Genomic DNA, 56,916 nt, shown 5'->3' on the forward strand with positions numbered 1-56,916 from the left:
GACGTGAGGCGGCTCGCTGCCGCTGTGCAGCGCCCGTATGCGCTCGCCGATGACGGCGTCGGCATGGGTGGCGCGCCTGTTGTGGCGGATGTATTCGAGCCAGGTCGGCGTGTGGTAGTGCTCGATCCAGATCGCCGGGTTTTCGAGGTCGCGCGCCAATGTCCAGTTGCGGGCGCCGTCGCGGCGGCGGATGCGGCCGCGTTCGGCCATGGTGGCGAGGAACTCCGGAACGTCCTCGTCACGGATGACGTACTCGATCATGATGGCGATCGGACCGCTGCGCGGCTTGAGGTCGAGCCCGAGATGCGGTTCCTTGAAGCGGTTGAGCGGGTCGAGATTGAGCACCGCCTGCTGCGGCAACGGCAGGAAAAGGCCGATGGCGCCACCCGTCAGCATGGCGATGCTTGCCACGATCAGCGCGGTCTCGGCGCCATGCGCGTCGGCGACGACGCCCCAGATCCAGCTGCCCAGCGCGATGCCGCCGAAGGTCGCCGTCTGGTAGACCGAGAGCACCCGGCCGACCACCCAGCGCGGCGTCGACATCTGCACCGTGACGTTGAAATGCGACAGCGCGATCACCCAGCAGGCGCCGCCGACGAGCAGTCCGAGCGCGGTCTGCCAGGCGTGGTCGCTGATGGCGGCGTTGAAAGCGCAGACGGCGAAGCCGGCAAAAGCCATGCGCACCATCGTCTCGCTCGACAGCAACTGCCGCAGCCGCACGCTGATCAGCGCCCCGCCAACCGCGCCGATGCCGAAGGCGCCGAGCATGATGCCATAGGTCAGGGCGTCGCCCTTGACGACATCGCGCGCCACCAGCGGCAGCAAGGCGAGCACCGCGCCGGCGCTGAAGCCGAAGGCAAAACCCCTGACCAGGACCTTGCCGATGTTGGGCGACATGGCGACATAGCGCAGGCCGGCGCCCATCGCCGCTCCCAGCGTCTCGCGCGGCAGCGTCGACACCGGCAGATCCGGCTTCCAGCGAAACAGCACGATGATCAGGCCGACATAGCTCAATGCGTTGGCGGCGAAGGCGGCGGCAGCACCCGCCGCGGCGACGATGATGCCGCCGATCGCCGGACCGACGCTGCGCGTCAGATTGAAGCCCAGTGAGTTCAGCGCGACGGCCGCTGGCAGCTTGGCGCGCGGCACCATATCGCCGACCGAGGCCTGCCATGACGGATTGTTCAGCGCCGTGCCGCTGTCGATCAGGAAGGTGAAGGTAAGCAGCGTCCACGGCGTGATCAGGCCGAGGTAAGTGAAGACGGTCAGGAGCACCGAGACGACCAGCATGAAGGTCTGGGCAACCAGCATGACCTTGCGACGGTCGAAGCTGTCGGCGATGGCGCCTGCAACCAGCGCAAACAGCATGATCGGCAAGGTGGTTGAGGCCTGGACGAGCGCGACCTGGTAGGACGAGGTGGCGATCGAGGTCATCATCCAGGCGGCACCGACGCCCTGGATCAGGCCACCGAAATTCGACACCAGGCTGGCCGACCATACGGCCCGGAAAATGCCGTGCCGGAAGGGCGCCAGCGCCGAGACGCGTTCGCCGCCCGGCTCGTCATCTATCATCAATGCTGTCCCGCCTGATTACGTCCGTACCCCTCACCGTCATGCCACCCATGGAGGTAGAGCACGGCAGCGCGGGAGGCGAACACCACTTCGAAAAAGACTATGGTCCAACAACAGGATAGCACGGCAAAAATACGTCGGGACGCAACTAATCCAAAGGTCTTGGCGGTCTGGACCAATTTACGCCCGATCCGCGTCCCTGGCCGCTGCGTGCAGTGCCTCGGTGAGGTTGCCCGTCGTCTCACCGCCGGCATGGAGGCGCAGGAAGAGTTCCATGCCGACAAGCCTCAGCCTCGAGGCCACGTCACGCCTGGCCAGCCCGACGAAATCGTCGATGGAAGCGGCAGGCCATTTCATCGCGTCGCGCAAGAACCCGCCACGCAGCAGACCATGAGTGCCAGCGGTGAAGTGCGGCGAGATCTCGAAGCCAACCTTGGGCGCCTGGATGTTTTCGCGCGGGATGTGCTTTTCGGCGACCTTCTTCAAAAGCCATTTTCCGGTCTTGTCGCGATATTTGTGGCGCCTCGGCAGGTGGATCGCATAGTCGATCAACCGGTTTTCGAGGAACGGAACCCTGAGTTCCACCGAGGCCGCCATGCTCAGCCGGTCGTGCCGGTGCAGCAGGTCCTGCAAATGCGAGTACATGTCGAAGAAGCAGCTTCCCAGGAAGGCTCGGTCGGCCAGTGGCGTCACCGGCTGAAGCCGGTCGAAGATTTCAGGCTGCAGGAAATTCAGGTCCGGCGACAAGGCCCGCAGGACCGCATTGTGGCTCCAGCCCCCGCCATGGCCGATCGACCTGCTGAATGGCGCCTGGCGAAGGCGTTGGAATTTCCGGTCCAGCCAGCGCTTCGACCGAAACAGCCGCGCCGGCCAGGACCAAGCGCGCCAGGCCCTCATGCTTGAGGCCTGCCATCTGTAGCCGCCAAAAAGCTCGTCGGAGCCTTCGCCGGTGAGCAGCACCTTGACGCCGTCGGCCCGGCACTGTTCGGCCATCGCCAAAAGCCCGACATGGCTTGCATGCCAGCCGTCGCTTTCGAGATGCCAGATCACTTTCGGCCAAAGCTCGAAGAACCGGTTCCTATCGACCGGCACCCGGCGCAGGCTGACGCCGGCATGGCGGCACGTTCGTTCGGCGTTCCCGGCCTCGCTGTGGCCGAGAAGGGGATCGACGACATAGCCGTGGATTTCCGGCCTGAACCGCTTCGCCAGTGCGGTGATCAGGCCGGAATCGACCCCGCCGCTGCAGGCCGCGGCGATGCTGGTGTCGGCAATGCAATGAAGCTCGACGCTGTCTTCGATCAGCGCCTGGAGCGTTGCCATGTGCTCCGCATCGGAGGCGGTATCGCCGGTGATGCGCGCCGTCTCCAGCGCATCGAGTACATGCCAGAAGCGCCGCCTCTCGATGCCGCCATCGGTGATTTTCCACAGGCCGGCGGGCGGCAGCCGCTCGATGCCCTCGAACAGGCTGTAGCTGGAGTCGCGGCTCTGCCAGGCGAGCCGCAAGGTGATCTCGCGCGCGTCGACGCGGCACGGGAAGCCCTCGCAGGCAAGGATCGCCTTGTCCTCGGACGCAAACAGGATCCGTCCGTCCGTCTCGGCAACCGACATCGGCTTGATGCCAAGACGATCGCGGGCAAGCCACAACGCGCCATCGCGGGCATCGAAATAGGCGAAGGAAAACATGCCGTCGAACAGCGGCACGGCCTTTTCGGGGCCCCAGTGGTGCAGGGCCTGCAGAACCACTTCCGCATCGGAGACGGTACGAAAAACGCAGCCTTCCGTCTCGAGGACCTGGCGCAGCGTCCGGTAATTGTAGACCTCGCCATTATAGACCAGCACGCCCTGGCCGCATGCGGTCAGCATCGGCTCGCGGGCGGCAGGCGAGGGATCGATGATGGTAAGCCTGCGGTGACCCAAGGCGAGCCGCCCGTTGCTCCAGCTGTCGTGGTCGTCCGGACCGCGATGCGCCAGCGCCTGCATCATGTTGGAGATGTCCGACAGGTCAGCGGCGCCGATCGGGTCGCGCTTTCGCCAGACGCCGGCTATTCCGCACATGGCCTGCCGGCCGGTCTTGCCTGGTCCATGGTTTTCCGGGGATTCACCAAGACTGAGAACATCGGGGTCGGGCGTAGGCTGACCCGGTTCGCAATCTAGCCGGAACGCAGCACGCCGCAAGCTGTTGCAGGATTTCTGTTCCGAGCAGGAGCCGGGCCTAGAAGCCGCTTTCGATGCGCTCGAAGATGACGTTGGTGAAGGCCGATATCTGGCCGCCGATAAACGGGCCCGTCAACGCCACCACCAGCATGATGGCGACGATCTTGGGCACGAAGGTGAGGGTGATTTCCTGGATCTGCGTCAAGGCCTGGATCAGGGCGATGCCGATGCCGACTGCCATCGCCACCAGCACGACGGGAGCGGATGCGGTCAGCACCGTCCACACCGCGTACTGGACGATATCGAGGGCGTCGGCCTCGTTCATGGCACTGGCCCAGCTAGAGTTCGTGACTAGCTGGCGGCCTTGACCGAGACGCCGGAGGTCACGGGAACTTCCGTCCCGTTCTCCAGCACCGCGATAAGACCGCTGCTGGCGAGGCGCACCGAGGTCACCGTGCCCGTTGTGTTGCCGTCGGCAGAGGTTATCGAACGGCCGATCAGGGCATCGGCCTGCGACAAGGCCGAGGATTGCATGATCTGGTCGAGCTTGGTGTTGGTCTGCACCGATTGCTCGACCTGCGAGAAGGTGGCGAGCTGGGCGACATATTGCGTCGAATCCATCGGCTTGGTCGGATCCTGGTTCTTCATTTCGGCGATCAGCAGCTTCAGGAACGACTGGTAGTCGACCGCGGTCTTGGAGGTCGGCGTGGTGGTCGAATTAGCGCCGGTCGGTATGGTTGTCGTCATGTCAACGGTCATTAGTATCGGGCTCCCACGGCCAGCGGGCGCGGCGCACCCGCAACATCGTCATTGCCGCCAAGCGCGCGGCGTTCGAGCGGATAAAGCGCCCGGATCGCCTTCAGCGCCTCATAGATATGGTCCTCGCCGACCATGCGGTCGATCTGCTTCAGCCCGCTGCAGATCCGTTCATCCTCGAAGCTTGCCAGCAGCATGGGCAGCGAGCGCCGGAACATGTCGCGTGCCTCGGAAGCCGCCTGCGGGTTCATCAGCATGACCTGCAGGATGAAATAGAGCTGCTTGAGCGGCGTCGATGCCTCGTCGGCCTGGATGACATGGCTTTCGAGCAGGAACTGCACGTCGTTCATCAGCTCGATGGCGACCTTGCGGTCGACGCGGATGACGGCGCCGTTGATGTAGATCTTCTCGTTCGGCTTCAGCGATATCTTCAGCGTGTTGGTCATTGAATGCCGTCCCGGATGATCTGGGACACTTCGATCAGGCCTTCGAAATTGTTGGTGCGGCCCTGGCGGATATCCTCAGCTTCGCGCAACAGCCACAAGCCGATGGAGATCAGGTTGGCACGCAGTTCCTTGGGCAATGCATTGTCGCTCGAGCCGAGATCCTCGACAAAGGTTGTCCATACCCGGTTGGTGAAGTGCAGCGCTTCGGCTGCTTCCATCGAACCATGGCCGACGGCAGCCGCCGCCGCCAGCATGTCGATCGAGCGGGTGAGCAGCTGCCGCTCCCGGTCCTTCGCGTCGGCGACGGAGTCGGTCTGGATGTCGGCGTAGGAGAATTGGTACATCTTGGGAGCTCTGCCGTTCCGGTGGGTGGTTTCAGGTCAGGTAGTTCAACAGGCTGAGTTGCTGCAGGCGTGCCGTCAGTGCAAAGGACGTCTCGATATGCTGCGTCAGGTCGGCGACGCGGGTCGCGGCTTCGGCGGGATCGACGCCTACGAGGTCGATGATATGCTTCTCGAACAGATCGACCTGCGTTTTCATGCGATCGGTGGCGTCGGAGACGCGGTTCTGGGCGAGGCCGGCCCCGGACCGCACCTGGACAAGTCCGCCGATGGCCTCACCGACCAGCGTTTGGGCGCGGCTGGTGACCGAAGTCCTCGCCGCCTGACTGATGGTGCTGCTGGAAAGCAGGTTGGTGACCATGGCCGATGCCATGGCGAGCTTGCGGATGCCTTCTTCATTGGCGCTGACCGAGGTTTCGGTGGTTTCGTTGAGCGCGATGCGGCTGGTGATCTGCTCATCGGTGGCGTTCGACCAAGTGCCTTGCCAACCCGAGCCGAGGAACTGCGGCTCGACGCTGGTGGTGATGAAATCGTCCATCTGGGCAGCGGTGATGCTGGCCGCGGCCGGGTCGTCCTGCGCGAAGCCGAAATAGGCGACGAAGGAAGCGTCGAAGGCAGCTTTGGCCGGGGAGCCGGCCTCCGTGAAATCATCGATCGGCTTGACGTCGGTGTTGGTGCCGGCGAACAAATATTCGCCATTCACGCCGGTGTTGAGGATTCCCGTCATCTGCTGCAGCGCCGAGGCGCCGGCGGACTGCGTGATGCTGGTCGAGGAATCGCCGGATACGGCGCTGGTTAGGGCGGAGAGGAGATCCTGCGCGACATCGGAGAGCTGGCCAAGCGAATCCTGGGTCGATGTCAGCCGGGCGGCGACCAGCGCATTGGAATCGATGATGCCGTTCAGACGGTCGAGATCGCGCTGGAAGGTCACGGCCTGGGTCGTGCGTCCGCCAAGCGCCAGCCCGACATCGGCGACCTGACCGGTCGACAATTCCTTGGTCGCCTTGACGAGGTCGGCCTGCATGCGCATCTGCTGATAGCGCATGGCATTGGACATTGCAGCTGAGGAGACGGAAGTGGCTTTCATGGATTATCCCACGGCATCAAGCAGGGCTGACAGCATGTCGTCGACAGTCTTCATCATGCGCGCCGAGGCCTGATAGGTGTGTTCGAGATCGAGCAGCAGCGACATTTCCTGGTCGACATTGACGCCGGTGTCGTTGGACAGCGCCTCGGCCGTGCGTGTGGCCAGTGCTTCCTTGGCGTCGGCGGTCGTCGAGGCCTGCTGGCGCACGCTTTCGAACCAGCCGACGGCGTTGGCGGCATAGTCGGAGACGCTGGATGTCGTCGTGATGCCGGCGGTGGCATCGAAGGCCATCGGCTGGTCGAGCCTGTCGCCATAGGCGATCAAAAGGTCGGAATAGGATGAGCCGCTGGTGTTGAGGATATAGGCCGCGCCGTTGGCGCCGCCGTCGCGCAGCAGCGCCGGGTCGCCGCCGGCGCTCGGATCTATCGCCGTGTTGACGCTGATCGAGCCGGCAAGGCCATTGACCAGCGTGCCGGCCGCCGGCACGGCGGGCGCGCCGGACCAGGTGAACAGGCCGGCCGCATCGGATTGCGACGGCGCGGTTTCGGTAAAGGCGGTGATGAGACCGCGCGCGGTCTCGTCGAGCTGGCTCTGCATGGTTGCGGCGACGCTGTCGCGCAGCGTGATCAGGCCGGCTAGCTTGCCGACGGCGCTGGTGTTGTCGCCGGTGCCGGCGGAGATCGGCACGTTGTCGATATAGATGGTGTTGCCAGGGGTGCCGGCGGTGTAGCCGGCCGATGGCGTGAAGCTCACCGAGCGCGGCACGGTCTCGAACAGCGTCGTGCCGTCGGTGGTGGTGATGACCATGTCGTTGTCGCCGCGCGTAAAGGTCGAGACGGGGACATATTCGGCAATCTTCTTCAGCAGCGCGTCGCGCTGGTCGAGCGCGTCGGACACGTCGGTGCCCGAACGGGTTCCGGAGATGACGGCCTTGTTGGCATCCTGGAACTGCCTGAGCAGCGAGTTGAGGTCATCGACGGCGGTGGCGATCTGGCTGTCGGTCTGGGTGCGGAAATCCTGGATCGCCGTGGTGCCGTCGTTCAGCGAGCGCACGACGTCCTTGGCTGCGTCGATGACGCTGGCGCCAAGATTCTGATTGGACGGCGTCGTCGCGTAGAGCTGCAGCGCATTCTGCAGATTGGCGATCGCGGTCGAAGGCGAGGACGCGTTGTCGACGCCGTTTACGGCGAGATCCAGCTGGTCCATGCCGCTGTAAAGCGCGCTCTGGCCGCTCCATGCCGAGAGCGCGCTGAGGTTCTGGCGAAACAGAAGGTCGTTGGCCGCCCGCTGGACCTCCACGGAACGGGCGCCGGGCGCCGTGCTGGTGATGACCGCGGTGCGGCGGGCGTAGTCCGAATTGGAGGCATCGGCGACGTTACGGGAGACGATGCTGGTCTGTTTCGACGTGGCCAGAAGCGACGACTGGGCGATGCTCAATGCGGAAGACAGCGACATGCGGCTCTTTCACGGGCGGGCGCCCGTCGTTTATCTCTTCAGGTTGACAAGGACGTCCATCAGGTCGGAGCCCGTCTGGAAGACTTTCGAATTGGCGGTGTAGCTGCGCTGCGCCGCGATCATGTTGGTCAGTTCCTCGGCGATATCGACGTTGGAATTCTCGAGTGCGCCGGAGACGATCGAGCCCAGCTTGCCTTCATTGGCGAAGCCGATGCGCACGGCGCCGGAGTCCGAACCCTGCGAATAGACATTGCCCGGCAATGCGGTGAGGCGATCGGGGCTTGTTACGTCGGCCAGCGGGATCTTGTAGAGCGGCTTGGTGGAGCCGTCCTCATATTGCGCGTAGATGACGCCATCCGAGCCGATATCGATCTTCTCGATGGTGCTCGGGGCGTTGCCGTTGACCGTCGCTTCGGAGACGGTGTAGCCGGTGCCGAGCTGGGTGAGCTTGGCCAGATCGAGGTTCATAGACGCGCCGTTCGGCACGGTGAACGAGACGCTGTCGACGGCGCCGGTGAGCCTGCCGGTGGTGGTGTCGAAGGTCAGGTTGGCCGAGCCCAGCGCGCCACCTGTATAGGGGAACGAGGTGCCGGCGGTGGCCTGGGACTGATCGAAGACCGAGACCTCCCACGTGCCGGTTCCGGTGTTGGTGAAATAGACGTCGAGCAGCACCTTGTTGCCGAGATTGTCGTAGGCCACCAGCGACGATTTCGAGGTGTATTCGGCCGTCGGGCTGTTGGTGGAGGGCAGGGCGCCGGAGGGCGGGGTGGAGTTCGCCGGCAGATTGCCGGTAAAGGTGCCCTCGGTGCTGGGCGTCGCTGTCATCTCCTGGTCGGAGATCTGCACCGGCACGAGGCCCTCGAAACCGTTGGCGGTGGCGGCCGGCACGCCGTTGGCGTAGCTGTAGGCCATCAGTTGGTAGCCGGCGGCATTGACCAGCTTGCCCTCGGCATCCGGAACGAAGGCGCCAGCGCGGGTGAGGAAGGGCGTTCCGCTCGGATCCTGAACGACAAAGAAGCCATCGCCATTGACGGCCAGATCCGACACCGAGGTGGTGTACTGGAGCACGCCCTGGGCGCTGATCGAGGACCGGATCGTGGTGGTGACGCCGCCCGAATTGTAGGCGCCGCCCGTGCTCGGCATCACCAGCGTCGAGAATTCGGCGGAGGAGCGCTTGTAGCCGGTGGTGTCTGAATTGGCGATGTTGTCGGCCACAGTGGACAGGCGGTTTGCCTGCGCGTTCATACCGGAAACGCCGGTCCGCATCATTCCGTAGAGGCTCATCGAAACGTCTCCTCAATCCCCGTTAAAGGGGAGCCCATGACAGTGGCTGCGAGCCTATGTGTTGTGTCTTGCGCGAGGCTGGCGCGGGCCGAGTGCGCAGGCATCAGAACACCAGCCGGTAGCCGAGGAAGCGCTTGGAATCGATCGGGTCGTGGCCGAGCTTTTCGCGCAGCTTCTTGCGCAGCTTGCTGATGTGGCTTTCCACTACGTTCTCCTCGACCTCCTCGTCGAAGATGCCGTAGATGGCGTTGAAGACCTGGGTCTTGGTGACGCGCCGTCCGCGATTGCTGGCCAAATATTCGAGGATGCGGCGCTCGCGGCGCGGCAAGGGCAGTGGTTGGCCGTTGATCTCGGGATCGCGGCCGTCCATGAAGATGCGCATCGAGCCGACCTCGGCATAGGGCGCGTCTTCCTGCGCGCGGCGGCGGATGGCGGTGATGCGCGCCAGGATCTCGCGGATGTGAACCGGCTTGCGGATGACGTCGTCGACGCCGCTCTCGAACAGACGCAGCGTGTTTTCCAGCGAGTGCTGCTCGCTCAGCGCAATGACAGGTGCGCCGGTGCGGTCGCGGATCTGGCGTGGAGAAATCGCACCTTCCCGACAGTCGCCGATGAGGAAGGCTCTGACCGAGCGCAAATCGGTATCGGCGGCAGAGCTGACCCACTCGCCGAACTCGCCCGGCGCGAAGCCGGCACTGGCGACGCCTTCGCGATCGAAAAGTGAGTTATAGCCTTCAGTTACGAGCTCACGCTCGTCAACGATCACGATCATCGGCCCGCCCTCCGAATCAGCTCATTTGCCCCGTGGAAAAAGGCGTATCCGGTGGCGGGAATCCTGAACAACCGTCATTTCTTGTAGCTATTTTCTTGGGAGTTTTTTTGGGACGCGTAAATAAGCGCGGTCGCATGGGTGCATCGACGACGTATCGGCAGCCCGCCTCTTGCGGGGACGCGGCCGCTTCCGGCGGGTCCGAGAAGGCCGGCGAGGCTGCTGCATGATCGGCAACTATGGGTTGCAAAAGCCGCGAGCGTTGGGCGTCCATTTGCCGAAGCCGGAAGCGACCATGTTGGCAATGACACGGCAGACATAGATCTTCTGCGCGGGATCGTTGTCGGGCCCGGCATGGTAGCGGGCGACGGCCACCGACCAGGTCACGTGACGGGCGTGGAGACTGGCCAGGAAACGTGCCGCGTAGTCGACATTCTGGCGCGGGTCGAGCATGTCACCGACGCTGCGGAAATGCGAGGCGTGATAGTGGTGGTTGATCTGCATGCAGCCGAGATCGATCAGCGTCTTGCCTTCGCGGCGGGCATTCTCGAACGTTGCCAGGGCCTCGGCCCGGCTCCTGGGGAAGACGGTTTTTCCTTCTATGTTCAAAGCGTTAGGCTGGAGGCTGCCCTTGTTGCCGGTTTCGGTCAGGCCGACGGCATAGAGGATGCCAGCCGGCACGCCATAGCGATCGGCGGCGCGCAGGATCTCCGGCTCGCAAGGGTTGCCGGCCGCGTTCGCGGCGCCGGCGGCGACGCTAGATAAACATACCGTCGCCAGTGCGCTCGCGAGCAGGCGAAACAGCACGGCCGATTTCCTGTGCGTCATTTGGGTAGTTCCTTCCCGGCTGCTGACCACCGGAACCGGCATTGCCGCCGCTCGGGTCGCCGGACTGAAACGAGGGCTGTTCACGTCCCGTCGACATCGGCAGGGAACTGCTTGCATCGGCACGGGGGGCTGTGGGGACTGCCATCGAAGGTTGTAGGACCGCGACCTTGTCGACGTCGAAACCAAGCCCACGCAACGACTTGACGATGACCTCGCTGTCGGTGGTGAGACGGCGGTATGCCTCGTGGGTTTCGGGCTTCAATTCGATCGAAAGCTGCTCGCCGGCAAGCCGCAGGCTGGCGGTGACCATGCCAAGCTCTGCCGGGTGAAGCTCGATCTTCAGAATATGTGTCGGAACGGCAACAGCGCTGGCCATCTGCGAGCTCGCGGAGGCCGTCGAAAATGCCTGTCGCAACCAACCGTCGGAAGCGATCGCGTCGATCAGGGACGATGTCGTCTGGTTCATCGGGTTTTGCGCCGGCGCCGGGAAGCTCTGCTCGGCCACGACGTCGATGCGTACGGTGGAGGAAGCCTGTTTTCCCTGTTCGGAAGGCATTGCCGATCTGATGGCTTCAAGGCTCTTCGACCCAGGCGCGGACCGCTTTGCCGGCGATGTCGGCACGTCTGTCGCCGTCTGATCCTTCGGCGGAATCGTTGTGTCGTCATCTGGACGTAACGGCCCCTTGAGGACGGCACCGACGACGTCCGGCTGCCGCAGCTGTCCTGGAAGGCTCACGCCATTCGCGGTGCGTTCGGGGCTTGAGACGGCGCCGGCATCGCGCGCATCAAGACCGGACGTCGAGCGAGATTTCTTCAAGGGGGAAAGCGGTTGCTGCACGGATGGTGGCTGGCTGTCGAGTGTCGGCTCGGTTGTCTCCCCGTCGGGCGTGGCCGCGCTTCCTTCCGCCTTGGCCGCCGCCGAGAATTGCCGGATGTCATGCAGGGCCATCAGCAATGGCAGGCGGTCCTGAAGCGGTGCCACATTCGCGCCTTGCGCGGCCGGTACCGCGTCGTCGGCTGCCTTGCCCGGATCGGTGTCGGCATCCTCCTTCGGGATCCTGCCGGCGGGCTGTTTCGACGAAGCGGTCCTGGCTGACGGCTCATGGTCGGGCTGCACCTTGCCCAGGCCAGCCGGCGCATTCTTGGTCCATCGTGCGCCCTGCGCCCGGGTCTCGGTCGGCTGGCTTTCCGGTCCGGCCGGCTTCTCTGCGCCGCGCACCATGTCGTCGAAGCTTGATATCTCGCTGCTGCCGTTCGTCACCGCCGCCTTGGATGGCGCGCGCGTGGAAACAAGTCCCGGAAGGGCCTGGCCGAGGCGGGTGGTCATTTCGGAGCGGCTCCAAGCATCTGGTCGATCAGGTCGAGTTGATGGCGCGTGTTGATCATCGCCGCGTCGGTGGGATCGTGCGGATCGAGGCCGGCAGCCGGCGCCGACGCCGGTTGCGGCATTGGGGCATCGGTGGACGCGGACTCCGGGGATGGTGCTTCGGCAGGTGCCAGGCTCTCCGCCGCCGGGGAGGCAGGAGCCGCTGCCGACGCTTCCAACGGCTTTGCGGCAGGGGCGGATGCTTCCAACGCCGGTTGTTCGGACATCACGCCTTCGACCGGCGGCAGGCCAGCCTCGTCGGATTTGACCGCGGCGGCGATCTCGGTCTCGGGTCTTGGCACTGCTGCGGCAGGGCGGGGTTCTTCGGCGGGCAGAGCGGCGGGCGGCGCGACCACTTCGCGGGCGATGGCTTGCGCGGCATCGAGCAGGTCGCGGTCGCCTTGCGAAAGCTTGCTGCGATCGATCTTGCCCAGCTTGGCGCGCACGTCGTCGATTGTGCCCGACGTCACGGTGGACAGGCTGGAGTAGAGCTGGGCGCGCGGATCGTTTTCGTTGTCGTTGCCGCTGCGGCCCTGCTCGGCCCTGGCCGCGGCAAAGGTGGAGAGATCCGTCAGTCCGTCGATCGCCGCCCGGCGGGCGATGCGCAGATAGATCACCTTCTCGCGTTCGGGATCCATCATCGAAGTGATGTCGGCGAGCTTGTCCTGGCTGATCGCCATGTGCAGAGTGATGATGCCCGAAACGAAAGCATCCGCGAACTGGCTGGCATAGGGCGAATAGAGATAGCTCGCAACATACTGGGTGGAAGCAAGCGCGAAGCGCGCACCGTCGCCCTGCGCCGCGGCGATGCCGACGGAGCGGCGAAGTGCGGCTTCCTCGACCAGCGTGCCGGGGCTGAGCAGGCGGGCGTCGTCGAGCAGAGCGAGTGCCGCGGCCGGCTCCTCGGTGGCGAGCAGCGAGCCCTTGACCAGTGCAACGAAAGCGCCGAGGTCGCTCGGCAGCGTCATCGGATCGATCGGCTTCAGCGCCTCGATCGCCTTGGCCGGCCGGCCGTTCAGATAGTCGATGATACCCTTGGCGATGGCGTGGCTTTGCGGATCCGTTTCGGCGCGCGATGAGGCTGCCTCGACGGTAACCGGGTTGCCACCGCTCATGCCGTAGACGAGCAAGGCGCGGAAATTCTTCGGCTCCTTGAAATCCTCGGCATCCGCGGCGCGCAGCCGCGCGTCGACCATTTCCAGAAGCTTGGCCTGCATCGGCATCGCCGCATGGTCGCCGGCGGCAATGCGGTCCTGCACGAGTTGCAGCGAGCGCACCAACTGATAGGGCTGCAAGGCCTCCTCGGCGAAGCCGGTCGAGGGCGGCCCTGCGGTCAGCAGCAGCAGGCCGATGGCACGGCCGATGATGGTCGCACCTCTCATCCGCCGCTCGTCATCAGGATCTCGATGCGGCGGTTCGCGGCCGCCATCGGATCGGCGGGATCTTTCGGCTGACGGTCGGCAAAGCCGGCGACCTCGGTGATGCGACGCTCGTCGACGCCGCCGCGCACCAGCATGTAATAGGCGGAATGGGCACGCGCGGTGGACAGCCGCCAATTGTCGTAGGTGTCGCTGCGGAACGGCCGCGCGTCGGTATGGCCGTTGATGCTGATCGTGCCCTTCTGGCCGTTGACGATGCGGCCGATCTTCTCCATCGCCAACACCAGTTCGCGCCTCGGCATGGCCGAGCCGATCTCGAACATACCGAAATCGAGCTGGTCGGTGATCGAGATCGCGACACCCTTGTCGGTTGCTTCGACCGAGACGCCGTCATGCAGCTTGTCGCCCGGCTTGAAGGCCTCGGCCAGCTGCTGCCTGACCTCGGCCGCGGCCTTGACGGTGGCGGCGCTCGGCGCCTTTTCGCCGGCATCGGGTTTTGCGGCCTCCTCGGCCTTGACGGTTTCGACCTTTGCCGCGGCTTCGGTCTTCGGGGCCGGCTCGGCCTTCGCCACGGCTTCCGGCTTTGTCGCTTCGGTCTTTGCCGGCGACGCCGGCTTCGGCTCCGTTTTGGACGGCGCGGATTTTGCCAATGGCTCGAGAGGTGCTGCCGTCACAGGCGGCGCCGGCGGCACGGCCTTGACCTTCGGCACCTGACTTTCGGCGACCTTGTCGCCGACCTTCACCGGATCGCCTTCGATCCTGGTGCGTTCGGCACTCGCCTCGGCGCCGGGCGCGGCCACGTGCTGCGACCAGAAGTCCGGCGCGAACGGATCGCGGTAGGATTCACCGCCGGAGGCACCGGTCGCCGGGCCGGCATTCTGCATCCCGCCATCGCCCTTCTCGCTGACGTTCTGCATCACGCCGGTGTCGGCGGCGATCTCCGACAGGACCGCGTAGGGGTCGGCAAACATCTGTTCGTCGGAGCGGTCCGATGCCTGCGCGGATTCCTTGGTCTGCCTTTTATCCGAAGATCCGGCGGCGCCCTGGCCGTCCTCGCCCGCCTTGCTGGCCCCGTCCTGCGGGTTGTCGGCCGTCAGCCCGACCTTGCTCGGGCCATCGCCGACATCTTCCAGTCCCTTGCGGCTGGAATTGCGGTCGATCAGCTCGACTGGATTGAAGTAGCTGGCGACGGCCGCCTTGGTCTGCTCATTGGCGGCGTTGATCAGCCACATGACGAGGAAGAAGCACATCATGGCGGTCATGAAATCGGCAAACGCGATCTTCCAGACGCCGCCATGATGGCCGTCGTCGTGGTCGTCGTGATTGCGCTTGACGATGATGATCTCGTGCCTGGCTTCCCCGGCGTCGACAGCGCTCATGACAGGATCTCGGACAGGGAAGCCGACCATTCGGCGATGCGCGTCTCGAGGACCGTTTCATCGATGGCAACGGTCAGGTCGAAACCGTGGCTCTCGACAAAGTCGAGTTGCGCAGCACGCGGGCCGAGAGAGGTCTTCAGCGTTTCGAACAGCGAAAGCGGGCCGCGCACGGCGATGCGCACCGCCTCGGAGTCGGCGATGGCCTCGCCGATGGTGCGGGCAAGAGCCTCGATCGATCGCTTCTGCAACTCGTCGGTGACGATGCCGCCGACGATGCGGCCGACCGTGGCGCCGACAAGCCCGGTCAAGCGTGCCTCCATCGCCTCGATGCGCGCGGTGACGGCGGCGCCGAGATCGCCGCCGAAGCTGTCGAGAAAGGCTTTCGCTTCCTCGGCATTGGCTTGGCGCTCGGCGTCGAGCGCGGCCTGGTGGTCGACGGCAAGGCGCGCTTCCAATGCTGTTTCGGCCTCGGCGACGGCTTCGGCGATCAGCGTGCCGATATCGGCCTGCGGCGTGGGCGCTTCCGGCTTGCGCTCGGCTTCGCTCGCGGGCTGTGGCTGGCCGGCGCGCTGGGTCCGCGTGCCGAAATCCGGCAGAAGGTCGAAGAGGGCGACTGAGGCCATGGTCTATCCCGCGACTTCCTGGGCGGCCCATTTGCGCAGGATATGCGCGGTGCGCTCCTCATTGATGTCGACCATGCGGGCAAGACGGTCCTGCGGCGCGGGCCTGATCTTCTGGCGAAGGTCGTCAAGCGGAGTGGAGCCGGGACGGGCGCCCGGCAGAGCGATTGGAGCGGCCGCCGTTTCGAGAGCGGCGGGCTCGGGCGTCGGCAGCGAGCGCTGGACATCGTCGAAGCTCGGTCCGGCGAGGGCAGGCGTTGCCTTTGCCGTCAGCGCCGTGGCCATCGGCCTCAGACCGAAGAAGGCCACCAGGAACACGACGACGATGAAGGCGCCGGCGTTGATGAGGGTGCCGGCATGCGTTCCGATCGATGCCAGCATGCCGGGCTGTTCGATCGGCTCGCCGTCCAGCCCGTCGATGAACTCGACCGCCGAGACGTCGATGACGTCGCCGCGCTTGTCGTCGAAGCCGGTGGCCGATGCCACCATCTTCTGGATGTCGGCAACGCGCTTGGCGATCTGTTCGGGCGTTGCGTCCTTGCCGAGGATGGTCGCCAGCCGCTGCTGGTTGACGACGACGGCGATCGACATCTTGGTGACCGAATAGCCGTTGGAGACGGTGGCGATCTTCTTCGAATTGATCTCGTAGTTGGTGATCTCCTCCTTGCGGTCGTTCTGGGAGGAGGATTGCGGACCCTCGGTGCTGGTTGTCTGGGTTTCCGGCAGGTTCTGTTCGACGCTGGTCGGGGCCGAGGCCTGCTTCTGGTTGTTGTTCTCGTTGGCTCGGACGGACTGCACGGAACGCTCGACGCGCGACTCCGGATCGAAGATCGTCTCTTCGGTCTGGCGGGTGTCGGTGTTGACGTCGGCTTTGACGCTGGCGCGGAAATTGTCGGGACCAAGATAGGGGGTGAGCGCGCGGCGGATGTTGTCGCCGATCTGCGCCTCGACCGTCTGCTCGACGCCCAGCGTGCGGGCGGCGCTGGTGTTGGAGGGGTCGTCGCCGGCGGCCAGAAGGTTGCCGTTGGAATCGAGCACCGTTACCTTGTCGGCCGAGAGACCGGGAACGGCGGCGGCGACGAGATGGCGTATCGACATGGCGCTCTTTTCGGCGTCGATACCGGAATAGCGGATGACCACCGAGGCGGAGGGCTGCTGCTCGTCGCGGCGGAAATTGGCGCGCTCGGACATGACGATGTGGACGCGTGCCGCCTTGATGCCAGCAATCGACTGGATGGTGCGCGCGATCTCGCCTTCCAGCGCCCGCACCCGGGTGATCTGCTGCATGAAGGATGTCAGGCCGAGCGAGCCGACATTGTCGAACAGCTCGTAACCGGCATTGGCGCTCGTCGGCAGACCCTTCTCGGCGAGCAGCATACGCGCCTGCGCGGTGGTGCCGGCCGGCACCAGCACGGTGGTGCCGTCGGGGCCGACATCGAAGCCGATGCCGGCTTCGCCCAGCACCATGCCGATCTGGTTCACGTCGGAGCGCTCAAGCCCGACATAGAGCGTCTCGTAGGCCGGCCGGTTGAGATAGACCGAGGCGACGCCGATGACGGCCATGACAACTGCTGCGATGCCAGCCAGCATGGCAAGGCGCCTGACGCCGAATCCCTGGAGATTCGAGATGATGCTCTGGATCTGTTCCGGCACGATTCAGGCGCTCCCAGCATGGATGTCCGTGGGAACACTAGACCGCGAAGCTTGTGCGAAGATGATAGGCGGAAACGAAAAGGCCGCGTCCGAAGCGCGGCCTTTCAATCCGAAGAGAAAAGCTTGTCAATCCGAATGGAAAAACTTGCTTGGGCCTAGCTCTTGAACAGCGACAGGATCGACTGCGAATTGCCGTTGGCGATCGACAGCGCCTGGATACCGAGCTGCTGCTGGACCTGGAGAGCCTGCAGGCGGGTCGATTCCTTGTTCATGTCGGCATCGACGAGCGCGCCGACGCCCTTGTCGATCGAGTCGCTCAGGTTCGACAGGAAGCTCTTCTGGGTGTCGATGCGTGACTTGGCGGCGCCGAGATAGGCAGCACCGGTCGACAGGCTGGCAAGCGCGGTTTCAACGTTGCCGAGTGCGGTGTCGATGGCAGTGTCGGCGACCACGGCGGCGCTCGGATCGAAGAAGGTCGTGGCAAGCAGACCGCCGACGATGCCACCCGTGCCGGCCACGTCGAGAACCTGCGTGTCGGCAGCCGTGACATCGATCGTGTCGATGGTGACGGTCGCGCCGGAGCGGTTGTAGGAAGCGACGATCTTCAGGTCCGATGCGGCCAAGCCGTCATTCTGCAGAAGGTTCGAGCCGGCATAGCTGGCATTGGTGACCGACGACTTGATCTGCGCCTGGATGGCCTTGATTTCGGTCGCGATCTTCTGCTGGTTGTCCTGGCTGGCGCCACGGGCGGTGACGAGCTTGGCCTTGATCAGGTCGACCTGGTCCTTGATGTCATTGATGGCGGTGTAGGCGGTGTCGACCTTGCCGGCGCCGAGGCCGAGCGAGTCCTGAACAGCCGAAAGCGCCTTGTTGTCGGATTTCATCGAGGTGGCGATCGACCAGTAGGCGGCGTTGTCGCTGGCGGTGGCGACGCGGTAGCCGGTCGAAATGCGGGCCTGCGTCGTTTCAAGCTGCTTGTTGGTGGCGTTGAGACTCTGAAGCGCGGTCAGCGCCGCAGCGTTGGTCATGATGCTTGCCAAGATACACCTCTTCTCAAAGCAGGCATGCCTCGCGCATGCCGGTCAACCTGTTCGGCGGGAGCGTCATGCCTGTCGACCAACTGGTGGTCTGCCCGTCCTAAGTGAATGGTTAACCTTGAGTATCGTGATATCGTTAATGGCGCGTTAAAACCATGCTTTGACAACGGAAAACGGTAGCATCTTCACAACGAAAATCGGGCCGCGCTGATGGCGCGGCCCGATGCAGATGACTGGAGTCTGGTAAGCGATCAGCCGCGGAACAGCGACAGGATCGACTGCGAATTGCCGTTGGCGATCGACAGCGCTTGGATACCGAGCTGCTGCTGGACCTGGAGGGCCTGCAGGCGGGTCGATTCCTTGTTCATGTCGGCATCGACCAGAGCGCCGACGCCCTTGTCGATCGAGTCGCTGAGGTTTGACAGGAAGCTCTTCTGGGTGTCGATACGCGACTTGGCGGCGCCGAGCGAGGCAGCGCCGGTGGACAGTGCGCTGAGCGCCGTTTCAACGTTGCCGAGTGCGGTGTCGATGGCGGTGTCGGCGACTGCAGCTGCGCTCGGATCGAAGAAGGTCGTGGCCAGCAACCCACCGACGATGCCGCCCGTGCCGGCCACGTCGAGAACCTGCGTGTCGGCAGCCGCGACATCGATCGTGTCGATGGTGACGGTCGCGCCGGTGCGGTTGTAAGAAGCGACGATCTTCAGGTCCGATGTGGCGGCGCCGTCGGTCTGCAGAAGGTTCGAGCCGGCAAAGTTGGCGTTGGTGACCGACGACTTGATCTGCGCCTGGATGGCATTGATTTCGGTCGCGATCTTCTGCTGGTCTTCCTGGCTGGCGCCACGGGCGGTGACGAGCTTGGACTTGATCAGGTCGACCTGGTCCTTGATGTCATTGATGGCGGTGTAGGCGGTGTCGACCTTGCCGGCGCCGAGGCCGAGCGAGTCCTGAACAGCCGAAAGCGCCTTGTTGTCGGATTTCATCGAGGTGGCGATCGACCAGTAGGCGGCGTTGTCGCTGGCGGTGGCGACGCGGTAGCCGGTCGAAATGCGGGCCTGCGTCATTTCAAGCTGCTTGTTGGTGGAGTTCAGGCTCTGCAGCGCGGTCAGCGCCGAGGCGTTGGTCATGATACTGGACATGGCTACTCGTACCTTGTTTTTACACGTGTTTTTTTGACATACCGGCTTGTCCGGTATGACGGTGCGGCATCATGCCAATGATCGTTATTTGAGATCACCCGCCATCTGGGGGGACTATGCTGGCAAGTCCCTACCAAAGCGCTAAATCGGACGGTTAACCGAAAATATATTGCGGGAAATTCTTGCAGGCGCCGCGTTTGGGCGGGCCGGTCAGCTGAAAGATCGCACCAGGCTGCCGACAAGCAGGTTCCAGCCGTCGATCAAAACGAAGAACAGAATCTTGAACGGCAGCGACACCACGGTCGGCGGCAGCATCATCATGCCCATGGCCATGGTGATGGTGGCGACGATCAGGTCGATGACAAGGAACGGCAGCACGATCAGGAAGCCGATCTCGAAGCCGCGGCGGATCTCCGAGATCATGAAGGCCGGCACCAGGATGCGCAGGTCGACGGTCTCCTTTGCAACGACCTGGCCGCGCTCGCGGGCGAGGTCGGCGAAGAGGTCGAAATCCTTGTCGCGCACATTGCGCAGCATGAAGGTGCGGAACGGATCCGAAATCTTCCCGAACGCCTCGGTCTGGCTGATCTGGTTGTCCATCAGCGGCTTGACGCCGGTGTTCCAGGCCTGGTCGAAGGTCGGCGCCATGACATAGAAGGTCATGAACAGCGACAGCGAGATAAGGATCAGATTGGCCGGCGTCGATTGCAGGCCGATGCCGGCGCGCAGGATCGAGAAGGCGATGACGAAGCGGGTGAAGCTCGTCACCATGATCAGCAGGCCCGGCGCCACCGACAGCACGGTGAGCAGGCCGAACATCTGAATGATGTAGCCGACGGTGGTGCCGTCAGCCTTGCCGATGCCGCCGAGATCCAGCTGCTGGGCTCCGGCGACGGATGTGGCGACGAACAACAGCGCCGCGGCGACGAGGAATTTTCTCATTCGAGCAGCAATGTCCTGATCAGAACCTGTTTGGCATGACCGCCGCTGCGGATGGCGGCGCGCTCCTCGAGGTCGGCTTTCAGATGCTGATAACCGCTGGCGCCCTCGATCTGATGCAGCTTCATCGTGCGCATCAGGGCCAGCAGATCCTGGTGGATCTCTTCGGTCATCGCCGGCGGCTGCGGCGCGTCATAGACCACCGATGCCTCGAGCCTTATCCAGATCTCTGACGGCGCGGCGAGGTTGGTGGTGATCGGTGGAAGCGCGACAAGCGCTGGTCCGGCGGCCGCTGCCTCACCCTCGGCGCCAGCAGGCTTGCCGGTGCCGCCCTCGTTTTCCGGGGCCGCCGGCACCGGCACTGGCCCTCCAGCGGCTTTCAGATAGCCGCCGGACATCCAGCCCATGCCGATGGCGGCGCCCGTCATCGCCAGAAGCATGGCGAGCTGGATAACAAGGGAAGGTCCCTTTTTGGGCTCGACCTGTTCTACATTCGCCATGGCTTGGTTTCCCCTATCGGCCCGTCCTAGAAAGGCAGGACTTGATCGAGGATCTGCTGGCCGTAAGCCGGCTGCTGGACCTCGCTGACGCGGCCGCGGCCGCCATAGGAGATGCGCGCCTCGGCGATGCGTTCGTAGGGGATAGTGTTCTCGGCGCCGATGTCGGACGGCCGCACCATGCCGGCGATGGTCAGCACCCTGAGCTCGTAGTTGACACGCACTTCCTGCGAGCCCCTGATCATCAGATTGCCGTTGGGCAGGACTTCGGTGACGACGGCGGCGACGTTCAGCTCGAGGTTTTCCGAACGCTTGATTTCGCCGTCCGCGTTGGTTTCGGTGCTGGAGCTCAGGCCGGCATCGCCCTTGCCGCTTGTGCTGTTGCCTTCCCATCCGAGCGTGACGTCATAGCCAAGCTTGCGCGCGGCGGTGCGGCTCCTGTCGTTCTGGTTCTTGAAGTTTGCTTTGTCGTTGAGCTTGATGTTGACGGTCAGGATGTCGCCCTCGCGCAGCGCGCGCGGATCGGTGAACAGCCTGCTCTGGCGATCGTCCCACAGCGAGAATTTCTTCACTGGCGCCGGCGGTGCTTCAGGATAGCTGTAGGGGGCGTTGACGCTGCCTGTGATGCCGGAGCCGACCGGTGACAGCGCCGGTTCCCTGCCGAGCTCCTTGAGGTCAGTGCCGCAGCCGGACAGCACGGCGACGCCGAGCAGGATGAGCGTTCTGCGGATCATGACGGATCTACCCTTCGCGCGGCGCTGGCCATGATGCCGGTGAGCGCTGCCGCCGCCTTCTGGTCCATTTCGTTGAGGATGACGCCGGCCTTGCGCGAATCGAGTTTCATCAGGATGGCGGCGGCGAGGTCGACATTGACCATCGCCAGGCGTTCGGCCGCGGCGTCGGGCTTCATGCCGGCATAGATCTTGACGACGCCGTCCTCGGCGCGCGCCAGGAACACCTCGCGCCGCTTCAGCCATTGCTCGTATTCGGCGCGTTTTTCCTCCAGCGCCTTCATGCGCTGGTCGATGCCGGCCTGCAGCTCTTTAAGCTCCTGCGCCTGCAGCGCATAGCGGCGGTCGCGCGCGGCGTCGGCGATGTTGGAGCAGAAGCGCTGGATCTCGCTTTCGTCCGGCGCCTTCTCCTTGGCCAGTTGCTGCGGCGCTACCGGCGCTTGCCCGCCGGGCAGCACCTGGCGCACGGTCTCCTCGGTGCGGGCCGGGCCGCCGGCGAAAAGCACAGCCACGAGAGCGCAGACGGTCAGCGCCGGCGCGGCGGTGCGAGGGTTCGGTTTCGCGGAGAAAGGATCGGTCATCGGCATGGCCTATTGGAGAACCAGGTCGGCCTGCAGGGCGCCGGCCGACTTGATGCCTTGCAGGATGGCAATGATGCCGTCGGGCTTGACGCCGAGACGGTTGAGGCCGGAAACGAGTGTTTCGAGGTTGGGCCCGTCGAGCACGGCGACGCGCGCGTCGGGCCTGGTGGCCTCGATGGCGGTGAAGGGCTCGACCGCGGTCTCGCCCTTGGAGAACGGCTCGGGCTGAACGACCCTTGGCGCCTCGGTGATGCGCACTGTGAGCGTGCCGTGGCTGATGGCGACCCGCGAGATCTTGACGTCGTTGCCGATGACGATGGTGCCGGTGCGCTCGTCGATGACGACACGGGCCGGTGTGTCCGATTCGACGACGAGATTTTCGATCTCGGCGTAGAAGCGCGCCGCCGAAACGTTCTTCGGCCTCCTGATCTGCACGGTGCGGGCGTCGCGTTCGGCGGCCACGCGCAGGCCGAAACGCTGGGCGGTGTAGTCGTTGATCGCGTCGGCGATGCGAATGGCGGTCGAGAAATCGGGATTACGCAGCTGCAGGGTGAGCACCGCCTGGTCGTCGAACTCGGCCTGCACCGAACGCTCGACGATGGCGCCGTTCGGCACCCGTCCGGCGGTAGGCACGCCTTGCGTCAGCTGCTCGGCCTGGCCCTGGGCGGTGAAGCCCGAAACGATGACGGATCCCTGTCCGACAGCATAAATCTCGCCGTCCGCGGCCTTCAGCGGCGTCATGATCAGCGTGCCGCCGGCCAGCGATGTGGCATCGCCCATCGAGGAGACGTCGATGTCGATCCGGGCCCCCGACTGGACGAAGGCCGGCATGTTGGCGGTGACGATGACAGCGGCGACGTTCTTGGCGCGGGCGCTGCCGCCCTCGGTGGCGATGCCGAGGTTTTCCAGCATGGCGCGGATCGACTGTTCGGTGAAAGGCGAATTGCGCAGGCTGTCGCCCGACCCAGCAAGGCCGATGACCAGGCCGTAGCCGACAAGCTGGTTGTCACGCGCGCTCTGCAGTTGGGCGATGTCCTTGATGCGCGACGCTACCTGACCCGGTGGCAGCGAGCTCGGCCCGTTCGACACTCGGAACATGCGGCTGGTGGTGGCCGGGTCGTATTCCGGATCGTTGAAGGCGCCGCCGTTCCTGGCGGCGAGTTCGCGCTTGGCCTTGGGGGTCAGCCCGTCGGCCAGTGCCGGCTGCAGGCCGAGAGCGGCCGCCAGCAGCAAGGCAAGTCCGCGCGTCATGTGGCGCTGACCCTGATGGTCCCGTCGGCCATCACCGTGCCGGAGATGATCTTGCCGCTGTCGACGTTGCGGACCTTGACGAGGTCGCCGGCAGCACCTGGCTGCAGAGTGACGCCCGAAGCTGAGATGGTCAGCCCGCCGGCGGTGAAATAGATCTGCACCGCAGCGCCCTGCTCGACCAACCAGGCGTCGCGGATGGCGGCGGTGGGAATGTAGCGGCCGGGCAGCAGCGTGCGCTTGGCGACCTTGCCCTGGAGTTCCTCGGCCCGCGTGGCGACGGCATCGGGCTTGTGCTTGCCCGGCAGCAGCGTCACCTGCTTCAGGGCGCCGACCTCGACCGTCTCGCCCGGATAGATGACCCGGTTGGGGATCAGCACCACTTCGCTGACGGTCTGATTGCTGGCGATCTGATTGGCCGACTGGTTGGCCGTCTCCTGGGCAACAGCCGGCACGCCGCCGGCCACCAACGCCAGGATCAGCGCGGTGCGGCGGAATGCGGAGCGGGAGGTCGGCGAGGCCATCATCCGTTACCTGATGTTCTTGGACACCACCGAGGCCATGTCGTCGGCGGCCTGGATGACCTTGGAGTTCATCTCATAGGCGCGCTGCGCCGAGATCAGTTCGGTGATTTCCTTGACCGGGTCGACATTGGACGCCTCGAGATAGCCTTGCTCGACCGTGGCGAAGCCCGGGTCGCCGGGCACGCCGACGTTGGCCGGGCCCGAAGCCGCCGTCTCCTGGAACAGATTGTCGCCGAGCGGCGCGAGACCCGCTTCATTGGCGAAGTTGGCGAGCTGCAGCTGGCCGAGAAGCTGGAGATCGGTCTGGCCATCGATGCGGGCGAAGACCTGGCCCGTCTTGTTGACGATGACCTCGACCGCGTCGGCAGGCACGGTGATGGCGGGGACGACATTGGCGCCGTCGACGGTCACCAGTTGGCCGGTGGCGTTGGTGTTGAAGGCGCCGGCGCGGCTGTAGAGCGTGCCGCCGTCGGCGCCCTCGATCTGGAACCAGCCCCTGCCGGTCAGCGCCATGTCGAAGCTGTTGCCGGTGCTGGTCAGCTCACCCTGGGTGTGGACGTTGCGCACAGCCGTCGTCTTGACGCCGAGACCGATCGAGACGCCTTCCGGTACCAGCGAGGTGTTGGCGCGGTTGGGCACGCCCTGCGTGCGGTCGACCTGATAGAGCAGGTCGGAGAATTCGGCCCGCGCGCGCTTGTAGCCGGTGGTGTTGATGTTGGCGATGTTGTTGGCGATGACTTCCAGATTGGTCTGCTGGGCGTTCATGCCGGTGGCGGCGATGGCGAGTGCTTTCATGATGCGGTCCTAAATGCCCATACGGCTGACTTCGAGGTAGGCCGAGACGACCTTGTCGCGGATCGCGACCGCCGTCTGCAGAGCCTGCTGGGCGCTCATGACGGCGTCGACGACCTGGCGCGTATCGGCGTCGCCGCTGAGCGCCTTGATCGATACCTGCTCGGCATTCTGCAGGGTGTTGACGGTCTTCGATGCAGCCTGGCTCAGCGCCTCGGCAAAGGACGTGCCGACATTCTCCGCGGCCTGCGGCGCCACGATGCCCTGGAACAGCCCCGTCGCCCCTTTGGCGCCTTCGGTCACCGGTTTGAGCTGAACTGCGCCGATGTTGCCGATGCCGCTGATCATTACTGGTTCCTCATCAGGTCGATGGTCATGGAAATCAGGTCGCGCGCCTGCTTGATGACCTGAAGATTGGCCTCATAGGAGCGGTTGGCTTCGCTCATGTCGGCCATTTCGATCAGCACGTTGACGTTGGGCATCTTGACGTAGCCCTTGTCGTCGGCGGCTTCGTTGCCGGGCTGGAATTCGATGGGAAAGTCAGAGGGATCGCGGGCGATCGAGTTGACCTCGACGAGCGAACCGCCGGATGAGCGGTCGAGCTCGGAGGCAAAGCTGATGGTCTTGCGGCGATAGGGATCGGCGCCCGGCGTCGTGCCCGTCGACTGGGCGTTGGCGAGGTTTTCCGAGACCACGCGCAGGCGCTCGGACTGGGCACCGAGGCCGGATGCGGCGACTTTGAGGGCTGCGGTCAGCGCGTCCATGTCAGCTCTTCACCGCCATCATCATCATGGAATGGAAGGCCTTGACGATCGCGGTGTTCAGTTCGAAGGAGCGACGGACCTCACCGGCCTTCATCAGCTCGTCTTCCAGCACCACCGTGTTCTTGGACGGCATGATCGACCCGGTGGTTTCCTCCGGCTTGATGGTGAAGCCGGCATTGGTCGCCTCGGTGCCGAGGTGCCCGGCCTGGGTGGCCTGCAGCGATACCGCGGTGCGGTGGAGGACTTTTTCGAAGGGCTCGACATCGCCTGCGGTGTAGCCCGGCGTGTTGGCGTTGGCGATGTTGGAGGCAATGGCGGACTGGCGCACGGCCAGCCACTGCGACTGCTTGGTGGCAAGATCGAAAAGGTTGACGGGCTCCATGGGAATCTCCGGGCGGGTACGCACAAGACTAGGCCGCCAGTCTTGCGCGGACCTTGCGCTGAGCAGTGCTTCAGCGCTGCCTTGCCGCGGCTATTTGGAGAGTTCGATCACCTGGTCGGTGCTGGTGACCATGACCCATTTGCCGCCGCGCTGCTCGATCGACGCGACGCGGCTGGAATCCGGCAGCATCGAGCCGCGCTGGACGATCCACAGGCCGGCATCGTCCTCGATCATGGCGCGACCGTTGGCGACGTGCACCATGCGGAATTTCGCCGCGTCGGCCGGGAAGGGCTGCCGGTCGAGACCCGGCGCCTGGTCGGGATCCTCGGGCCGATCAGGCAATGTGCCGGTGGCGAACAGGTCGACATCGGGGGGGACATCCTTGGCCGTCAGCGGCGCACCTCGATTTTCCAGCTGCGAGCCGCCGCTCACACGGCCCACATTGGCGCCGCTGCCACCGAACTTGATCGCCTGCACGCCGAACTGTTCCTGGTTGAAGAAGATGTACCAGGGAAACAGCGCGCAGATCAGGCCGAGCGTGATGCCAAGGGCTGCGACGACGAAATCGCTGCGCCGGTTGGGCTTCTTTCCCAGTCTTGGAAATTCCACCCTTGGTGGCTGTGGCCATTCGGTGCGCGGAAACAGCCCGTCGATGAGCGAGTCGCGGCTGGTTTCCACCGCCTCGGCGGCCTTCGCCTCGGCGATCATTTCGCGCAGGATGCGCTCGGTCTGCTGGAGCTCAGTCTCCGGTGTCGCCATTCTGCTTCCCCTTCAGATGGCGGGCGAGGTCGGCGAACGGATCCGCCGACGCGCGGTCCCTCGGCGATTGCGTCAGCGCCTCGTAGATCAGCGGCACCTGGCGCACGGCGATGTCGAGTTCGGCATCGGCGCCACCCTGATAGGCGCCGAGCAGACGGATGTCGCGCGTGTCCTCGAAGCGCGAGATCATCGACTTCAGCCGGGTCACCAGCATGCGCTGCTCGGGGCTCCATGCCTTGTCGGCCAGGCGCGAGATCGACGACAGCGGATTGACCGGCGGATAGCGGCCCTGCTCGGCGATCGCGCGGTCGAGCACGACATGGCCGTCGAGGATGCCGCGCACCGAATCGGCGACCGGGTCGTTGTGGTCGTCGCCGTCGACCAGCACCGAAATGATGGCGGTGATCGACCCCTTACCTTTGACCCCTGGGCCCTCGGCGCCGGGCCCTGCCCGCTCGAGCAATTTGGGCAGATCGGTGAAAACCGAGGCCGGGTAGCCGCGCGCGACCGGCGGCTCGCCGGTCCCCGTCGCCACCTCGCGCAACGCATGGGCGAAGCGGGTGATCGAATCCAACACCAGAAGCACGCGGTGGCCCTGGTCGCGAAAATGCTCGGCGACGCGCATGGCGGTGTCGGGCGCCCGCCGGCGCATCATCGCGCTCTCGTCGCTGGTGGCGACGACGGCCACGGTCTTGGCCATGCTTTCGGCGCCGATCGTGTCCTCGAGGAATTCGCGAACCTCACGGCCGCGTTCGCCGATGAGCGCCACGACGACCGAATCGAAGGCATTGGCGCCGGCGAGCATGGCCAGCAGCGTCGACTTGCCGACGCCCGAACCGGCAAAGACGCCGAGGCGCTGGCCGAAGCAGAGCGGGGTGAAGATGTCGATGACCCGCACGCCGGTCATGAAAGCGGTGCCGACGCGCTGCCTGGCCATGGCGCCCGGTGTCGTCGTGCCTTCACCCACGGCGATGCCCGATCTCACCAGCGGTGGACCGCCGTCGATGACGCGGGTCAGCGCGTCGATGGCACGTCCGCGCCACGAGGCGTGCGGCGTCACCGTCAGCGGGCCGCGCCGGAACACGGCGTCGCCGATGCCGGCATCGGCGCTGCGTTCGAAAGGCGCCACGACGACCTCGTCGCGACCGATCTTGACGATCTCGCCACGGCGCGTGCCGGCATGGCCGCGCTGCTCGACGATGTCGCCCAGCCTGGCGATGCCCGACAGGCCGCGCACCTTGTAGTGGGTCGGCGAGATTTCGGCGACGCGGCCGCCGCGTCGCAACAACGCATCCGGGTCATCGAACCGGCGCCAGATATGCTCCAGCGCCGCCAGCCGGTCCTGCGGCGCGGCGTCGGGCTGCTTTTCGAGGGCGCGTATCGAGGGAAGGCCGGTCGACATGCCGCTACTTGGAGCCGAGCGTCTTGATCGCGTCGTCGGTGGTCGCATCGGCCTGGCGTATCAGCGCCGCGGTGTTCTCGAAGGCGCGCTGGACCATGATCAGTCGGGTCATTTCCAGCACCGGATTGACGTTGGATTCCTCGAGGAACCCTTGCGCGACACCAACATCGGATCGGTCTGTGACCGGCTCCGGCGTGCGCGCCGGAACGATGCCCGAATTGCCGTAGCGGACAAAGTTCTGTCCGGGGTCGAAATCGTAGAGACCGATGGCGCCGACGAGCTGATCGCCCTGGCGCAGCGAGCCGTCGGCACCGGCCTTGGGTGGGCCATTGCGCGGGTCGAGCTGGATCGGCGCGCCACCGCTGTCGAGCACCGGATGGCCCTCGATCGACATCAGTTGGCCGGCATCGTTCATCGAGAAGCGGCCGTCGCGCGTCATCACCGTGCCGACGGGCGTCTCGATGGCGAACCAGGCGTCGCCCTGGATGGCAAAGTCAAAAGGGTTGCCGGTCTCAGTCATCGAGCCGTGCGCATTGGAAAGATAGGTGTTGCCGGAAGAGGCGAAAGAGACGGACTTCGGCCCAGTGCCGGAGACGACGTCCTCGAATTTCACGCCGGTGGCGCGAAAGCCGATCGTCGAGGCGTTGGCGACGTTGTCGGCGATGGTGTCGAGGCGGCGCTCGAGCGCGATCTGCGACGATAGGGCTACATAGAGGCTGTCCTGCATGGTGTTCTCAGAACCTCAGTTTCTGCATGGCCATCATCAGATCGGTCGATATGCCGACCGTGGTCGGCTGGGCAAAGAGCACGCTGACCGATGTCTGCGCCGTCGAGGTCGGGTTGTTGATCTCCCACATGCTGGTGAAGCGGGTGAGGAACTTGCTCAGTTTTTCGGGATCGGTGAAATCTGCGATGTCGAGCTTCTGCTCGAACGCCTGCGCCTGTTTGTCGATGTCGGCGGAGGCGAAGGAATCGGGCAGGCCAAGCGCTGTGCGGACCACGCTGGCGAGCGCGGTATCGGCAAGCACGTCGTACCAGTTGGTGATGCTGGACGCCTTGCGGTCGAAGTACAGTGCCAGCCGCACGCCTTCATTGGTCTCGCCGGCATTTTCCTCCAGCGTCTGGCGCATGTATTTGTCGACCGTGCCCTGCTGGGCGGCGGGGAACAGCGTGGCGGTCTCGCCATAGGCGACGAAATTGAACGCCTTGACGAATTCGGCGTAGCGCTTGTCGGTCAGCTTGTTGGCGAAGCTGTCCTCGTCCGAGACGCCTCCCTCCAGCGCCTTGACCATGAAGGCCTTGGCGTAGGCCATGTCGCCCAGGCCGTATGCCTTCATGGCATAGGTGAACAGGCGGGTATCCTTGACGAAATCGTCGATGGTTTTGACGTTGGCGATGTTGGCCAGATAATAGTCGGTGTCGCGCTTCACGACAGGCTGTGCCTCGACCTGGTCGAGTGACTTGGTGATGTCCTTGGTGATGAGCTGGTAGCTCGTATAAGTGTTCAACACGCTGCGCCTCCGGCCGAAGCTATGTCAGGACAATAGCCTCACTTCCTTGCGCGAAGCTGAATCGGTGTCGGGACAGGTCTCGCGACACTCGTACTTCGCAACATTAGGGATTCAAGCCTCACACAAGGCACGGGGATTATCCGTTGATCCTGAAGCGACATGCGGAAGGATCTTGCGTGGGCATTCTGATTGGACTGGTGGTGACGCTCGGCTGCGTTCTCGGCGGCTTCATGGCCATGGGCGGCCATCTTCACGTGCTGATGCAGCCATGGGAAGCGGTGATCATCGGCGGTGCGGCACTTGGCACCTTCCTCGTGGCCAACCCGATGAAGACCGTCAAGGATACCGGCAAAGGCATTATCGAAGCCTTCAAGCAGGCGGTGCCGAAGGAGCGGGACTATCTCGAAACGCTCGGCGTACTGCACAGCCTGATGCGCGAGCTACGGTCCAAGTCACGCAGCGAGGTCGAGGCGCATATCGACAATCCGGAGGAATCCGCGATCTTCCAGGCATTCCCGACGGTGCTGCACAACCATGACCTGACGCATTTCATTTGCGACTACTGCCGCATCATCATCATCGGCAATGCGCGCTCGCATGAGATCGAGGCGCTGATGGACGAGGAGATCCATACCATCAAGGCCGACAAGATGAAGGCCTATCATGCCCTGGTGGCGGTGGGTGACGGCCTGCCTGCGCTTGGCATCGTGGCCGCCGTGCTCGGCGTGGTCAAGGCGATGGGCGCGCTCGACCAGTCGCCGGAAATCCTCGGCGGCCTGATCGGCGCGGCGCTTGTCGGAACCTTCCTCGGCATCTTCCTGTCCTATGCCCTGGTCGGGCCGGTCGCCACCAAGATCAAGACCGTGCGCGAGAAGCGGAACCGGCTCTACATCATCGTCAAGCAGACCTTGCTGGCCTATATGAACGGCGCCCTGCCGCAGGTCGCGATCGAGTTCGGACGCAAGACCATCTCGTCCTACGAGCGGCCGACGATCGACGCCGTCGAGCAGAGCACGATGAACACCGGCACGGCCGAGAAGAAAGCGGCCTGAGCATGCGCAGCGACAGAGGCCGTTCGCCGTCATGACCAGTCCAGGCAGTCCGTCCGAGACCCGTTCCCTGATCATCGAGCGTCTGGTCGGCGACAGCGGCGAGGCCGCCCAAGTCATCGGCGCCGGGCGCGGGATGGCCGAGCGCGCCGTGCCGCTGCTGCAGAAAAGCCTTACCGGCGAGCTAGGCGCTCAAGTCGCCGTCGACCTGCGCGCGGTCGAGGTAAGCCGCGTTGCCGATGCGCGCGCGTATGCCGGCGATACATTCGCCATGACCATCGTTACCTCGCCGACGTCCTCCGACGCCATGACGCTGGTGATCGACGCGCCTGCCATCGCGGTGATGGTCTGCGCGCTGTTCGGGGGTGATCCGGACCAGCCGGTTTCGCCGATCGAGCGTGAGTTGTCGCAGATCGAGACCGATGTGGCGACGACGGTGTTCCAGGAAGTGGCGCAGGCCTTGAACGGATCGGGCAAGCGCTCGCTCGACCTGCGGCTGCCGGTACAGCGCGCAATGTCCGGGCTGGAAGCCAAGCGGCGCGTGCTGCGCGACGGAGCGGCGGTTCGCATGGTCTTCGGCATCTCGACGCCGACCGATAGCGGCACGATCACGGTGATGATCCCGCAACGCATCCTGCTTGGGACCCGTGGCGGTGCGGCCGGTGCCAATGACGACCAGACGACGGGGTCCGACTGGCGGGCGCGTTTCTCGGAAGAGGTGATGCGCTCGACAGTGACGCTGGAAGCGACCATGCCGCTCGCGCGGCTGACGCTTGGCGACCTCGCCGGCTTCGAGGTGGGGCAGATCATCGAATTCGAGGAGACCGCGCAATCGCAGGCGCGGCTCAGCGCGCGCGACAAGACGCTGTTCGTTTGCGAGTTCGGCAAGCTCGGCCAGAATTACACCGTCCGCGTCCGCCATCCCTACGATGCCGGGCAGGACTTCATCGATGAGCTGATGCCGGGCTGACGCCGGCAGGCTCGAGTTTTTTGGGAGACGATCAATGGCCAAGACCAAGGTGGAAGCCGAACTCGACCAGCCGGACGAGCAACTCGACCGTGCCATCGAGGAACTGCGCGGCGTTCTCCAGGAAGAGGAGAAGCGCCCGGACGTTGCGTTCCGCGCGGCGTCGGGCGCCAATTCGAACGTCATCATGAGCATCCCGGTCGATGTGCAGATCATCCTTGGCAGCACCGAAATGCCGGTGTCCGAGCTGATGGCGCTGCAGAAAGGCTCGACAGTGGCGCTCAACCGGCGCATCGGCGAACCGGTCGACGTGGTGGTCAACGGCCGCAAGATCGCGCGCGGCGAGATCACGGTGCTCGAAAGCGACCCGTCGCGCTTCGGCATCAGGCTGACCGAAATCACCGCGGCCACGAAGAGCGCATAGGACAACCGGCGTGCCGCAGGGACAGACAGCATGACGACGCTTACCACGCTGACGCGCCCGCAGAAGGCCGCCGCCATACTGGTGGCAATGGGCAAGCCCTCGGCCAGCCGGCTGCTGAAATTCTTCAAGCAGGAGGAATTGAAGGCGCTAATCGAGGGGGCGCGGCTGCTGCGCACGATTCCGCAGGGCGACCTCGAACGCATCGTCGCCGAATTCGAGGCCGAGTTCACCGAAGGCGCGGGGCTACTCGATTCCGCCGACAGGATGGACACCATCCTCAATGAATCGCTGTCGCCGGAAGAAATGAGCGCCATAATGGGCGACAAGAAATTCGAGGTGGCGCCGGAACGGCCGCAGCCGATCTGGCCCGATCTGGAGAAGCTCGAGCCGGCGCGGCTCGGGATCTTCCTCGCCAGCGAGCACGCGCAGACCGCGGCGATGGTGCTGTCGAAGCTTGCCCCGCAAGCGGCGGCGAACGTGCTGTTGACCATGGCAAAGCCGATGCGCGGCGAGATCATCAAGCGCATGGTGACGATGGCGACCATTCCGGACGCGGCCGCGAAGATCGTCGAAAGCCAGTTGCGCTCGAGCTTGCTGTCGCAAGCCGCGACCAAGGACATTTCGGCCGGGCAGGCGCGGGTCGCCAGCGTGCTCAACGAAATGGACAAGCCGCAGCTCGAAGAGGTCATGCAGGATCTGGAGGAGGCCGGCACACCCGACCTCGACGGCGTCAGGTCGCGGCTGTTCGCCTTCGACGACCTGCCGTTGCTCACCCAGAAGGCACGCGTGCTTCTGTTCGACGGGCTGTCGACAGAACTGGTCACGCTGGCGCTGCGCGGCGCGCCGCCGGCGCTGACCGAATCGGTGCTGTCGGCGATCGGCGCACGCTCGCGGCGCATGATCGAATCCGAACTCGGGCAGGGCTCGGAAGGCATCGCCCTTGCCGACATCATGACTGCCCGCAAGACGATTGCGGTGGCGACGATCCGTCTGTCGCGCGAGGGGGCTTTCGAACTGCCCTCGACGCAGAACGCTGCAGCCTGATGGCAACGGGCCGGCTAGTCCAAGATGGCTGAGGCGGTCGACAAGGACTCGAAAACCGAGGAAGCCACAGAAAAGAAGATCCGCGACACGGTCGAACAGGGCAAGCTGCCCCATTCGCGCGAAATCGCCCTCTTCACGTCCTTCGTCGCCATACTGGTGTTCACCGTCTTCTACGCCAAGGACGCCATCGTCGATCTCGGCATGTTCCTATCGATGTTCCTGGAGAAGCCGGAAGCCTGGCCGATGGACACCGAGACCGATGTCATCGCGCTCTACAAGACCGTCATGTTCGAGATAGGCCGCGCCGTCGTCAGCCTGCTGGTGCTGCTGGTGGTGGCCGGCGTCGGCGCCTCGGTGTTCCAGAACATGCCGCAATTCGTCGGCGAGCGGGTCAGGCCGCAACTGTCGCGCATTTCGATCACCAAGGGTTGGAGCCGGTTGTTCGGCGCCCAGGGCTTCGTCGAGTTCCTGAAATCGCTGGGCAAGCTCGGCTTTGCCGTCGTCGTGCTCTTCTTCACACTGTCGGAGGACCATCGCAAGCTGCTCGCCGGGATGATCACCAACCCGGTCGCGTTCGGTCTCGTCATCAGGGGCATCGTCATCGACATCCTGGTGGCGATCGTCTTCGTCATGGGATTGATCGCGACGGTCGACCTGGTCTGGTCACGCTTCCATTGGCGGCGCGACCTGCGCATGAGCAAGCAGGAGGTCAAGGACGAGATGAAGCAGGCGGAAGGCGATCCGATCGTCAAGTCGCGGCTCAGATCGCTGGCTCGCGACCGCGCCCGCAAGCGGATGATGACGGCGGTGCCGCGCGCCACGCTGATCATTGCCAATCCGACCCACTTCTCGATCGCGCTGAAATATGTTCGCGACGAGGATGCGGCGCCGTTGGTGCTGGCCAAGGGCCAAGACCTTGTGGCGCTCAAGATCCGCGAGATCGCCAGGGAGAACAATATCCCGATCTTCGAGGACGTGGCGCTTGCCCGCTCCATGTACAAGCAAGTTTCGGTTGATAGCGTGATCCCGTCGCAATTCTATCAGGCCGTCGCCGAACTGGTGCGGATCGTCTACTCGAAAAAGGCAGAGCGCAGACTGACCTCATGAACCGGCAACCTTACGCAAAATCCCGCGAGATCATCGTCGCCAGCGCCATCGAGCAGGTGATCGCCGAACTCAGGCTGATCGATGTCGCCGACTACATCGCCTTCATCCGGCTGGAACATTTCGCCTGCCTGTCGGACCTGGTGGATTCGGCCGCCGAGCTTTTCTTCATGGCCGGCACGCTCAGGCTTGGCCATGGCGGCGAGGCGCATGTCGACTGGAGCGGCAGTCCGCGCATCGTGCTCGATCTGGAGCTCAGGCCGCCCGGCGTCACCGTCTATTTCCAGCTGACGCTGAGCGAAGACAAATCGTCGGTGGCGGTCAACTACGTGTCGTTCGAAAAGCCCGGCGAAAACCCCGAGCACAACACCTCCTTGCTGGAGGCCGTGATCGACCAGGCGCGCATCCGCAGGACCGAGCCGCTCGCCTTCTGAGATCAGGCAATTGTTGGTCGGGAGTACATCGTGTTGGGTCGCTTCGTGCGCCCGCGCGTTTAAGGATGTTCTTGCCGCCGAACCGTCGACCGCCCTCGGTCATTTCCGAGGGCAAATTCCCAAACCTATTCGATCAGCCCCAGCCGCAGCGCCTTGGCCACCGCCTGGTTGCGGTTGACGGCGTTGAGCTTCTGCGTCGACTGGGTCAGGTACTGGTTGGCGGTGTGCACCGACAACTTCAAGAGCTTTGCGATCTCCTCGCTGGTGTTGCCGTTGGCGGTCAGCTTCAGGCATTCGAGTTCGCGCTTGGAGATCGCCCGCATCCTGCCGGCGTCGCTCGGGCGCATGCGGGCGACCGCGGCAAACAGCGTGAAGCTGCGCGCATGGATTTCGTAGAGCGTGTCTTGCAGCAAGGCGATTTCCGACCCGAGGAACACGACCAGCCCACACTGGCCACGATCGGCATGGACGGGGAAGGCAATGCCATTGGTGCCTGGCGCCAAAGGTGCTGTCCGTTCCGACCAGGCAAGATCCTTGAAGGCTTCTTGCGAGCTGGCGATACCGTCGTCGGCCCACCAGCGCGGCGCCGTCGAAATGCGGGTGTGGCGCACCATGTCCTCGCCATTGGCGCCGGAGATGAACTTCGTCGCCACCGCCGTGCTGGGATAGTCGGAATCGAAACAGGGGACGAGGCGTGCCCGCTCGGCCGAAGGACTGACGAAGAACAGGCCGAAGGCCGAGGCGTTGATGTCGACGGCGATCCAGCGGCAGCGGCGCACGGCATCCGGGATGGTGACGGCGTGATGGGTTTCGGAACCGAGCGAGAAGGCGCCGAACGGGTTGCGCTGCTCGTTGAAAAGGGCTTCGGCCGCTTCCTTGACAAGTGCGTGTTTCAAATGATGCCGCTCCTGATCGCCGTCGCGATGGCCATCGCGCGGTTGCTGGCCGCGAATTTCTGAATGGCATGGGTGATGTAGCTGTTGACGGTGTTCGACGAGACGCCAAGGATGAGCGCGACCTCATCCGTCGTCTTGCCCTCGGACACCCAGAACAGGCATTCACGCTCACGATCGGACAGCGGATCCTGCATGGCGGCGGCGGCGATCAGCTGCGGGATGGTGGAGAGTGCGTAGCAGCATTTCAGCTGGGCCTTCATCAGCGCCGGCTGGTCGATCTTGCCCGGCTCGGCGGCCGAAAACAGCGCGAACAGGCGCTGGCGGCCGACGTTCAGCCTGAGCGAATAGATCTCGGCATGGCCGAGCACGTCGAGCAGGCGGGCCTCCTCACCGCTCAGCAGGGCGCCGGCGTCGGGCGCCTGGGCGGCCACCAGCGGTCTCGGGCGGTTGCCGGGTGCGGCCGTCAGCGGGCCCTGGGCGAGGCCGCCAATCAGCCGTTTGCCGATGAGCTCGATGGCGTCGAAAATCCAGTTTGAGGAGACGATGCGTGCGTCGTTGCGGTCCTGGTCGTGGACGATGGCGACCAGCATGTAGCTGTCGGCGCCGATCTCGGCGGCAAGCTGCATGAAAAAGCTGGTGAGATCGCCGCGAGACGTCAGGCGCGATGTTTCGGATTGGAGAAGCGCGGCGGGACTGCCCATTTTTATGCTTTGGCCGGAATCGATCCATGTGCCCGGTGCTGGCTTTGCCAGCGGCCGAACCCGAATACGCATCACTTTGACGAAGACACACTCTGGGCGCGGTCAGCGCCCAACCAGGCCGAATCCATTCAGGGAACGCGAAGCCGTCCGCGTCTGGTGCCGGACGATGCCGGTACTTGAGACTTTGGGTTGGTCGCCGCGCCCCCCAAGGACCGGCTGATTCGGGTCTAATCTACCCGCAGATGAATCCGACATCAAACGCGATTTGACAAAATCGAATCCGATGGACTCAGATCGCGACTCGGCGGCCGTTTCATGCTGCCTTCTGCCGGATTTTTCGACGGGAAAAGCAGGGGCCGGTGCGGGCCCGCCATATCGGCGCGTGCCTGATTCCGGTAGGATTCGCAGGAGCGGCAATGGATGGGCGTCCATTGCTGGCGACTTTGTGGGGCAACAATGAGCGATTCATTTCGGGAAGTGACATCCGTTTCGTGGTTCGGGCGGATCAAGCGCGCGGTCGGCGGGGTGGTCTTCGGCCTGCTCTTGATCGTGCTGATGGTCATCGGTCTGTTCTGGAACGAGGGCCGCGCCGTGCAGACGGCCCGCTCGCTGGCCGAGGGATCGGGCGCCGTCGTCTCGGTCAGCGCCGACAGTGTCGATGCCGGCAATGACGGCAAGCTCGTGCATGTCACCGGACCGGTGACGGCAGACAGCGGCCTCGCCGATGCGGAGTTCGGCATTGCGGCGCAAGGGCTGCGCCTGTCGCGCAGCGTCGAGATGTATCAGTGGAAGGAAGAGCAGAAGTCGGAGACGACGAAGAAGCTCGGCGGCGGCGAGGAGACGGTGACGACCTACAGCTATTCCAGGGTGTGGGACGACAGCCAGATCGACTCTTCGGATTTCAAGAAGCCGGATGGCCATCAGAATCCACCGATGGCTATCCACAGCAGGACCTTCCAGATTCCGGACGGCAAGCTCGGCGCCTTCACGCTCGACACGCCGGTGCTCGATCGCATCGAAGGCGACAAGGAATTTGCGCTGTCGTCCAGCCAGGCGGCCGCGATCAAGGCTGCCTATACCGGGACAAAGCCCATCGCCATCGTCGACGGCGGGATCTACCTCGGCTCCGATGCGACATCGCCGGCGCTGGGCGACTATCGTATCGGCTATGACCTGGCGCCGCTCGGTGTGGTCAGCATCGTCGCCCGCCAGACCGGCAGCCAGTTCGAACCCTACCAGACGGTTGCCGGCGACCAGTTGCTGATGGTCGATACCGGCGACGTCCCGGCGGCAAGGATGTTCGCCGACGCGGTCTCGGAAAACACTTTGATTACCTGGCTGTTGCGTGCCGCCGGTCTGCTGCTGCTGACGATCGGCTTCGCCCTGCTGCTTGGCCCGATCGGTGTCATCCTCGACGTCATTCCGTTCCTCGGCAGCATTGCGCGGATGGGCACCGGCATCATTGCCTTCTTCCTGGCGATCCTGGTCGGCACGACGACGATTGCCATCGCCTGGTTCTGGTACCGGCCGCTGCTGGCGGCAGGCATCCTGGCGGCGGGCGTCATCGCCGCGGCGGCGGTCTACTATCTCGGCCGGTCGCGCAGGCCGGCCGGCGCGCCGAACGCCGGCGTTGCCAGCTAGAGGGTTCGGCGGCGTCCGCGTGTCTTATCGGTCCTCGAAGCCGGTCAGCACGCCGACGGCGTTGATACCGATCTCCTCGACGGCATAGCCGCCTTCCATGACGAACAGCGTCGGCAGGCCGAGCCTGGCGACGCGGCGGCCGATCTTGGGATAGTCGGCGCTTTTCAGCTTGAACTGGCTGATCGGATCCTTCTCGAAGGTGTCGACGCCGAGCGACACGACGACGATATCGGGCGCATAGGCGGCAAGCTTGGCGCAGGCGTCCTCCAGCGAGGCGTTCCAGGCGTCCCAGCCGGTGCCGAAGGGCATCGGGTAGTTGAGGTTGAAGCCTTCACCATCGCCCGCGCCGCGCTCGTCGGCATGGCCGAGGAAGAACGGATATTCGGTCATCGGGTCGCCGTGCAAGTTCATCACTTGCACGTCGGCGCGGTCGTAGAAGATTTCCTGCGTGCCGTTGCCGTGGTGGTAGTCGACATCGAGGATCGAGACGCGGCTCGCGCCCTGGTCGAGGAACCATTGCGCGGCAACGGCGGCGTTGTTGATGTAGCAATAGCCACCCATGAAGGCAGCACCCGCGTGATGGCCGGGCGGGCGGCAGAGCGCGAAGGCGGATCGTTCGCCAACCTTGACCAGGGCGGCTGCCGTCAGCGCGACGTCGTAGGATGACTTGATCGCGGCCCAGGTGCCTTCGACGAAGGTGGCGCCGGCGTCGAACGAATAGTAGCCCAGCAAGGCATCGATGCGCTGCGGCGGCACGTCGCCGCGCAGGCCGCGCGTCGGCCAGGTGAAGGCCATGGCCGAGCCCTTGAAGCCGGCGGCCGTCCACTGCGGCCAGACGGTCGGCAGGAAGTCGATGTAGTCTGCCGTGTGAATTCGCTTGGCGGCGGCAAGATCATGCTCGGCGGGGCCGATGATCGGGCCCAGCTTCTCGCTTTCGACCCGCGCCCTGATGAATTCCGCTCGCGAAGGCTTCTCGAAACCCGGCACGATCGCCGCCGCCACCAATTCCATCTGCCCGGCATGGCCGGCGTGGAGAGGGGAGAAAACTGTCTTCATATTGGGTGTTGGCTCGCTGTTCGAGTTGCGCCGATGCCGCTGACTGACCCCTTTGTGGCAGAGAGTTTCCGCGCCGCCAAGGGGCTTTCCGGAAGGTTGCTTCGTGAGCGAGGAGACGGCTTGCCAGACGCCAATTCTCTGCTAGCCTAGGCTCAAACGGAGAAAATGATGCCGCCATCGGCCGATCTGATCGTCGAGAATGCCAGCATATTGACGATGGATCCCGATACTCCCCGCGCCGAGGCGATCGCCATCAAGGGCGGCGACATCATTGCGATCGCAGATCGCGCCACGGTGCTGGCGCACAAAGGCCCCGGCACCCGCATCATCGATGCCGGCGGCGGCTCCGTCCTGCCCGGCTTCATCGAAGCGCATATGCATCTTTTCGGCGGTGCGGCCGAACTCGACAATCTTCATCTCGCAGGCGTGCACGGCTTCGATGCCTTGCGCGACGCGATCCGCCCCTATGCGGCGGCGCGACCGAACGCCAGACTGCTGCTCGGCGCCGGGGTGGACTACGCCATCCTGTCCGAGCCGGTCACCCGCCATCATCTCGACCGCATCATCCCGGATCGGCCCTTCGCCATGTCGGCTTCCGACCATCATACGATGTGGGCGAACACCAAGGCGCTGGAGCAGGCGGGCATCCTGCACGGCAGGCAATTGGGTCCGGGCAACGAGATCGTCATGGGTGCGGACGGGCTTGCCGCCGGCGAGTTGCGCGAAGGCGAGGCATTCGGCCCGATCCTGGAACACTTCGGGCAGAACCGCACGCGGCTCGGTCTTACGGGTGGCGAGCCGGAGCCCTATCCATCCGCTGAAGAACTCGTTTCCGACCGCGACCTGATGCACCGTGGACTTCAGTGGTGCGCCCAGCACGGCATCACGTCGATCCAGAACATGGACGGCAACCTTTACCAACTCGAGCTGCTTGCCGGCTTGGAAGAAGAAGGTCGGTTGCTTTGCCGCACCAAGATACCGTTCCACTTCAAGAATTTCATGAAGCTGGACATGCTGGAAAAAGCCTCGCGCATGGCGGCGGCCTACAAATCCGAATGGCTGTCGTCCGGCATGGTCAAGGTCTTCTATGACGGCGTGCTCGATTCATGGACCGCCGTGATGGTCGACGACTATGCCGACCGGCCGGGTTGGCGCGGCGAGCCCCTGTTCACGCCGGAGCATTTCGCGGAAGTAGCCGTGGAGGCCGACAGGCGCGGCCTGCAGATCGCGGTACATTCGATCGGCGACGGCGCGGTGCGGGCGGTGCTCGACGGCTATCAGGCAGCGCAGAAGAAGAATGGCAGGCGCGACAGCCGGCACCGGGTCGAGCACATCGAGGTCACCACCCCTTCGGACGTGCCACGGTTTGCCGAACTTGGCGTGATCGCTTCGATGCAGCCGCCGCATCCGCCCGGCGCCATGAACTTCCCGCTGGAGCCGACACTTTCGCGCATCGGCCGCGAAAAATGGCCGCTGAGCTATGCCTGGCGGACGCTGAAGAACGCCGGTGCGCGTGTCGTGTTCGCGTCCGACTGGCCGGTTTCGCCGGTTGATCCGATCCTGGGCATCCAGGCAGCGGTGATGCGCAAACCTTGGGCAGAGGACCTGCCGGACCAGAGCTTCTCGCTGCAGGAATCGATTGCCGGCTACACAGTGGAAGGGGCCTATTCCGAGTTCATGGAACATCGCAAGGGCCGCCTGAAGCCGGGCTACATGGCAGATCTCGTGGTGCTGTCGGCCGATATCGAGGCAACCGCACCGGACGCGCTGCATACGGTGCGACCGGTGACGACCATCTGTGGAGGCAAGATCACCTATCAAGCGTGACGGGCATGGGAATTGCCTTTTAGATCAAGGTCCAGCTCTGCAGTTGCCAAGCCGATTGGCTTGTGATGACAATCAAACCGGAACAAAACCTGCCGCCAAGAGCAGGCTTTCTCAATGGGGTAATCGTGCCGGAACAACCGGGTAAGAATGCTATCGAGGTGCGCGGCGTCCGCAAGGTGTTCGGCACCGGAGAGGCGCAAGTCGCCGCGCTGGACACCGTCTCCGTCTCCATCCGCGAAAATGAGTTCTTCACGCTGCTTGGGCCATCCGGCTGCGGAAAGACGACGCTGCTGAGGCTGATCGCCGGCTTCGACTTTCCGAGCGAAGGTGAGATCCTGCTCTACGGCGAGGACATCGCGCCGCTGCCGCCGTTCAAGCGGCCGGTCAACACCGTGTTCCAGTCCTATGCCCTGTTCCCGCACATGACGGTGGCGCAGAATATCGGTTTCGGCCTGGAAATGCTGGGCAAGCCGAAGGCCGAGATACAGGCGCGCGTCGCCCAGATGCTGAAGCTGGTCAAGATGGAGGCGCTTGCCGGCCGCCGCACCAGCCAGATCTCCGGCGGCCAGCAGCAGCGCGTGGCACTGGCGCGGGCGCTCGCACCGCAGCCGAAAGTGCTGTTGCTCGACGAGCCGCTGTCGGCGCTCGACTACAAGCTGCGCAAGGAGATGCAGATCGAACTGAAGCGGCTGCAGCACGAGACCGGCATCACCTTCATCTTCGTCACCCATGACCAGGAAGAAGCACTGACGATGTCCGACCGGATCGCGGTGATGTCGTCGGGCAAGATCCTGCAGGTCGGCGCGCCGCGCGACATCTATGACCGGCCGGCCGAGCGCTTCGTCGCCGACTTCATCGGCGAGACCAACTTCCTCAAGGGCACCGTGGTGTCGAAGAAATCCGGCGTCGCGACGGTAAAGCTTGCCTCCGACGCAACGGTTGCGGCCGGGTTCCCCGAAGGTTTCGATCCCTCCGGCGCCGTGACGGTCGTGGTGCGCCCAGAGCATGCGGATCTGGTCGCCGATGCAGCCAAGGGCACGGTCGCGGGGACTTTGGCGAACGTCGTCTATTTCGGCACCGACACCCACTACCACGTGAAGCTCGACGGCGGTGACAACTTCATCGTGCGCCACCAGAACAGCCGATCCGGCGCGGTGGCATTCGCGCCGGGTGCCAAGGTGGGCATCGTGTTCGAGGACGACGGCGCCCGGATCTTGAGGGACTGATGTCGATCACCCTTTCAAACGCTGCGATGTTCGAGGCCCAGGCGGAAAAGGCCACCAGCTGGCGCAACCGCCTGCTTGCGCTGCCGGCTTTGGTCATCATCGGCATTTTCGGCGTGTTGCCCCTGCTGATCATCCTGGTCTACTCGTTTCTCCAGGCCGCGCCCTATGGTGGCGTGCAGTGGAAGTTCTCGACCGACGCCTATCTGAACTTCCTGTTCCAGCGCGATATTTTCGACGACACGCTGCAGTTCACGCCGGACTTCCTGATCATCTACCTGCGCTCGTTCCTGTTTGCCGTGGTGACGACGGTGATCTGCCTGCTGCTTGGCTTTCCGACCGCCTATTTCATGGCGACGCGGCCACCGGCGCAACGCAACTGGTGGGTGCTTTTGATCACCATTCCGTTCTGGTCGAACCTTCTGGTGCGTACGCTGGCGATCATGTTCATCATCCGCGACGAGGGCCTCATCAACAATGCGCTGATGGGCCTTGGCCTGATCGAGAAGCCGATCACCATGCTCTACACCAACTTCGCCATCCAGCTCGGCCTGCTCTACTCGTTCCTGCCGTTCATGATCCTGCCGCTCTATTCCAGCCTGGAGAAGCTGGATTTCAGGCTGGTCGAGGCCGCGAACGACCTCTACGCGACGCGGCGGCAGGTCCTCTGGCGGGTGATCATTCCGCTGTCGCTGCCCGGCATCATCGCCGGCTGCCTGCTGGTCTTCATCCCGGCCCTCGGCGCCTATGTGACGCCGCTGATCCTTGGCGGCGGCATCCATTTGATGATCGGCGACCTCATCGCCCAGCAGTTCGGCTCCGGACGCAACTGGCCGCTCGGCTGCGCGCAGGCGCTGATCCTGATGGGCGCTGTGCTGGTCGCGCTCTATTTCTACGTCCGCAACACGTCGGGGAAGATCCAGCATGGCTGATCCCCGCACCATCGACATCAAGGACCAGCCGGGCTTCCGCTCGATCGCCATCCTTTGCCTGTGCGTGCTTTACGTGCCGATCCTGATCCTGATGATCTTTTCGTTCAACACGGGTTCGCTCGTCACCCATTGGGAGGGTGTCGGGTTCGGGTGGTACGGCAGTGCGCTGCTCAACGATGAATTCCACCGCGCCGCCCAAAACACGCTGATCATCTCGACGAGCGCGACCATCATTTCGACGATCGTCGCAACACTGGCGGCGATCGGCATGACAAGGGTGAAACCGTGGCGCGGGCTTCCGGCCGCCTTCATGGTGATAAACCTGCCGCTGATGGTCCCCGAGATCATCACGGCGGTGGCGACCTTGTCCTTCTTCGCCCTGATCGCCGGGGCCTTCGGGCTGAATTTCGGCATCGGCAATCTGATCCTCGCCCACACCGTCTTTTGCATTCCCTTCGCCTATATGCCGATCAGGGCGCGGCTCGAGGACATGGACCTGACGCTCGAGGCCGCCGCGGCCGACCTCTACGCCACGCCGTGGCATGCGTTCCGCCGCATAACGCTGCCGTTGCTCGTCCCCGGCATCATGTCGGGCGCCGCGCTCGCCTTCATCGTGTCCTTCGACGATTTCACCATCACGCAGCTCGTTGCCGGTCCCGGCCAGACGACGCTGCCGCTTTACATCTGGAACCAGATCAGGCGGCCGATGACGCCGGAGATCAATGCCATCTCCACCATCCTGCTGCTGGTCTCGATCCTCTTCGTCTCGGTATCGTTCCTGATCGCGCGCCGGCGCGCCAAATGAATAATGATGGGAAGGCAAAGGAGAACAAAATGTCTAGGAAACTGATGGCTGCCGTTTCGACGGCAGTGCTGTTGTGGGCAGTGCCCGCGCTCGCCGACGGCGAGCTGCACATCTACAATTGGGGTGACTACACCAATCCCAAGCTGATCGAAAAGTTTGAGAAACAGTACAACGTCAAGGTCACGCTGGACGACTACGATTCCAACGAAACCATGCTGTCCAAGGTGCGCGCCGGCAATTCCGGCTATGACATCGTGGTGCCATCGGACTACACCGTGAAGATCATGATCGACGAGGGTCTACTCGAAAAGACCGAGCCCAATGCGATGCCGAACGGCATGAACATCGACCCGCGCTTCCTCGACATCTACTGGGACAGCGGCCGTCACTACACCGCGCCATGGCAGTTCGGCACCACGACATTCGAAGTCAACACCGACAAGTTCAAGGGCGACATCGACACGCTGGCGATCCTGTTCGACCCGCCGGACGAGTTGAAGGGCCAGATCAACATGCTCGACGACGTCAACACCGTCATGCATGCGGCCGAGCGCTATGCCGGCGTGCCGCGCTGCGGCGCAGACAAGGCCGACCTCAAGAAGGTCAACGACGTCCTGATGGCGGCCAAGCCGTCGTGGAAGACCTTCAGCTACGACACGATCACCAAGATCACTTCCGGCGACGTCATCGTCACGCAGGCGTGGAATGGCGCCACCTATCGCGCGCGCCAGAAGATCCCGGCGATCAAGTATGCCTATCCGAAGGAAGGCATCGAAGGCTGGATGGACAATGTGGGGGTGCTGAAGGGCGCCAAGAACCTCGAGAATGCCAAGCTGTTCCAGGACTTCATCATGGCTCCGGAAAATGCGGCGCTGATCTCGGAATTCGCCGGCTACGACAACGGCATTGTCGGCAGCCACAAATTCCTTCCCGCCGATTTCGCCGCCTCGCCGGAACTCAACCCGCCCGCTGGTGCGCCTGCGGCGGAATTTGTCCCGCCATGCCGGCCTGAGGTGGTCGAGATTTACAACAAGATCTGGACCAACCTGCGCAAATAGGTTCGGTCTAGAATCCAATGGAAGGGGGGCTTTGGCCTCCCTTCTTCGCTTCCGGGAGGCTCGATGACATCCTACCGCAACTCCGATCCTCGGCCGCCGATCATGCAGGGCTCGCCACCAGCCATGGTGCCGCCGCGGCTCGATTGGGACAGGGGGCCTTGGAACCGCTGGGCATTCCAGCACATCCGCGAATTCCTGCCGACCGCCGAGGTCTGGCGCGGGCACGGCCATCGCCGCCGGCTCGAACTGGCCGAGGTCGATCTCGACGCGCTGCCGGTGGAGGACAGCACAGGCTCGGCAACGACACTCGCCGGGCTGCTCGACGAGACCTATACGGACGGCTTCCTTGTGCTCAAGGACGGCAGAATAGCCTATGAGCGCTATTTCAACGGCATGGACGAGCGCACGCTGCATCTGTCGCAGTCGATGGCAAAGTCGGTCACGGCTTCGGTGCTCGGCATACTGGCCGGACGCGGGCTGATTGACCCGGCGGCGCCCGTGACCAGCTACCTTCCGGAACTAAGCGGGACCGGCTGGGCCGGCGCCAGTGTGCAGCATGTGCTCGACATGACCACAGGCGTGCGTTTTTCGGAGGAATACACCGATCCCTATTCCGAGATCGGCCAGGTCGATGTCGCCACCGGCTGGAAGCCGGTGCCGCCGGACAGCGATCCGGCGTTCCAATGGCCGTCGCATATGTTCGAGCTGATCCTGGGACTGAAGGAGAAAACCCGACCGCACGGCGAGGCCTTCGAGTACCGCTCGATCGAGACCGACGTGCTCGCCTTCATGATGGAGCGGGTGACCGGCAAGCGGCTGCCGCAGCTGGTTTCCGAAGAACTCTGGCAAAAGCTCGGCGCGGACGAGAGCGCCTGCTTCACCGTCGACAGTGCCGGCTATGCGGTGGCCGACGGCGGCTTCAATGCGACGCTGCGCGACTATGGCCGCTTCGGCCAGCTGATCCTCGACAATGGCGGCGGCGTGGTGCCGGCCGACTGGATCGAGGCGACGCGTAATGGCAAGCATGCGCCCGACTTCAACCCCAGCCTGCCGGAAGGCAGCTATCGCAACCAGTTCTGGATCGAGGATCCGCGCTCGCGCGCGCTGATGTGCCGGGGTGTTTTCGGGCAGATGATCCACATCGACTGGGACACGAGGATGGTGGTGGTGAAGCTTTCGACCTATCCGGATTTCACCAACATCGCCTATTCGGTGGCGACGCTGAAGGCCGTGCACGCCATCTCCGCGGCGCTGGTCTGAATCTCCAGAAAAAAATATCCGGAAGGAAATGCCATGACCGGCAAGACCGCGTTCGAGACCAGATATGGCTTTGCCCGCAGTGCGATGCTGCTTTCCAACTGGCGCGAAAACCCGTTCAACCGATGGTCGTTCCAGAATGTCGGCGAACTGGTGCCAAGCGCGCCTGTCGCGGCGTCAGGCGGCACAGAGCTGCCTCGGCAAGAACTCGGAAGCTTGCTTGGCGAAAAAGTCAGCCTGGCGAATGGGCCGGAAACGGTGGCGGCCTTCCTCGCGCGTTCCGACACCGACGCGCTGACGATCATGAAGGCCGGTACGATCGTTGGCGACTGGTTCGCACCGCATATGGATTTCGGCGGACGCCACATCATCTTCTCGATCAGCAAATCGTTCACCGCCATTCTCGCCGGCATTTTGGAAGGCGAGGGGGTGTTCGACCCGGAAGCACCTGTCATCAGCTACATTCCGGAAGCCAAGGGCTCGGCCTATGGCGATGCGAGCGCGCGGCACGTGCTCGACATGAGCGTCAGCCTCGACTTCGAAGAGGCCTATCTCGATCCGGAAAGCGCCTTTGGCCGCTATCGCCGCGCCACGCTGTGGAACCCGGGCGGCGGCACGGAAAGCCTGCGCGAATTCATCCTGACGCTGCAGCGGCTGGCCGAACCGCATGGCCAGACATTCCGCTATCGCTCGCCCAATTCCGACCTGCTCGGCATGCTGGTCGAGCGCGCCTCCGGCCAGCGACTGACCGATCTGCTGCGCGAGAAATTGTGGCTGCCGCTCGGTGCGGCGGGCGAAGCTTCGATTACGGTCGACATGGAAGGCACGGCGCGCACTGCCGGTGGTATTTCGGTGACGCCGCGCGATCTGGCGCGTGTCGGCGAGATGATGCGGCAAGGCGGCACGGCCAGTGGCCGCCGCATCGTGCCGGAGGCCTGGGTACGCGACACGGTCGAAACAGGCGGCAGTTCCGAAGCCTGGCAGCGCGGCACGATGGCCTTCCTGTTTCCCGAAGGGCGCTACCGCAACAAATGGTACCAGACGGGGGCGCAAAGCGGCGCCTTCTGCGGCATCGGCATCCATGGCCAGTGGCTGTACGTCAATCCCAAGACACAAGTGGTGATCGCAAAGATGTCGTCGCAGCCGGTGCCGGTCGACGACCAGCTCGATGTCGAGGCCGTCGCCTTTTTCGAGGCGCTGAGCCGGATGGTCTGACCAGATCCGGCAGCCCGCGAGACAGCAGCTTTCCTGTGGACCCGCTGGTCGGCTGAAAACAGCGCGGTTGGCGGCGCGGAGATCCCGGCCTATGGTCGCCGCTCTTTTTTCGACAAGGCACGAGACCAGCATGGCATCCGACATCAAGCGCATCGCGGCAATCATCGCGGCCGAGATCGGCGCGCGGCCCGAACAGGCCGCGGCGGCGATCGGCTTGCTGGACGAGGGTGCAACGGTGCCGTTCGTGGCGCGCTACCGCAAGGAGGTCACCGGCGGGCTGGACGATACGCAGTTGCGCGACCTTGCCGAGCGACTGGCCTATCTGCGCGAACTCGATGCGCGCCGCGACACCATCCTCGGTTCGATCCGCGAGCAGGGCAAGCTGACCGAGGAGCTTGCACAAAAGATCGCCGCGGCTGCCACCAAGGCAGAGCTCGAAGACATCTACCTGCCTTACAAGCCGAAGCGCCGCACCAAAGCCGAGATTGCCAGGGAGCGTGGGCTGGGGCCGCTGGCCGAAGTCATTCTTGCCGACCGCTCGGCGGTGCCCGCCGAACTGGCGCTCGCCTACGTCACCGAAGAGGTGGCGGACGCCAAGGCGGCGCTCGACGGCGCGCGCGACATTCTGTCGGAACAGTTCGCCGAGAATGCCGATCTGGTCGGCAAGCTGCGCACCTACATGAAGGAACGCGCCTTCCTGCGTGCCCGCGTGGTCGACGGCAAGCAGGAGGCCGGAGCGAAATTCTCCGACTATTTTGACCATGTCGAGCGCTGGACGAACGTGCCGAGCCATCGCGCGCTGGCAATGCTGCGCGGCCGCAACGAAGAGGTGCTGTCGCTCGACATCGAGGTCGATGCCGACGATGCGTCTGCAGTGAAGCCGGTCGAGCGGATGATCGCCAATGCCTATGCCATCGGCGGCAGCCTGCCGGGTGATCGCTGGCTGATGGAAGTCGCCGGCTGGACCTGGCGGATCAAACTGTCGCTGCACCTGACGCTCGATCTGATGCGCGACCTGCGCGAGCGGGCGGAAGAGGACGCGATCCATGTCTTCGCCCGCAATCTGAAGGATCTGCTGCTTGCGGCCCCTGCCGGATCGCGGCCGACAATGGGGCTCGACCCGGGCATCCGCACCGGTGTCAAGGTCGCGGTGGTCGACGGTACCGGCAAGCTGCTGGCGACGACGACAGTCTATCCGTTCCCACCGAGGAACGATGTGCGCGGCACGCAGGCCGAACTGGCGAAGCTTGTCCGCCTGTACAAGGTCGAGCTGATTTCGATCGGCAACGGCACCGGCAGCCGCGAGACCGAGAAGCTGGTTGCCGACATGCTGGCCGATATGCCGGCGGATGGCGGGCCGAAGCCGCTCAAGGTGATCGTCAGCGAGGCGGGTGCCTCGGTCTATTCCGCCTCGGCAACGGCGGCGGCGGAGTTTCCCGGCCTCGACGTGTCGCTGCGCGGCGCGGTGTCGATCGCCCGGCGCCTGCAGGACCCGCTCGCCGAACTGGTCAAGATCGAACCGAAGTCGATCGGCGTCGGCCAGTACCAGCATGATGTCGACCAGTACCGGCTCGGCCGCTCGCTGGAAGCGGTGGTCGAGGACGCGGTCAATGCCGTCGGTGTCGATCTCAACACGGCGTCGGCGCTGCTCTTGGCGCGGGTTTCAGGCCTTGGCGCGTCGCTCGCCGACGCCATCGTCGCGCATCGTGACGCCACCGGCCCCTTCGTAAGCCGGAAGGATCTGCTCAAAGTCTCCCGCCTTGGACCTCGCGCGTTCGAGCAATGCGCCGGCTTCTTGCGCATTCCGAACGGCAGCGAGCCGCTCGATGCTTCCTCCGTGCATCCGGAAGCCTATGGCGTGGCCAAGAAGATCGTCGCCGCCTGCGGCCGGGATCTGCGCTCGCTGATGGGTGACAGCGCGGCGTTGAAGGCGCTCGATCCTCGTGTCTTCGTCGACGAGCGGTTCGGCCTGCCGACGGTGCGCGACATATTGGCGGAGCTGGAAAAGCCCGGCCGCGATCCACGCCCCGGCTTCAAGACCGCGATCTTCGCCGACGGCGTCGACGACATCAAGGATCTGAAGCCCGGCATGCTGCTCGAAGGCACGGTCACCAACGTCGCCGCCTTCGGCGCTTTCGTCGATATCGGCGTGCATCAGGACGGCTTGGTGCACGTCTCGCAACTGGCCGACCGCTTCGTCAAGGACGCGCATGAGGTGGTGAAGGCCGGTGATGTGGTGAATGTGCGCGTCGTCGATGTCGACATCAAGCGCAAGCGCATTGCTCTCTCCATGCGCAAGGACGGCGACGGCGGTGCATCGAGGGGCGGGCCGCGCGATACCGGCGGCAAGCCGGCGCCGCGTTCGCCGGCACCGCTGCGCCAGCCGGAACGGCCGGCGCAGCAAGGCGCGTTCGGCGCCGCATTGGCGGATGCGCTGAAGCGGAAGTAGTTATTTCTCCACCGGGAGATGACCCAGAAGCCAGTCGCGAAAACTGGCGACAGGCGGATGGCCGCGCTTGTCGTGCGGCACGACCAGATAGTAGGCGCTGCGGCTCTGCATCGGCCGGCCCGGTGCCGGCACCAGCTGGCCGCGCTGCAATTCGCCTGATATCAGGATCTGCGGCAGCAGCGCTACGCCAAGCCCGGCCATGCAGGCCTGGGCGGCGGTGCCGAACTGTTCGAACTGCATGCCGGGTCCTGTCGGCGCGCTCAGCCCCTGATGCTCGAACCACTCGGTCCAGGCGCCAGGGCGCGTCGCCATGTGCAGCAGCGGCAGGCGGCCGATATCGGCCGCCGTCGCGATGGCGCGACCGGCGATGAACCCGGGCGCCACCACCGGCGCCACCGTCTCGCGCATCAGCAGCGTGGAGTCGGCCTCCGGCCAATCGGGCAGGCCGTAATGGATGGCGGCATCCAGCCTTTCCCGGGCGAAGTCGAAACGGCCGATGCGAGTGACGAAGTTGATGGTGATGTCGGGGTTGTTTTCGACGAAATCGGGGATCATCGGCATCAGCCAGCGGGTGCCGAAGGTCGGCAGGATCGCCAGGTTCAGGATGCCACTATGCCGATTGCTCATCAATCCAAGGGCGGCGTCGCGCAATTGGCCAAGCGCCGAGCGGACCGCTTCGGCATAGATTTCGCCTGCGGTCGACAGCCGGACATTGCGGCTGTCGCGCTCGAACAGCCGGCGGCCGAACTGGTCTTCCAAAAGGCTGATCTGTCGACTGACGGCGCCTTGGGTCAAATCGAGTTCGCGGGCGGCGGCGGTGAAAGAACCGAGGCGCGCCACCGCCTCGAAGGCGGCAAGGGCGCTGATGTTGGGCAAAAGGCGGCGCTGAACGTTCATGATTCATTACTAACGCTCATTGATTGGTGATGCAATTTCGTTTGATTTTTTTGAGGCGGAGGCGGATAAGCCGGGCACTTCAAGATTTTTTGTTTATGCATGTCGTTGTCCCAAAACCGCTGAACACTTTTGGGCGACATGCATTGGGAGACCGAGAGCCATGGCCGCCGACAAGAACGCGTTCGTCTGGGAAGACCCTTTCCTGATCGAGAACCAGCTTTCGGAAGACGAGCGCATGGTGCGCGACGGCGCGGCGGCGTTTGCCGCCGACAAGCTCGCGCCGAAGATCGAGGAAGCCTACCTCGAGGAAAAGACCGATGCCGGCATCTTCCGCGAGATGGGCGAGGCCGGCCTGCTCGGCATCACCATCCCCGAGGAATACGGCGGGCTTGGCGCCAACTATGTGACCTATGGCCTGGTGGCGCGGGAAGTCGAGCGCGTCGATAGCGGCTATCGCTCGATGATGAGCGTGCAGTCGTCGCTGGTGATGTATCCGATCCATGCCTATGGCTCGGAGGCGCAGCGCAAGAAATACCTGCCGAAGCTCGCCAGCGGCGAATGGATCGGCTGTTTTGGTCTGACCGAACCGGATGCCGGCTCCGATCCCGGCGGCATGAAGACGCGGGCCGAGAGGACGGCGAGCGGCTACAAGATTTCAGGCTCGAAGATGTGGATCTCCAACGCGCCGATCGCCGATGTGTTCGTCGTCTGGGCGAAGTTGAAGGGCGAGAACGGCAAGGACGAAATCCGCGGTTTCGTGCTGGAGAAGGGCATGAAGGGCCTGTCGGCGCCGAAGATTGGCGGCAAGCTCAGCCTGCGCGCATCGATCACCGGCGAAGTGGTGATGGAAGGCGTCGAGGTCGGCGAAGACGCGCTGCTGCCCAACGTCTCCGGGCTGAAGGGACCGTTCGGCTGCCTCAACCGGGCACGCTACGGCATTTCCTGGGGCGCGATGGGTGCTGCGGAAGATTGCTGGCATCGCGCCCGCCAGTATGGCCTCGACCGCAAGCAGTTCGGCAAGCCGCTGGCCGGCACACAGCTTTTCCAGAAGAAGCTCGCCGACATGCAGACCGAGATCGCGCTCGGCCTGCAGGCCAGCCTGCGGGTCGGGCGGCTGATGGACGAAGGCAAAATGGCGCCGGAAATGATCTCCATCGTCAAGCGCAACAATTGCGGCAAGGCGCTCGACATTGCCCGCCAGGCCCGCGACATGCATGGCGGCAACGGCATCCAGATCGGTTATCACGTCATGCGCCACGCGCAGAACCTGGAAACCGTCAACACCTATGAGGGCACGCATGACGTGCACGCGCTGATCCTCGGAAGGGCGCAGACAGGGTTGCAGGCGTTCTTCTAAGCTGTGAGGTGATGCCGGTCTGACCTGAATCTCAACACACCTTAGCCGGCAACCGTTGCTTAAATTAGGTGCAGCGCAACATCTCTGCTTGGAGAATGGCAGCCATTTGTGTCAGGGTTCGGCGAATTCGTTTGAAACGCCGACTTTCGGGGTCCCATGGCAATTCTGGCAGCCGTCTACCACCTGACCCACTACAAATATGACCGGCCGGTCGTTCTCGGCCCGCAAGTCATCAGGCTGCAGCCGGCGCCGCATTCCCGTACCAAGGTCTTGAGCCATTCGCTGAAGGTCGAGCCGGCGAACCATTTCGTCAATCTGCAGCAGGACCCTTACGGCAATTTCCTTGCCCGCTTCGTCTTTCCGGAACCGGTGACGGAACTGAAGATCGAGGTCGACCTCGTTGCCGACATGACGGTCTACAATCCGTTCGATTTCTTCGTCGAGCCGTCGGCCGAGACATTTCCATTCGAATATCCGGAAGAGATACGCGACGATCTCGCCATCTACCGGACGCCCGAGCCGGCTGGGCCGCTGCTGTCGGCATTCCTGAAAACCATCGACCGCAGCCCGACCAACACCGTCAATTTCGTCGTCGACCTCAACGCGCGCCTGCAGCGCGAGATCGCCTATATCGTACGCATGGAAACCGGCGTCTTCTCGCCTGAGGAAACGCTGGCCGCGGCCAAGGGATCGTGCCGGGATTCGAGCTGGCTGCTGGTGCAGATCCTGCGGAACCTCGGCATCGCCGCGCGTTTCGTCTCCGGCTATCTGATCCAGCTGAAGCCCGATCTCGTGGCGCTCGACGGTCCAGCCGGAACCGCCGTCGACTTCACCGATCTCCACGCCTGGTGCGAGGTCTATCTGCCGGGCGCCGGCTGGATCGGCTTCGACCCGACTTCCGGCCTGCTCACCGGCGAAAGCCATGTGCCGCTGGCGGCGACGCCGCATTTCCGCAATGCCGCCCCCATCTCCGGCATGGCGAGCTTCGCCAATGTCGAATTCGGCTTCGACATGCGGGTCGACCGTATCGCCGAGCATCCGCGCATCACCAAGCCGTTTTCGGACGAGAGCTGGCAGGCGCTCGACGCGCTGGGCAACAAGGTCGATGCCGCGCTCCAGGCCGGCGACGTGCGGCTGACCATGGGCGGCGAGCCGACCTTCGTGTCGATCGACGACTTCGAGTCGGCCGAATGGAATACCGCCGCCGTCGGTCCGACCAAGCGCGAAAAGGCCGACGCGCTGATCAGAAAACTGCGCGAACGCTTCGCGCCGGGCGGTTTTCTGCATTATGGGCAGGGCAAATGGTACCCCGGCGAGAGCCTGCCGCGCTGGACCTTTTCGCTCTACTGGCGCACCGATGGCGAGCCGGTGTGGAGCGACCCGTCGCTAATCGCGCGCGAAAAGAGCAGCGACGATATCGGGCCGCAGCAGGCAGAAAGCCTGCTGACGGCGATCGCCGGCGAACTCGGCATCGACAAGGAGATGGTCAGCGAAGCCTATGAGGATCCGGCCGAATGGCTGCTGAAGGAAGGCAAGCTGCCTGACAATGTCGATCCGTCCAACTCGAAGCTGGAAGACCCCGAGGAACGCAGCCGCATGGCGCGGGTGTTCGAACGCGGCCTGACCAAGCCGTCAGGCTATGTGCTGCCGGTTCAGCGCTGGAACAGCGAGGCTTCCGGGCAGCGCTGGCGCTCGGAGAAATGGAAGACACGGCGCGGCCGCCTGTTCCTGGTGCCTGGCGATTCACCGGTCGGCTACCGCCTGCCGCTCGGCACGCTTCCCTATGTGCCGCCTGCGCAATTCCCTTACATCGTGCCGGTCGATCCGTCGCTGCCGCGCGGTCCGCTTCCGGCGCGTGAGGCCATCTTGCCCGCAGGGGCGCCGGCCGAGCTCGAAGGTGCCGACGAAATGGCGCGCCGCCAGCAGGCGGTGTCCTTCACGGCCGCGACCGGCCAGCAGGACCGTGTCGAGCAGGAGATCACCGAAATCGGCGGCGCGGTGCGCACAGCACTCTCGGTCGAGCCGCGTGACGGGCGGCTCTGCGTGTTCATGCCGCCGGTCGAGGCGCTGGAAGATTATCTTGAACTGGTCGCGGCGGCCGAGAACGCGGCCAAGGCGATCGGCCTGCCAGTGCATATCGAGGGCTATGGTCCGCCGCACGACCCACGCCTCAACGTCATAAGGGTGGCTCCCGATCCGGGCGTCATCGAGGTCAACATCCACCCGGCCGCGAATTGGCAGGATTGCGTGGCGACGACCACGGCGATCTACGACGAGGCACGGCAGACGCGGCTCGGCGCCGACAAGTTCATGATCGACGGCCGCCATACCGGCACCGGCGGCGGCAACCATGTCGTGGTCGGCGGCGCGACGCCCGACGATAGCCCGTTCCTGCGCCGCCCCGACTTGCTGAAGAGCCTGGTGCTGCAATGGCAGCGTCATCCTTCGCTTTCCTATCTGTTTTCGGGCCTGTTCATCGGTCCGACCAGTCAGGCGCCGCGCTTCGACGAAGCGCGCCACGATTCGCTCTACGAGCTCGAGATCGCGATGGCGCAGGTGCCGCATCCGGACAAGGGCGCAGCACCCTTGCCGTGGCTGGTCGATCGGTTGTTCCGCAATCTCCTGACCGACGTCACTGGCAACACGCATCGCTCGGAAATCTGCATCGACAAACTGTTCTCGCCGGATGGGCCGACCGGCCGGCTCGGGCTGGTCGAGTTCCGTGGCTTCGAGATGCCGCCCAATGCACGCATGTCGCTCGCGCAGCAATTGCTGGTGCGCGCCATCATCGCGCGCGCCTGGAAGAACCCACTCGACGGCCGCTTCGTGCGCTGGGGCACGTCGCTGCATGACCGTTTCATGCTGCCGCACCATGTCTGGGCGGATTTCCTCGACGTGCTCGACGATCTCAAGCTCAACGGCTTCGAGTTCCGTCCCGAATGGTTCAACGCACAGCTCGAATTCCGCTTTCCCTTCTGCGGCGAGGTCCAGCATGAGGGCATCAAGCTGGAATTGCGGCAAGCGCTGGAGCCCTGGCACGTGATGGGCGAACAAGGCGCCATCGGCGGCACCGTGCGTTTCGTCGATTCCTCCGTCGAGCGGCTGCAGGTCAAGACCGAAGGCCTCAACCCGGAGCGCCATGCCGTCGTCTGCAACGGTCGCCTCGTGCCGATGAAGGTGACCGACAACAGGGAGGTCGCGGTGGCGGGCGTCCGCTTCAAGGCGTGGCAGCCGGCATCGGGCCTGCACCCGGCGCTGCCGGTCAACACGCCGCTGATCTTCGACATCTATGACCGCTGGTCGGGCCGGGCGGTCGGTGGCTGCGTCTATCATGTCGCGCATCCGGGCGGGCGCAGCTACGACACCTTCCCGGTCAATGGCAACGAGGCCGAGGCGCGGCGGCTCGCCCGCTTCGAGCCGCGCGGCCATACGCCGTCCGGCTATGTTCTGCGCGACGAAGAAGCCTCTGAAGATTTCCCGATGACCCTTGACCTCAGGCGGCCACCAAGACTCTGATCAACGATGGCAAAGGGGAATCAGAAAAAGATACGCGGCAAGCCGCTGACGCACAGTCTGCTGGAGCACTACCAGCCGATCGACGGCGTCGTCGACGAGATGGTCGATGCATCGGGCAATCCGCGTCCGGTCTGGCAGAATTTCATCGAGGCGCTGGAGGTGCTTGGGCCGGAAAAGCTCGGCCAGCGTTTCGCCCGCGCCGACCAGTATCTGCGCGACGCCGGCGTCTATTACCGCGTCTACGACAAGGCCGGCGCCAATGAGCGGGAATGGCCGCTGGCGCATGTCCCGCTGCTGATCGAGGAAAAGGAGTGGGCCGACATCAGCGTCGGCCTCGTCCAGCGCGCCAATCTTTTCGAAGAGATATTGGCCGACATTTACGGGCCGAACCGACTGGTCGACAACGGCACTCTGCCGGCCGGCCTGATTGCGGCGAGCCCCGAATATTTGCGGCCCGTCGTCGGCACCAGGCCGGCCAGCGGCCATTTCCTCCACATGCTCGCCTTCGAACTCGGCCGCGGGCCTGATGGACGCTGGTGGGTGCTTGGCGACCGCACGCAGGCGCCGTCAGGGGCGGGATTTGCGCTGGAGAACCGCGTCGCCACGACGCGCGCGCTGTCCGACATCTATGGCGAGATGCATGTGCATCGGCTTGCCGGCTTCTTCCGTCGCTTTCGCGATGCGCTGATCGGCATGGCCAAGGTATCGGGCGGCCGCGTTGCCATCCTGACGCCGGGCCCGCTCAACGAAACCTACTACGAGCACGCCTACATCGCCCGCTATCTCGGCATCATGCTGCTCGAGGGCGAGGACCTGACGGTCTCGGGCGGCAGGTTGATGGTGCGCACGGTTTCGGGGCTGAAGCCGGTCGGCGTGCTGTGGCGGCGACTCGACGCCGCCTTCGCCGATCCGCTGGAGCTCAGGCCGGACTCGCAGATCGGCACGCCGGGGCTGGTCGAGGCGATCCGCCAGGGCGCGGTTTCGGCCGTCAACGCGCTTGGTTCCGGCCTGCTGGAAACGCGGGCGCTGCTGTCGTTCCTGCCGAGGATTGCACGCGAATTGCGGGGCGAGGAGCTTCTCTTGCCCAGCGTCGCGACTTGGTGGTGCGGACAGGAGAGCGAGCGCCGGCATGTGCTCGCCAATCTCGACCGCATGGTTGTCGGTCCGGCGCTGTCGACGCGGCTTGCCTTCGAGGACGACGATTCGACCCGGCTCGGGTCTACACTGTCCGACGAGGAACGGGCCGAACTGGTCGCCCGGATCGAGCGCGATGGCGGCGGCTACGTCGGACAGGAAGCGGTGACGCTGTCGACCACGCCGGTCTATGTCGGCGGCTGGCTGGAGCCGCGGCCGGCAAGCCTGCGCGTCTATCTGGCGCGGACGCCGGAAGGCTGGACGGTCATGCCGGGCGGTTTTGCCCGCGTCGGCTTCTCTCTCGATCCGACGGCGATCGCCATGCAGCGTGGCGGGCAGGCAGCGGATGTTTGGGTGGTCAGCGACCGGCCGGTGGAGCGCGAGACGCTGCTGCCGCAGGAGCACGACAGCTTCACCCGCACCATGCCGGGCAGCCTGCCCAGCCGCGCGGCGGAGAACCTGACATGGCTCGGCCGCTACATCGAGCGATCGGAAGACACGGTGCGCATCCTGCGCGCCTATCACGTGCGGCTGGCCG

The 56,916-nt window shown here is 64.4% G+C and carries 54 protein-coding genes (2 of these 54 only partly in view); 18 read left to right on the plus strand and 36 right to left on the minus strand.

Features of this window, described 5'->3' with window-relative positions; genetic code table 11:
* The 32 genes from AC1RUK_RS02355 to AC1RUK_RS02510 form a co-directional block, all read right to left on the minus strand.
* Positions 1-1,572, minus strand: partial view of an MFS transporter gene (locus AC1RUK_RS02355; protein ID WP_481836924.1) — the 5' portion only. The gene continues 72 nt to the left of window position 1, outside the view; only the first 1,572 of its 1,644 coding nucleotides appear in the window; it begins with the start codon at positions 1,570-1,572; the stop codon falls past the left edge of the window.
* A 180-nt stretch (positions 1,573-1,752) separates the two neighbouring features.
* The gene (asnB, locus tag AC1RUK_RS02360) at positions 1,753-3,627 is read right to left on the minus strand and encodes an asparagine synthase (glutamine-hydrolyzing) (RefSeq protein WP_481836923.1); all 1,875 of its coding nucleotides are present in this window, start codon (positions 3,625-3,627) and stop codon (positions 1,753-1,755) included.
* 157 nt (positions 3,628-3,784) lie between these two features.
* Positions 3,785-4,051: a flagellar biosynthesis protein FliQ gene (fliQ, locus tag AC1RUK_RS02365; RefSeq protein WP_006204067.1), complete on the minus strand. Its 267-nt coding sequence runs from the start codon at positions 4,049-4,051 to the stop codon at positions 3,785-3,787.
* A 26-nt stretch (positions 4,052-4,077) separates the two neighbouring features.
* The gene (gene flgD, locus AC1RUK_RS02370) at positions 4,078-4,485 is read right to left on the minus strand and encodes a flagellar hook assembly protein FlgD (protein WP_481836922.1); all 408 of its coding nucleotides are present in this window, start codon (positions 4,483-4,485) and stop codon (positions 4,078-4,080) included.
* Complete coding sequence (gene flbT, locus AC1RUK_RS02375; protein WP_481836921.1) at positions 4,485-4,928, minus strand: flagellar biosynthesis repressor FlbT; 444 nt, start codon at positions 4,926-4,928, stop codon at positions 4,485-4,487. The genes flgD and flbT overlap by 1 nt, the downstream gene beginning before the upstream one ends.
* The gene (gene flaF / locus AC1RUK_RS02380; protein WP_006204070.1) at positions 4,925-5,272 is read right to left on the minus strand and encodes a flagellar biosynthesis regulator FlaF; all 348 of its coding nucleotides are present in this window, start codon (positions 5,270-5,272) and stop codon (positions 4,925-4,927) included. The genes flbT and flaF overlap by 4 nt, the downstream gene beginning before the upstream one ends.
* 31 nt (positions 5,273-5,303) lie before the next feature.
* Positions 5,304-6,356, minus strand: coding sequence for a flagellar hook-associated family protein (locus AC1RUK_RS02385; RefSeq protein ID WP_481840175.1), 1,053 nt, complete (start codon positions 6,354-6,356; stop codon positions 5,304-5,306).
* Between the two features lie 3 nt (positions 6,357-6,359).
* Positions 6,360-7,811, minus strand: a complete 1,452-nt coding sequence (gene flgK / locus AC1RUK_RS02390; RefSeq protein WP_481836919.1) for a flagellar hook-associated protein FlgK — start codon at positions 7,809-7,811, stop codon at positions 6,360-6,362.
* Positions 7,812-7,841: 30 nt separating this feature from the next.
* Positions 7,842-9,095, minus strand: coding sequence for a flagellar hook protein FlgE (locus AC1RUK_RS02395; protein ID WP_481836918.1), 1,254 nt, complete (start codon positions 9,093-9,095; stop codon positions 7,842-7,844).
* 103 nt (positions 9,096-9,198) lie between these two features.
* On the minus strand, positions 9,199-9,867 hold the full coding sequence (locus AC1RUK_RS02400) for a response regulator transcription factor (protein WP_436173312.1): 669 nt from the start codon (positions 9,865-9,867) through the stop codon (positions 9,199-9,201).
* Between the two features lie 234 nt (positions 9,868-10,101).
* Positions 10,102-10,692 (minus strand): transglycosylase SLT domain-containing protein, encoded by a 591-nt coding sequence (locus AC1RUK_RS02405; RefSeq protein WP_481836917.1) that lies wholly within the window; start codon positions 10,690-10,692, stop codon positions 10,102-10,104.
* Entirely contained in the window at positions 10,622-11,809 is a 1,188-nt protein-coding gene (gene fliK / locus AC1RUK_RS02410) for a flagellar hook-length control protein FliK (RefSeq protein ID WP_481836916.1), read from the minus strand. Before fliK ends, AC1RUK_RS02405 begins: the two co-directional genes overlap by 71 nt.
* 206 nt (positions 11,810-12,015) lie before the next feature.
* The gene (locus tag AC1RUK_RS02415; protein ID WP_481836915.1) at positions 12,016-13,440 is read right to left on the minus strand and encodes a chemotaxis protein MotC; all 1,425 of its coding nucleotides are present in this window, start codon (positions 13,438-13,440) and stop codon (positions 12,016-12,018) included.
* Complete coding sequence (locus tag AC1RUK_RS02420; RefSeq protein ID WP_481836914.1) at positions 13,437-14,816, minus strand: MotB family protein; 1,380 nt, start codon at positions 14,814-14,816, stop codon at positions 13,437-13,439. Before AC1RUK_RS02420 ends, AC1RUK_RS02415 begins: the two co-directional genes overlap by 4 nt.
* Entirely contained in the window at positions 14,813-15,439 is a 627-nt protein-coding gene (locus AC1RUK_RS02425) for a hypothetical protein (RefSeq protein WP_481836913.1), read from the minus strand. Before AC1RUK_RS02425 ends, AC1RUK_RS02420 begins: the two co-directional genes overlap by 4 nt.
* 3 nt (positions 15,440-15,442) lie before the next feature.
* Positions 15,443-17,089 (minus strand): flagellar basal-body MS-ring/collar protein FliF, encoded by a 1,647-nt coding sequence (gene fliF, locus AC1RUK_RS02430; RefSeq protein ID WP_481836912.1) that lies wholly within the window; start codon positions 17,087-17,089, stop codon positions 15,443-15,445.
* Positions 17,090-17,244: 155 nt separating this feature from the next.
* On the minus strand, positions 17,245-18,129 hold the full coding sequence (locus AC1RUK_RS02435; RefSeq protein ID WP_481836911.1) for a flagellin N-terminal helical domain-containing protein: 885 nt from the start codon (positions 18,127-18,129) through the stop codon (positions 17,245-17,247).
* Positions 18,130-18,377: 248 nt separating this feature from the next.
* Positions 18,378-19,262 (minus strand): flagellin N-terminal helical domain-containing protein, encoded by an 885-nt coding sequence (locus tag AC1RUK_RS02440; protein WP_120014909.1) that lies wholly within the window; start codon positions 19,260-19,262, stop codon positions 18,378-18,380.
* A gap of 210 nt (positions 19,263-19,472) precedes the next feature.
* Complete coding sequence (fliP, locus tag AC1RUK_RS02445; RefSeq protein ID WP_481836910.1) at positions 19,473-20,204, minus strand: flagellar type III secretion system pore protein FliP; 732 nt, start codon at positions 20,202-20,204, stop codon at positions 19,473-19,475.
* On the minus strand, positions 20,201-20,701 hold the full coding sequence (locus tag AC1RUK_RS02450; RefSeq protein ID WP_481836909.1) for a flagellar basal body-associated FliL family protein: 501 nt from the start codon (positions 20,699-20,701) through the stop codon (positions 20,201-20,203). Before AC1RUK_RS02450 ends, fliP begins: the two co-directional genes overlap by 4 nt.
* A gap of 26 nt (positions 20,702-20,727) precedes the next feature.
* Positions 20,728-21,432 carry a flagellar basal body L-ring protein FlgH gene (flgH, locus tag AC1RUK_RS02455; RefSeq protein WP_481836908.1) on the minus strand — a complete coding sequence of 235 codons (705 nt, stop codon included), beginning with the start codon at positions 21,430-21,432 and terminating at the stop codon, positions 20,728-20,730.
* Complete coding sequence (locus tag AC1RUK_RS02460; RefSeq protein ID WP_481836907.1) at positions 21,429-22,010, minus strand: MotE family protein; 582 nt, start codon at positions 22,008-22,010, stop codon at positions 21,429-21,431. Before AC1RUK_RS02460 ends, flgH begins: the two co-directional genes overlap by 4 nt.
* 9 nt (positions 22,011-22,019) lie before the next feature.
* Positions 22,020-23,261, minus strand: coding sequence for a flagellar basal body P-ring protein FlgI (locus tag AC1RUK_RS02465; RefSeq protein WP_481836906.1), 1,242 nt, complete (start codon positions 23,259-23,261; stop codon positions 22,020-22,022).
* Complete coding sequence (flgA, locus tag AC1RUK_RS02470) at positions 23,258-23,782, minus strand: flagellar basal body P-ring formation chaperone FlgA (RefSeq protein WP_481839602.1); 525 nt, start codon at positions 23,780-23,782, stop codon at positions 23,258-23,260. The genes AC1RUK_RS02465 and flgA overlap by 4 nt, the downstream gene beginning before the upstream one ends.
* A gap of 6 nt (positions 23,783-23,788) precedes the next feature.
* Positions 23,789-24,577 (minus strand): flagellar basal-body rod protein FlgG, encoded by a 789-nt coding sequence (gene flgG, locus AC1RUK_RS02475; protein WP_006204090.1) that lies wholly within the window; start codon positions 24,575-24,577, stop codon positions 23,789-23,791.
* A 9-nt stretch (positions 24,578-24,586) separates the two neighbouring features.
* On the minus strand, positions 24,587-24,922 hold the full coding sequence (gene fliE / locus AC1RUK_RS02480; RefSeq protein ID WP_481836905.1) for a flagellar hook-basal body complex protein FliE: 336 nt from the start codon (positions 24,920-24,922) through the stop codon (positions 24,587-24,589).
* Entirely contained in the window at positions 24,922-25,338 is a 417-nt protein-coding gene (flgC, locus tag AC1RUK_RS02485) for a flagellar basal body rod protein FlgC (RefSeq protein ID WP_436173296.1), read from the minus strand. The genes fliE and flgC overlap by 1 nt, the downstream gene beginning before the upstream one ends.
* Before the next feature lies 1 nt (position 25,339).
* A complete protein-coding gene (flgB, locus tag AC1RUK_RS02490) occupies positions 25,340-25,720 on the minus strand; it encodes a flagellar basal body rod protein FlgB (protein ID WP_481836904.1) in 381 nt (126 codons plus the stop codon).
* Between the two features lie 90 nt (positions 25,721-25,810).
* The gene (locus AC1RUK_RS02495) at positions 25,811-26,479 is read right to left on the minus strand and encodes a hypothetical protein (RefSeq protein ID WP_481836903.1); all 669 of its coding nucleotides are present in this window, start codon (positions 26,477-26,479) and stop codon (positions 25,811-25,813) included.
* On the minus strand, positions 26,460-27,881 hold the full coding sequence (gene fliI, locus AC1RUK_RS02500; protein ID WP_481836902.1) for a flagellar protein export ATPase FliI: 1,422 nt from the start codon (positions 27,879-27,881) through the stop codon (positions 26,460-26,462). Before fliI ends, AC1RUK_RS02495 begins: the two co-directional genes overlap by 20 nt.
* Before the next feature lie 4 nt (positions 27,882-27,885).
* Positions 27,886-28,608: a flagellar basal-body rod protein FlgF gene (gene flgF / locus AC1RUK_RS02505; RefSeq protein WP_481836901.1), complete on the minus strand. Its 723-nt coding sequence runs from the start codon at positions 28,606-28,608 to the stop codon at positions 27,886-27,888.
* Positions 28,609-28,615: 7 nt separating this feature from the next.
* Positions 28,616-29,392, minus strand: a complete 777-nt coding sequence (locus AC1RUK_RS02510) for a DUF1217 domain-containing protein (protein ID WP_436173291.1) — start codon at positions 29,390-29,392, stop codon at positions 28,616-28,618.
* A 176-nt stretch (positions 29,393-29,568) separates the two neighbouring features.
* On the opposite strand from AC1RUK_RS02510, the gene motA reads away from it, so the two are divergent.
* From motA to AC1RUK_RS02540, 6 genes are read left to right on the plus strand one after another with little or no spacing between them, the layout of a single operon-like run.
* The gene (gene motA / locus AC1RUK_RS02515; RefSeq protein WP_436173290.1) at positions 29,569-30,444 is read left to right on the plus strand and encodes a flagellar motor stator protein MotA; all 876 of its coding nucleotides are present in this window, start codon (positions 29,569-29,571) and stop codon (positions 30,442-30,444) included.
* A 31-nt stretch (positions 30,445-30,475) separates the two neighbouring features.
* Complete coding sequence (locus AC1RUK_RS02520; protein ID WP_481836900.1) at positions 30,476-31,411, plus strand: FliM/FliN family flagellar motor switch protein; 936 nt, start codon at positions 30,476-30,478, stop codon at positions 31,409-31,411.
* A 34-nt stretch (positions 31,412-31,445) separates the two neighbouring features.
* Positions 31,446-31,832, plus strand: coding sequence for a flagellar motor switch protein FliN (fliN, locus tag AC1RUK_RS02525; RefSeq protein ID WP_481836899.1), 387 nt, complete (start codon positions 31,446-31,448; stop codon positions 31,830-31,832).
* A 30-nt stretch (positions 31,833-31,862) separates the two neighbouring features.
* A complete protein-coding gene (locus tag AC1RUK_RS02530; protein ID WP_481836898.1) occupies positions 31,863-32,876 on the plus strand; it encodes a flagellar motor switch protein FliG in 1,014 nt (337 codons plus the stop codon).
* Positions 32,877-32,900: 24 nt separating this feature from the next.
* The gene (flhB, locus tag AC1RUK_RS02535) at positions 32,901-33,983 is read left to right on the plus strand and encodes a flagellar biosynthesis protein FlhB (RefSeq protein WP_481836897.1); all 1,083 of its coding nucleotides are present in this window, start codon (positions 32,901-32,903) and stop codon (positions 33,981-33,983) included.
* Complete coding sequence (locus AC1RUK_RS02540; protein ID WP_481836896.1) at positions 33,980-34,414, plus strand: BspJ family T4SS effector nucleomodulin; 435 nt, start codon at positions 33,980-33,982, stop codon at positions 34,412-34,414. Before flhB ends, AC1RUK_RS02540 begins: the two co-directional genes overlap by 4 nt.
* A 125-nt stretch (positions 34,415-34,539) precedes the next feature.
* Here AC1RUK_RS02540 and AC1RUK_RS02545 read toward each other — a convergent pair whose 3' ends face one another.
* Positions 34,540-35,310, minus strand: a complete 771-nt coding sequence (locus tag AC1RUK_RS02545; protein ID WP_481836895.1) for a helix-turn-helix transcriptional regulator — start codon at positions 35,308-35,310, stop codon at positions 34,540-34,542.
* Positions 35,307-36,011, minus strand: coding sequence for a helix-turn-helix transcriptional regulator (locus AC1RUK_RS02550; RefSeq protein ID WP_481836894.1), 705 nt, complete (start codon positions 36,009-36,011; stop codon positions 35,307-35,309). Before AC1RUK_RS02550 ends, AC1RUK_RS02545 begins: the two co-directional genes overlap by 4 nt.
* Before the next feature lie 456 nt (positions 36,012-36,467).
* Between AC1RUK_RS02550 and AC1RUK_RS02555 the strand changes: the two genes are divergently transcribed.
* Positions 36,468-37,652: a TMEM43 family protein gene (locus AC1RUK_RS02555; protein WP_481836893.1), complete on the plus strand. Its 1,185-nt coding sequence runs from the start codon at positions 36,468-36,470 to the stop codon at positions 37,650-37,652.
* Positions 37,653-37,676: 24 nt separating this feature from the next.
* Here the strand turns inward: AC1RUK_RS02555 and AC1RUK_RS02560 are convergent, their stop codons facing one another.
* Positions 37,677-38,708 carry a histone deacetylase family protein gene (locus AC1RUK_RS02560; protein ID WP_481836892.1) on the minus strand — a complete coding sequence of 344 codons (1,032 nt, stop codon included), beginning with the start codon at positions 38,706-38,708 and terminating at the stop codon, positions 37,677-37,679.
* Positions 38,709-38,876: 168 nt separating this feature from the next.
* Here AC1RUK_RS02560 and AC1RUK_RS02565 point away from each other — a divergent pair, with 168 nt between their 5' ends.
* The 8 genes from AC1RUK_RS02565 to AC1RUK_RS02600 all read left to right on the plus strand — a co-directional run bounded on the left by AC1RUK_RS02565 (position 38,877) and on the right by AC1RUK_RS02600 (position 49,474).
* The gene (locus AC1RUK_RS02565; RefSeq protein ID WP_481840325.1) at positions 38,877-40,535 is read left to right on the plus strand and encodes an amidohydrolase; all 1,659 of its coding nucleotides are present in this window, start codon (positions 38,877-38,879) and stop codon (positions 40,533-40,535) included.
* 125 nt (positions 40,536-40,660) lie between these two features.
* The gene (locus AC1RUK_RS02570) at positions 40,661-41,761 is read left to right on the plus strand and encodes an ABC transporter ATP-binding protein (protein ID WP_481839600.1); all 1,101 of its coding nucleotides are present in this window, start codon (positions 40,661-40,663) and stop codon (positions 41,759-41,761) included.
* Positions 41,761-42,690, plus strand: a complete 930-nt coding sequence (locus AC1RUK_RS02575) for an ABC transporter permease (RefSeq protein WP_481836891.1) — start codon at positions 41,761-41,763, stop codon at positions 42,688-42,690. Before AC1RUK_RS02570 ends, AC1RUK_RS02575 begins: the two co-directional genes overlap by 1 nt.
* Positions 42,683-43,495, plus strand: a complete 813-nt coding sequence (locus tag AC1RUK_RS02580; RefSeq protein WP_481836890.1) for an ABC transporter permease — start codon at positions 42,683-42,685, stop codon at positions 43,493-43,495. The genes AC1RUK_RS02575 and AC1RUK_RS02580 overlap by 8 nt, the downstream gene beginning before the upstream one ends.
* A 29-nt stretch (positions 43,496-43,524) precedes the next feature.
* Entirely contained in the window at positions 43,525-44,553 is a 1,029-nt protein-coding gene (locus AC1RUK_RS02585) for an extracellular solute-binding protein (protein ID WP_481836889.1), read from the plus strand.
* A 63-nt stretch (positions 44,554-44,616) separates the two neighbouring features.
* Positions 44,617-45,813: a serine hydrolase domain-containing protein gene (locus AC1RUK_RS02590; protein WP_481836888.1), complete on the plus strand. Its 1,197-nt coding sequence runs from the start codon at positions 44,617-44,619 to the stop codon at positions 45,811-45,813.
* A gap of 33 nt (positions 45,814-45,846) precedes the next feature.
* A complete protein-coding gene (locus AC1RUK_RS02595; RefSeq protein ID WP_481836887.1) occupies positions 45,847-47,025 on the plus strand; it encodes a serine hydrolase domain-containing protein in 1,179 nt (392 codons plus the stop codon).
* A 130-nt stretch (positions 47,026-47,155) separates the two neighbouring features.
* Positions 47,156-49,474: a Tex family protein gene (locus AC1RUK_RS02600; RefSeq protein ID WP_481836886.1), complete on the plus strand. Its 2,319-nt coding sequence runs from the start codon at positions 47,156-47,158 to the stop codon at positions 49,472-49,474.
* Here the strand turns inward: AC1RUK_RS02600 and AC1RUK_RS02605 are convergent, their stop codons facing one another.
* Positions 49,475-50,371 (minus strand): LysR family transcriptional regulator, encoded by an 897-nt coding sequence (locus AC1RUK_RS02605; protein ID WP_481836885.1) that lies wholly within the window; start codon positions 50,369-50,371, stop codon positions 49,475-49,477.
* 160 nt (positions 50,372-50,531) lie between these two features.
* Here AC1RUK_RS02605 and AC1RUK_RS02610 point away from each other — a divergent pair, with 160 nt between their 5' ends.
* The 3 genes from AC1RUK_RS02610 to AC1RUK_RS02620 form a co-directional block, all read left to right on the plus strand.
* On the plus strand, positions 50,532-51,728 hold the full coding sequence (locus tag AC1RUK_RS02610) for an acyl-CoA dehydrogenase (protein WP_481836884.1): 1,197 nt from the start codon (positions 50,532-50,534) through the stop codon (positions 51,726-51,728).
* Positions 51,729-51,884: 156 nt separating this feature from the next.
* Positions 51,885-55,244 carry a transglutaminase family protein gene (locus AC1RUK_RS02615; protein ID WP_481836883.1) on the plus strand — a complete coding sequence of 1,120 codons (3,360 nt, stop codon included), beginning with the start codon at positions 51,885-51,887 and terminating at the stop codon, positions 55,242-55,244.
* A gap of 6 nt (positions 55,245-55,250) precedes the next feature.
* Positions 55,251-56,916, plus strand: the 5' portion of a protein-coding gene (locus AC1RUK_RS02620; protein WP_481836882.1) for a circularly permuted type 2 ATP-grasp protein. Its footprint extends 746 nt past the window's final position; the window shows 1,666 of its 2,412 coding nt (coding positions 1-1,666); it begins with the start codon at positions 55,251-55,253; its stop codon lies beyond the right edge, outside the window.

It is taken from the genome of Mesorhizobium monacense (genome assembly GCF_056781675.1).

Excerpts from the sequence above, each read along its gene's own strand:
- flgF (WP_481836901.1), bottom strand. The coding sequence starts at position 28,608 with ATGCAGGACAGCCTCTATGTAGCCCTATCGTCGCAGATCGCGCTCGAG.
- AC1RUK_RS02550 (WP_481836894.1), bottom strand. The coding sequence starts at position 36,011 with ATGGGCAGTCCCGCCGCGCTTCTCCAATCCGAAACATCGCGCCTGACG.
- fliN (WP_481836899.1), top strand. The coding sequence starts at position 31,446 with ATGGCCAAGACCAAGGTGGAAGCCGAACTCGACCAGCCGGACGAGCAA.
- AC1RUK_RS02560 (WP_481836892.1), bottom strand. The coding sequence starts at position 38,708 with ATGAAGACAGTTTTCTCCCCTCTCCACGCCGGCCATGCCGGGCAGATG.
- AC1RUK_RS02495 (WP_481836903.1), bottom strand. The coding sequence starts at position 26,479 with ATGGCGACACCGGAGACTGAGCTCCAGCAGACCGAGCGCATCCTGCGC.
- fliP (WP_481836910.1), bottom strand. The coding sequence starts at position 20,204 with ATGAGAAAATTCCTCGTCGCCGCGGCGCTGTTGTTCGTCGCCACATCC.
- AC1RUK_RS02555 (WP_481836893.1), top strand. The coding sequence starts at position 36,468 with ATGAGCGATTCATTTCGGGAAGTGACATCCGTTTCGTGGTTCGGGCGG.
- flaF (WP_006204070.1), bottom strand. The coding sequence starts at position 5,272 with ATGTACCAATTCTCCTACGCCGACATCCAGACCGACTCCGTCGCCGAC.
- AC1RUK_RS02575 (WP_481836891.1), top strand. The coding sequence starts at position 41,761 with ATGTCGATCACCCTTTCAAACGCTGCGATGTTCGAGGCCCAGGCGGAA.
- AC1RUK_RS02440 (WP_120014909.1), bottom strand. The coding sequence starts at position 19,262 with ATGTCCAGTATCATGACCAACGCCTCGGCGCTGACCGCGCTGCAGAGC.
- fliQ (WP_006204067.1), bottom strand. The coding sequence starts at position 4,051 with ATGAACGAGGCCGACGCCCTCGATATCGTCCAGTACGCGGTGTGGACG.
- AC1RUK_RS02400 (WP_436173312.1), bottom strand. The coding sequence starts at position 9,867 with ATGATCGTGATCGTTGACGAGCGTGAGCTCGTAACTGAAGGCTATAAC.
- AC1RUK_RS02460 (WP_481836907.1), bottom strand. The coding sequence starts at position 22,010 with ATGACCGATCCTTTCTCCGCGAAACCGAACCCTCGCACCGCCGCGCCG.
- fliE (WP_481836905.1), bottom strand. The coding sequence starts at position 24,922 with ATGATCAGCGGCATCGGCAACATCGGCGCAGTTCAGCTCAAACCGGTG.
- AC1RUK_RS02415 (WP_481836915.1), bottom strand. The coding sequence starts at position 13,440 with ATGAGAGGTGCGACCATCATCGGCCGTGCCATCGGCCTGCTGCTGCTG.
- AC1RUK_RS02605 (WP_481836885.1), bottom strand. The coding sequence starts at position 50,371 with ATGAACGTTCAGCGCCGCCTTTTGCCCAACATCAGCGCCCTTGCCGCC.
- flgK (WP_481836919.1), bottom strand. The coding sequence starts at position 7,811 with ATGTCGCTGTCTTCCGCATTGAGCATCGCCCAGTCGTCGCTTCTGGCC.
- flbT (WP_481836921.1), bottom strand. The coding sequence starts at position 4,928 with ATGACCAACACGCTGAAGATATCGCTGAAGCCGAACGAGAAGATCTAC.
- AC1RUK_RS02615 (WP_481836883.1), top strand. The coding sequence starts at position 51,885 with ATGGCAATTCTGGCAGCCGTCTACCACCTGACCCACTACAAATATGAC.
- flgC (WP_436173296.1), bottom strand. The coding sequence starts at position 25,338 with ATGGACGCGCTGACCGCAGCCCTCAAAGTCGCCGCATCCGGCCTCGGT.
- AC1RUK_RS02405 (WP_481836917.1), bottom strand. The coding sequence starts at position 10,692 with ATGACGCACAGGAAATCGGCCGTGCTGTTTCGCCTGCTCGCGAGCGCA.
- AC1RUK_RS02465 (WP_481836906.1), bottom strand. The coding sequence starts at position 23,261 with ATGACGCGCGGACTTGCCTTGCTGCTGGCGGCCGCTCTCGGCCTGCAG.
- flgH (WP_481836908.1), bottom strand. The coding sequence starts at position 21,432 with ATGATCCGCAGAACGCTCATCCTGCTCGGCGTCGCCGTGCTGTCCGGC.
- AC1RUK_RS02580 (WP_481836890.1), top strand. The coding sequence starts at position 42,683 with ATGGCTGATCCCCGCACCATCGACATCAAGGACCAGCCGGGCTTCCGC.
- flgG (WP_006204090.1), bottom strand. The coding sequence starts at position 24,577 with ATGAAAGCACTCGCCATCGCCGCCACCGGCATGAACGCCCAGCAGACC.
- AC1RUK_RS02595 (WP_481836887.1), top strand. The coding sequence starts at position 45,847 with ATGACCGGCAAGACCGCGTTCGAGACCAGATATGGCTTTGCCCGCAGT.
- AC1RUK_RS02425 (WP_481836913.1), bottom strand. The coding sequence starts at position 15,439 with ATGGCCTCAGTCGCCCTCTTCGACCTTCTGCCGGATTTCGGCACGCGG.
- AC1RUK_RS02520 (WP_481836900.1), top strand. The coding sequence starts at position 30,476 with ATGACCAGTCCAGGCAGTCCGTCCGAGACCCGTTCCCTGATCATCGAG.
- AC1RUK_RS02600 (WP_481836886.1), top strand. The coding sequence starts at position 47,156 with ATGGCATCCGACATCAAGCGCATCGCGGCAATCATCGCGGCCGAGATC.
- AC1RUK_RS02565 (WP_481840325.1), top strand. The coding sequence starts at position 38,877 with ATGCCGCCATCGGCCGATCTGATCGTCGAGAATGCCAGCATATTGACG.
- AC1RUK_RS02610 (WP_481836884.1), top strand. The coding sequence starts at position 50,532 with ATGGCCGCCGACAAGAACGCGTTCGTCTGGGAAGACCCTTTCCTGATC.
- AC1RUK_RS02395 (WP_481836918.1), bottom strand. The coding sequence starts at position 9,095 with ATGAGCCTCTACGGAATGATGCGGACCGGCGTTTCCGGTATGAACGCG.
- AC1RUK_RS02420 (WP_481836914.1), bottom strand. The coding sequence starts at position 14,816 with ATGAGCGCTGTCGACGCCGGGGAAGCCAGGCACGAGATCATCATCGTC.
- AC1RUK_RS02450 (WP_481836909.1), bottom strand. The coding sequence starts at position 20,701 with ATGGCGAATGTAGAACAGGTCGAGCCCAAAAAGGGACCTTCCCTTGTT.
- AC1RUK_RS02585 (WP_481836889.1), top strand. The coding sequence starts at position 43,525 with ATGTCTAGGAAACTGATGGCTGCCGTTTCGACGGCAGTGCTGTTGTGG.
- flgB (WP_481836904.1), bottom strand. The coding sequence starts at position 25,720 with ATGGAGCCCGTCAACCTTTTCGATCTTGCCACCAAGCAGTCGCAGTGG.
- asnB (WP_481836923.1), bottom strand. The coding sequence starts at position 3,627 with ATGTGCGGAATAGCCGGCGTCTGGCGAAAGCGCGACCCGATCGGCGCC.
- fliI (WP_481836902.1), bottom strand. The coding sequence starts at position 27,881 with ATGTCGACCGGCCTTCCCTCGATACGCGCCCTCGAAAAGCAGCCCGAC.
- flgA (WP_481839602.1), bottom strand. The coding sequence starts at position 23,782 with ATGGCCTCGCCGACCTCCCGCTCCGCATTCCGCCGCACCGCGCTGATC.
- AC1RUK_RS02590 (WP_481836888.1), top strand. The coding sequence starts at position 44,617 with ATGACATCCTACCGCAACTCCGATCCTCGGCCGCCGATCATGCAGGGC.
- flhB (WP_481836897.1), top strand. The coding sequence starts at position 32,901 with ATGGCTGAGGCGGTCGACAAGGACTCGAAAACCGAGGAAGCCACAGAA.
- AC1RUK_RS02540 (WP_481836896.1), top strand. The coding sequence starts at position 33,980 with ATGAACCGGCAACCTTACGCAAAATCCCGCGAGATCATCGTCGCCAGC.
- flgD (WP_481836922.1), bottom strand. The coding sequence starts at position 4,485 with ATGACCGTTGACATGACGACAACCATACCGACCGGCGCTAATTCGACC.
- AC1RUK_RS02530 (WP_481836898.1), top strand. The coding sequence starts at position 31,863 with ATGACGACGCTTACCACGCTGACGCGCCCGCAGAAGGCCGCCGCCATA.
- AC1RUK_RS02385 (WP_481840175.1), bottom strand. The coding sequence starts at position 6,356 with ATGAAAGCCACTTCCGTCTCCTCAGCTGCAATGTCCAATGCCATGCGC.